Here is a 45,201-nt window from a genome sequence, read left to right on the forward strand (position 1 = left end):
GCCCCGGTTCGGCACACCCCCCCCCCCCCCCCCCCCCCCGGGGCGGCCCCCCCCCCCCCCCCCGGGGGGGGGGGGGGGGCGGGCCCACGGCCGTCATACCGTGCGGTGCGCTACGGGACGGGCTCAGGCGCCCATCATGTGCACACCGCCGTCGACGTGCACGATCTCGCCCGTGGTGCGCGGGAACCAGTCTGACAGCAGGGCGACGACGCCGCGCCCGGCGGGCTCGGGGTCGGTGAGGTCCCAGCCGATCGGGGCGCGGTGGTTCCACACGTCCGCGAGCTCCTCGAAGCCCGGGATGGACTTCGCGGCCATGGACTTGATCGGCCCGGCCGAGACCAGGTTGCAGCGCACGTTCTTCGCGCCCAGGTCACGGGCGAGGTAGCGGTTGGTCGCCTCCAGGGCTCCCTTGGCCACGCCCATCCAGTCGTACTTCGGCCAGGCGAACTGCGCGTCGAAGGTCATGCCGACGATCGAGCCGCCGCGCGGCATGACCGGCAGGCAGGCCATGGTGAGCGCCTTGAGGCTGTACGCCGAGACCTGTACCGCGGTGGAGACGTCCTCCCAGCTGCCCTCGAGGAAGTTGAAGGCGCCCTGGGGGCCGAAGGCGATGGAGTGCACCACACCGTCGAGGTCGACGCCCTCGCCGAGGTGCTCGCGCACCTTGTCGGCCAGTCCGTCGAGCTGCTCCTGGTTCTGGACGTCCAGCTCGATCACGGGGGCGGGCTTGGGCAGCCGCTTGGCGATCCGCTCGACGAGGGAGACCCGGCCGAAGCCGGTGAGGATGACCTCGGCGCCCTCCTCCTGGGCCAGCTTGGCGGCGTGGAAGGCGATGGAGGCCTCGGTGATGACGCCCGTGACCAGGATGCGCTTACCGGCGAGAATTCCACTCATGACGTTCAGTGACCCATGCCCAATCCGCCGTCGACAGGGATGACGGCTCCAGTGATGTACGCGGCCTCGTCGGAGGCCAGGAAGCGGACCGCCGCGGCGATCTCCTCGGGCTGTCCGTAGCGGGCGAGCGGCACCTGCTGCACGATGCCCTCGCGCTGCTCGTCGCTGAGCGCGCGCGTCATGTCCGTGTCGATGAAACCGGGCGCGACCACGTTGAAGGTGATGTTGCGCGAGCCCAGCTCACGGGCGAGGGAACGGGCGAAGCCGACCAGGCCCGCCTTGGAGGCCGCGTAGTTGGCCTGTCCCGCCGCGCCCAGCAGTCCGACGACGGAGGAGATCAGCACGACACGGCCCTTGCGGGCGCGCAGCATGGCGCGGTTGGCCCGCTTGACCACGCGGAAGGTGCCCGTGAGGTTGGTGTCGAGGACGGCGGAGAAGTCCTCCTCCGTCATCCGCATCAGCAGCTGGTCGCGGGTGATCCCGGCATTGGCGATCAGGACCTCGACCGGACCGTGCTTCTCCTCGATCTCCTTGTAGGCCTGCTCGACCTGCTCGGCCTCGGTGATGTCGCACTTCACCGCGAGGAACCCGGCCGGCGGCTCACCGGACCGGTAGGTGATGGCGACCTTGTCGCCAGCGTCGGCGAAGGCACGCGCGATGGCGAGGCCGATGCCGCGGTTGCCTCCGGTGACGAGAACCGAGCGGCTCAAGGGACCACCTTCTCTTGTTGATGTCGTACTGGACGCCACGCATGTGCCGACCCTTGTTGCAGAAAAACTATCGGGCCGGAAGCCGCTTCGGAGAATCGATCACGCACAGGGCCGCCCCGCGGTCGCTGTTGACTTCCTACAGAAGCCCTTGGAGCGCGCGCCCGACACCACCGGCGTGGCGCGCTGCCGCGGGGCGACTGCGAAGAGCGGTGTGTCGGTCACGCAAGGTGTCGATCACCTGTGTGATGATGGCGCGCATGTTTGGGGGCGGGAATCAGCGTTCGCCAGGTCGGGGCGGCGGGGAATCACTGGCGGATCTCGTACGCGCGGAGACCGCGGCGGGGATGTCGGAGCGGGAGAAGTGGGCGGCGCTGCGTGCGATGCGCCTGTACTTCCAGCGTCCGGAGAACCCGGGCTTCCTGGTCTCGGAGACACCGGAGGGCGGCCCGCTGGTGGCGGTGTTCACCACGGTCGAGGGGCTGGCCCGGTTCGCGGGCGCGTGTTCCTGGGCGTCGACGACGGCCGAGGACCTGGTGGGGTTGTTGCCGGAGGGTGTGCGGGCCTTGGTGGACCCGCTGGGTGAGCGGCCGTTCCTGCTGGACGCGGGGGTGCTGAGCGAGGCGGAGGTTCAGCAGGAGGGGGAGGGTCGTGGGTGACCCTGACGCGAGGAATGTGAACCGTGCTCCGTCCGAGGGTGGTGAGCACGGTAAGTACGGCGGTAACGAGGGCGCCGACGGCTACAAGATCGAGATCGCTTCGGTGAAGAGCGTGATCGCTCCGCTGGAGGAGTCGGTGGTCGGGGCCCGGGCGGTCAAGAACGGCCAGGAGAAGCTGTCGGCCTATCTCAAGCACTGCGGCGCGCCGGAACTCCTTTCCTCGGGTGAGGGGTTCATCAAGGCGTGGGGGTTCGGGATGGGTGAGCTCGCGGACCACGCGGATGTGGTGGTGGAGCGGCTGTATGAGGCGATCGCCGGGTACATGCTGGCGGATCTGATGCGGGTGAAGGACTTCTGGCCGTCGGACGCGAACATGGCCAAACTCCCGCAGGGCGCGGCCGGCAACTGGTCCTGGGAGCACGTGGGCGCGCCGGAGATGGAGAAGCGTCCGGAGAGTTCGGGCCTGCAGAAGTTCAGGGACCAGATCGTGCGTGAGTATGAGGATGAGTCCTGATGGGGGATCCGGACGCGGGGCGGACCCCGCAGATACGCATACCGGCCGGCGCCGAGGTCGAGGATCTGATCCCCGGCAAGCCGGGCGATATCGACGATCTGGTGGTGGAACTGCGCGCGTACGCGGGCGCGTTCCAGGACGGCAAGGACAAACTGCGGCCGCTGGGTGCGGATGACTGGCAGGGCCGGGGCGCGGGTGAGTTCCGGAAGGCGGTCGACCGGCTGCCGAAGGAGCTGGCGTCGGGTCACGACGAGTTCACGCATGCGGCCAGTGCGCTGGCCTCCTATGCCCGCAAGCTGCGCTCGGTGCAGAAGCGCTGTCAGCCGATCATCGATGACGCGGACGCGGCGCGGGCGGCGTCCAAGGCGCACAACAAGAAAGTCGAGACCTACAACGACGCGGTCCAGCGCGGCGATGAACAGCTGCCGGACCGGCCCTCGGAGACCGATCCCGGCGTCTCGGCGATGGAGCGCTGTGTCGAGCGGCTGGACAAGCTGATCGAAGAGCTGCAACTGGTCGTCGACGCGTCGAAGAAGAAGGTCGACGAGGCGACGAAGAAGGCTCCGGACAAGCCGAGCAACTGGGACGAACGCAAGGAAAGCCTCAAGGACGGGCTGTGGAAGGCCCATCACGGCATCCTCGGTATCGCTGAACTCCCCGCCTCGCTGCTCAAGGGGGACCTGGGCGGATTCTCGATGCAGCTCGCAGGCATGGCGGACGGCGCGACGTATCTGGCCCAGCACCCCGAGGAGTTCGCGAAGGCCGTCCAGAACTGGAAGGGGTGGTCCCAGGATCCGCTGCGTACGGCGGGCGAGATCGGCCCGTCACTGCTGCTGGCCCTGGCCACCGGGGGCGCGAGCGCGCTGCGCAGGGGTCTGAAGACCGGCAAGGGAGCCGCCAGCCGGCTGGCCGCACGGCGGAAGGCGCTCGGCCGGGACGGCGAGGCACGTCGGAAGGCCGGCCGAAAGGGCAGCCACGACCAGGAGACCGGGGACAGGACTTGTGATCACGACCCGGTCGACGTCGCGACCGGCGAGATGGTCCTGCCCGCCACGGATGTGTCCCTGCCCGGAGCACTGCCGCTGGTTCTGGAGCGCACCTTCGTCTCCGGACACACCTGCGGCGGCTGGTTCGGCCCCACCTGGGCCGCCACCCTCGACCAGCGGCTGGAGCTGGACGCTGAGGGGATCGTGTTCGTCGCAGCCGACGGCATGGTGCTGCGCTACGCGGTTCCCCTTCCCGGGGAGGACACCTACCCGGCGCGGGGCCCGCGCTGGCCGCTGCGGTGGGACGGCACGGTGGGCGGCACCATGCGGATCGACATCCCCGGGCAGGGCACCACCCTCCACTTCGCGCCCCTGGAAGGTGCGGAGGGCAACGAGCTCCCTCTCCGGACGATCGAGGACCGCAACGGCAGGTCCCTCACCTTCGCCTATGACGAGGAGGGCGCCCCACGGGAGGTGGCGCACTCCGGCGGCTACCGCATCGCGATCGACACCGATCCGGAACTGCTGCGCATCACCGCGCTGCGGCTGCTGGGCGTCGGCGACACCGAGACGGGCACCACCCTGGTGTCCTTCGGCTACGACGATGCCGGAGACCTCACCGAGGTCTACAACTCCTCGGCGGACCCAATGCGGTTCACCTACGACGACCACCACCGCGTCACTTCCTGGACCGACCGCAACGGCACCCGCTTCGCCTACGTCTACGACCACCGCGGCCGTGTGCTGCGCACCGTCGGCTCCGACGACATGATGGCCAGCCGCTTCCACTACGACGCGGCGTCCCGCACCACGATCTACACCGACTCACTCGGCCACCGCACCACCTACGTCTTCGACGACGACTACCGGACCGTGGCTCAGACCGACGCGCTGGGGAACACCACTCGCACCGAGTGGGCCCCTGAAGGCCGCCGCCTGCCGCTGTCGGTGACCGATCCGCTGGGCCACACGACGCGTTACGCGTACGACGGCTCCGACCGCCTCATACGCGTCGACCGCCCGGACGGCACGGCGGCCACGGCCGACTACGACGCCTACGGCCGACCGCTGGAGGTATGCGAACCGGATGGCGCGGTATGGCGCTACGCGTACGACGAGCGGGGCAACCTCACCAGGGCCACGGACCCGACGGGCGCGGACACCTGTTACGCCTACGACGCCGACTCCGGCAACCTGACCTCGGTCACCGACCCGCTGGGCAACACCACCACCGTGGTCTGCGACCCAACCGGTCTACCGGTCGAGGTCACCGACCCGCTGGGGAACACGACCACCGTCCGCCGGGGCACCCACGGCCGCATCACCCGCGTCACCGACCCCCTGGGCCACATCACCCGTCAAGGGTGGACGATCGAAGGCAAGCCCGCCTGGCGCGAGCGCCCCGACGGCAGCCGCGAGACCTGGGCCTGGGACGCCGAAGGCAACCTCCTCCAGCACACGGATCCGGCGGGCAACACCACCCGCCACACCCACACCCACTTTGACCTCCTCGCCACCCGGACCGACCCCGACGGGGCCGAATACGGCTTCACCTATGACAGCCAGCTACAACTGACCCAGGTCACCAACCCCCAGGGCCTCACCTGGACCTACACGTACGACGGCACCGGGCGGCTGATCTCCGAAACCGACTTCAACGACCGCACGCTGTCGTACGAGCACGACGCCGCGGGCCGGGTCACCTCCCGTACCAACGGCGCGGGCGAGCGGCTGCACTACCGGCGGGACACCCTGGGCCGTACGGTCGCCACCCGCGCCGACGACGGCACCGAGACGACCTTCGCCTACGACGCCGTGGGCCGCCTGACGGCGGCGGCGAACCCGGACACGGAACTGGTCCGCGACTACGACGCCCTGGGTCGGATCCTGACCGAGACGGTCGACGGTCGTACGACCTCCTACGCCTACGACGCGGCCGGCCACCGCACCGAGCGCATCACCCCGGCGGGGGTGCGCTCGGCGTGGACCCACGACGCGGCGTCCCGTCCGGTGTCGCTCACCACGGCGGACAACGCTCTGCGCTTCGGCTACGACGCGGCGGGCCGCGAGACGTCCCGCACCTTCGGTGCCGATGTGACGCTCTCGCAGACCTGGGACGGTCTGGACCGTATGACGGCCCAGACCGTCACCGGCCCGGCCTCGGCTCTCATCCAGCACCGCGCCTACACCTACCGCGCGGATGACCACCTCACCGAGATCCGCGAACTCACCTCGGGCACCCGGACCTTCGACCTCGATCCGGTCGGCAGGGTCACCGCCGTCCATGCCAACGGCTGGACCGAGACCTACGCGTACGACAGCGCGGGCAACCTCACGGCGGCCGGGGCCCCCGAGCACCCCTCCCCCGGACCGCGCGAGTTCAGCGGCACGCTCATCCGCACCGCGGGCGGCGAGAACAACCGCACAACCTACGAACACGACGCCCAGGGCCGTCTGACCCGCCGCACCCGCCGCCTCCTCAACGGGCAGCGCCGCACCTGGACCTACACCTGGAACGCGGAGGACCGCCTCACCCAGGCCACCACCCCGGACGGCGCCCGCTGGCGCTACACCTATGACCCCCTGGGCCGCCGTACCGCCAAGCGCCGCCTCGCGGCGGACGACACGGTGGCCGAGCGGATCGACTTCACCTGGGACGGCACCCGCGTCGCCGAACAGACCACGGCCGCCGGCCACACCACCACCTGGGACTACGCCCCGGGCACCCACCGCCCGATATCCCAGACGACGACGTCGGCACTAGCCGGAACCGAGTACGACACCCGCTTCCACGCGATCGTCACGGACCTGGTCGGCACCCCCACCGAACTCATCGCCCCCGACGGCACCCTGGCCTGGCACCCCCGCACCACCCTCTGGGGCACGCCTCTCCCCACCCCACCGGGCCCCGCATCGGTGGACTGCCCCCTCCGCTTCCCCGGCCAATACGCCGACCCCGAAACGGGCCTGCACTACAACTACTTCCGCTACTACGACCCGGAGACGGCGCGCTACGCCTCACCGGACCCTCTCGGACTGGCTCCGTCACTGAATCCAGTTGCGTATATATCAAACCCTCAGTTCAGTATCGACCCGCTCGGCTTGGCGCCCGAGTGCGAGAATGGACGGAGGGGCCCCGACGGACCGTCTAATGCCGCGAATGGCGAAAGGCTTCGCCAGCAACTTCGCGAGGAGGCAGGCCCCGTCGGCTCAATACAGGGGATTGATGACATAATGAATAATCCCAATATCCTGAGCGGAGGAGTGACACCGGATCAAGTTCGTGGAGCTCTCGTAAATGAACCTGGTTGGCGCGAGGAAACCTTGGGCAGAGGGGCCCATAAGGGCCAAGGATGGGTACTCCGGGAGTACACCGAACGCGGTCATCCAACAGGACGAATGCTTCGGTGGCATCCCGGCGGCGGGCATCACGGAGAAGGAGCATACTGGAGAGTCCGCGGGCAGGAAGGAGACTTGGGAGGTATCATCCGATGAGCACATTCAAGGTCGATAGACTTCTCCAACAATTGGTAACCGCTCTGGACCGCTTGACCTGGCATGCCGACGAACAGTTGAGCTACGTACACGATCTGGGCGTGGACGTCGATGAACTCGCTCTGGAATTCGATGACATACACCATCTCGCGATCGGAAAAGCTCAGGAAGGACTGATTTCCGATGCCTTGATCACCACGATTCAACCGGTCGATGAACATTTGAAGCTCATGACGGAAATGGGTCCTTCAATGTGGACTGAAGCAGCGGTCCAGGACGCCACAGAATGGCAAGAATTGCGCAATCTCGCACGGTCAGCCAGATCGCACCTTGCGACGTAGTCACTGTAGTCGCAGGTGACACCCGTCCATTCTTCTCGACCTAGAATAAGTCCCAGTTACCCGAACAACGGCTACACGCCAGAGCATCAGTTCCCGATGAGCCCGTGACTACCCGTAACAGTCGGACGGTCATGCCGCTGGTATGACAGCAGACGTCGCCTCGCCGACACGGCTCTATCGAGAGCCCACGGACCGTCGCATGGAGATGGAGCAGTGCCACCGCGGGCTCAGGGCGGCATGGTTCACTGCCGACCGAGAACTTCGAGAAGCACATCGATCGGACACACCGACGAAGGGGAGTCGCCCGTGGCGCACGAGATCGATCCGTCCTTCCTCGCGCTGCCGCTGCGGGCGCTCGCGGATGCGGCGCTGGCGCGGGCCCGCGCGCTCGGGGCTGAGCATGCCGACTTCCGGTTCGAGCGGGTGCGGAGTGCCGCGTGGCGGTTGCGGGATGCCAGGCCCGCGGGGGCGTCGGACACCACCGACGTGGGGTACGCGGTGCGGGTGGTGCACGGCGGGGCCTGGGGGTTCGCCTCCGGGGTGGATCTGACCATGGACGCCGCCGCGCGGGTCGCCTCGCGGGCCGTGGAGATGGCCAAGCTGTCGGCCCGGGTGATCCAGGCGGCCGGGTCCGATGAGCGGGTGGAGCTGGCCGATGAGCCGGTGCACGCCGACCGGACCTGGGTCTCGTCCTACGAGGTCAACCCCTTCGACGTGGCGGACGCGGAGAAGACCGCGCTGCTGGCGGAGTGGAGTGAGCGGCTGCTGGCGGCCGAGGGGGTCGCGCACGCGGACGCGAATCTGCTGACCGTCCAGGACAACAAGTTCTACGCGGACACCGCGGGCACCACGACCACCCAGCAGCGGGTACGCCTGCATCCGCAGCTCACCGCGTTCGCGGTGGATCCGCAGACCGGGGAGTTCGACTCGATGCGCACCACCGCCCCGCCGGTGGGACGCGGCTGGGAGTACCTGACCGGTACCGGGGCCGGGGCCGGGGTGTGGGACTGGGACGCGGAGCTGGCGGAGATGCCGGAGCTGCTGGCCGAGAAGATGCGGGCGCCGTCGGTGGAGGCCGGGTCGTACGACCTGGTGATCGATCCGTCCAATCTGTGGCTGACCATCCACGAGTCGATCGGCCATGCCACCGAGCTGGACCGGGCGCTGGGGTACGAGGCGGCGTACGCGGGGACCTCGTTCGCCACCTTCGACCAGTTGGGCAAGCTGGCCTACGGCTCGGACATCATGAACGTCACCGGTGACCGGACGGCCGAGCACGGGCTGGCCACGACCGGTTACGACGACGAGGGCGTGGCCGCGCAGTCCTGGGACCTGGTCAAGGACGGCACGCTCGTGGGGTATCAGATGGACCGCCGGATCGCCCGGCTGACCGGGTTCGAGCGGTCCAACGGCTGTGCGTACGCCGATTCGCCGAGCCATGTTCCGGTGCAGCGGATGGCCAATGTGTCGCTGCAGCCGGCGGCCGAGGGCGGTCCGTCGACGGGGGATCTGATCGGCGGTGTCGAGAACGGCCTCTACCTGGTCGGCGACCGCTCCTGGTCGATCGATATGCAGCGGTACAACTTCCAGTTCACGGCGCAGCGGGCGTACCGCATCCGCAACGGGGCACTGGCGGGGCAGGTGCGTGACTTCGCCTACCAGGCCACCACCACGGACTTCTGGGGGTCGATGGCGGCCGTCGGCGGACCGCAGACCTATGTGCTGCACGGCGCGTTCAACTGCGGCAAGGCGCAGCCGGGGCAGGTCGCGGCGGTGTCGCACGGCTGTCCTTCCGCGCTGTTCCGCGGCGTGAACATCCTCAACACCACCCAGGAGGCCGGGCGATGACCGCGTCGTACAAGCCGCACGAGATCGTCGAACGCGCCCTGGAGCTGTCCCGCGCGGACGGCTGTGTGGTGATCGCGGACGAGAAGTCCACGGCCCATCTGCGCTGGGCGGGCAACGCGCTGACGACCAACGGTGTCACCCGCGGCCGTTCGCTGACCGTGGTGGCCACCGTGGACGGCGCGCAGGGCACCGCCTCGGGGGTGGTGTCCCGGTCCGCGGTCACCGCGGATGAGCTGGAGCCGCTGGTCCGGGCGGCCGAGGCGGCGGCCCGGGAGGCGGGTCCGGCCGAGGACGCGCGGCCGCTGGTCGGCCGGGACGCGTCGCTGCCGGACTCCCCCGGGTTCACCGACTCCCCCGCCGAGACCTCCTCCGCGGTGTTCACGGCCTTCGCGCCCGCCCTCGGCGACTCCTTCGCCCGGGCCCGCGCGGGCGGCCGGGAGCTGTACGGCTTCGCCCACCACGAGGTCGTCTCGACCTATCTGGGCACCTCCACGGGGCTGCGGCTGCGCCATGACCAGCCGACCGGCACCCTGGAGATCAACGCCAAGTCCCCGGCCGCGGACGGCGGCGGACCGCGGTCGGCGTGGGCCGGGCGCGCCACGCGTGACTTCGGGGACGTGGACCCGGCCGCGATCGACGCCGAGCTGGCCGGGCGGCTGGCCTGGGCGGAGCGGCGGGTGGAGCTTCCGGCCGGCCGCTACGAGACGCTGCTGCCCCCGTCCGCCGTGGCGGACCTGCTGATCTACCAGATGTGGTCGTCGGTGGCGCGGGACGCGGCGGAGGGCCGTACGGTCTTCAGCCGTCCCGGCGGCGGGACCCGGGTCGGGGAGAAGCTGTCCGCGCTGCCGATGGCGCTGCGCAGCGATCCGCGGGCACCGGGTCTGGAGGCGGCGCCGTTCGTGATCGCGCACTCCTCGGGGGACGACGCATCGGTCTTCGACAACGGGCTGGCGCTCACGGCCACCGACTGGCTGCGCGAGGGGGTGCTGAACCAGCTCCTCACCACCCGGCACTCGGCCGCGCTCACCGGGCTGCCCGTCGCCCCGGCGGTCGACAACCTGATCCTGGAGGCGGGCGGCACCCGGTCGCTGGAGGAGATGGTGGCGGCCACCGGCGGCCAGGGCCCGGCCCTGCTGCTGACCTGCCTGTGGTACATCCGTGAGGTGGATCCGGCCACCCTGCTGCTGACCGGGCTCACCCGGGACGGGGTCTACCTGGTCGAGGACGGCGAGGTGGTCGGTGAGGTGAACAACTTCCGGTTCAACGAGTCGCCGGTGGGCCTGCTCTCCCGGGCCACCGAGGCGGGCCGTACCGAGCGCACACTGCCGCGTGAGTGGGGCGACTGGTTCACCCGGGCCGCGATGCCCGCGCTGCGGATCCCGGACTTCAACATGAGCTCCGTCAGCAAGGGGGTATGACCGGCCGAATAGACTGGTCCCGCCCATCCGTCCACCCATGAGTCACTCAGGAACCCCATGACACGCCTCGGCGAATCCGTCGCCCGCGCCACCGAGCTCCTCAGCCAGGACCTCTCCTCCGACAGCACCGTCGAGCGGCTGCTCGGCGAGACGGGCTCGCGGCGCTATCTGGATCTGACGGACCTGTCGCCCGAGGACCAGGCGGAGCTGATCGCCTCCCGCACGGTCGAGGTGCTGCCGGGCGTGTCCGAGCTGGCCGGGCGCATCGAGCGGCGGCGCGGCGAGGGCCGGGGTCTGGGGATCAAGCTGGGCATCGACCCGACCGCGGCCGATGTGCACCTCGGTCATGTCGTGCCGATGATCATCCTCAGCCGCTTCCAGCGGATGGGCCATGACGTCACCCTGCTGATCGGTGACTTCACGGCCAAGATCGGGGACCCGTCGGGCCGTACGGCGGAGCGTCCGCCGCTGACCGACGAGGACATCGCGCGGAACCTGGCGGGCTACCAGGAGCAGGTCCGGCCGTTCTTCGACTTCGAGAAGGTCAGCTTCCGGCAGAACAGCGAGTGGCTGGCGCCGTTCACGTTCCCGGAGCTGCTGACGCTGCTCTCCCAGGTGCCGGTCTCCCAGCTTCTCCAGCGCGAGGACTTCCGCAACCGGCTGGCCGCGGGCTCCGGGCTGACCATGTCCGAGCTGCTGTACCCCATCGCCCAGGGTCTGGACTCGGTGGCGCTGGAGTGCGACGTCGAGCTCGGCGGCGCCGACCAGCTGCTCAACCTGCAGATGGGGCGCAAGCTGATGGAGCTGCGCGGGCAGACCCCGCAGCTCGTCGTCACCATGCCGCTGATCGAGGGCACCGACGGCACCGGCGCGAAGATGTCCAAGTCCAAGGGCAACTACGTGCCGCTCACCGCGACCGCCGACGATGTCTTCGGCAAGATCATGTCGATTCCGGACCGGCTGATGAAGCCGTACCTGGAGGCGTGGACGGAGTGGACGGACGCGGAGATCGCCGCCGCGACCGCCCGGGTGGAGGACCGTTCGCTGCACCCGATGGACCTGAAGAAGGTCCTGGCGGGCGAGGTCGTCGCGGCGCTGTACGGCATCGAGGCGGCCATGAAGGCCCGCGCGGGCTTCATCGCCCAGTTCTCGAAGAAGACCTTCGCCGACCTGGGCGCCCTGCCGGTGGTCGACGCCGCCGAGCACGGCTCGGAGACGGTGGCGACCGTGCTGAGCAAGGTGCTGGAGTTCCAGCCCAGCGCCTCGGCCGCCCGCCGGGTCGCCAAGCAGAACGGGCTGCGGCTGGTGGTGGAGACCGAGGGCGGCCAGGAGTCGGTGGTGCTGCCCGAGGCCCAGGCGGTACGGCCGCTGGCCGAGGTGGTCGCGGAGACCCTGGCGGAGGCGGGGCTGACCGGGTCCTCCGGGGCCGTCTACCTCAAGGCCGGGCGGAAGATCGCCCACATTCAGGGGCTGTAGGGCCTCCGGGCCCAGTCCCCGGGCCCCAGTAGCTCCGGCGTCGAGCGAGACGACGAAGCGGCGGCCGGTGCGCATCCACCATGCGCGCCGGCCGCCGCCGCGTAAGGCGGGCCGGGCCGGTCGGTGCTAAGCCCGCTCCCGTTTACCGCCGTGGCGGATGGTCTGCCACAGCGGCGTGCCGAGGGCGACGATGACCACCGCCCCGGCCAGTTGGAGCAGATGCCGGATCCAGTCGAAGCCTCCGGTATGTCTGACCCCGATCCACCCGGCCACCGCGTTGCCCACGATGGCCCCGAGAATGCCGTAGAGACAGGTCAGCCACAGTGGGATGTCCTGTTCCCCGGCAGGATCGCCCTGGCAATCACACCAAGAATGATTCCCACGACGATCGCCCACAGCCAGTTCATGTCGCCTCCTGACGCGGTGGGGGTGCGCATTTCCCTCCAGTGTTCGACCGTTTCGGTTACGGCGCACGTCGGAGCGTCGGGTCCATGTCATGGCGTAACCGAGTGGCCACCCATCGGGGTGCCCCGGTCTCGAGTCCGGCGGCTGCGCGGCGTAACGTGGGATACGTCCCGGAGCGGGGTGGCCCGCTCCTCGAGCAGGTGGTGGAACGTGATGCGGAAGCACGGCGACGCGGAAGTCTTCCGGATCACCGGTGCCCGGCAGGGGCTGGCCGACGATGTGCGCGGCCGACAGCGGCGCTATGTGATCTCGATGTCCGTGCGCACCGTCTCCGTCGTACTGGCCGCGGTGCTGTGGAACGTGGAGCGCCATGTGGCCATCGTGGCGCTGGTGTTGGGCGTGCTGCTGCCGTACATCGCGGTGGTCATCGCCAACGCGGGCCGGGAGAACGCCCCTTCGCTGCCCACCACGTACCTCCCGCCGCCGCAGCGGCCCATGCTGGTCTCCGCCCCGCACCACGAAGAGCCGCACCACGGGCCGTCGGACGGCTCGCAGGCGGAATCCGCCGCGGAAGACATCGGACATACCAGCGAGGATGGACGCGGGGGACACGGCTGACCTGCCGCGTTTCCATATACTCAGGAAAACCTCAGATCAATCGCGCAGTTCCGGTGCACCGCGCCCCATCCCTCGTGACATACTGCGTACGCGCTCCGCATCCCCCGTCGGAGCGACGGACCGACGCCGGGCGGCTCCCCCCGTGGCTGCCCGGCGTCGCCATGTCCGGGGCGGTTTCCGTAGAGTCTGCGGTGTGAACACCCGCGAGACCCCCGCCGAAGACGATGCCGTGATCTGCTCCGCCAAGGGCTGCCGCGCCCCGGCGGTCTGGGTGCTGGCCTGGAACAATCCGAAGATCCACACTCCTGAGCGGCGCAAGACCTGGCTGGCCTGCGAGGAGCACCGGGAGCACCTCTCGCAGTTCCTCGGGGTGCGGGGGTTCCTCAAGGACGTGGTGACGCTCGAGGAGTGGTCGGCCGCCGAACGCTGATCCGGGCGGGCGGCCGACCACGAACGGGGCCGGCGGATCGGCGGATCAGCCGCCGATCGCCGACATCGGACGGTCCGGCTGGAGGAACGACGGGTCGTCCAGTCCGGACCCCGCCTTCTTCCCCCACATCGCCACCCGCCAGAGCCGGGCGATCTCCTCGTCCGGGGCGCCGGACCGCAGCGCGCCGCGCAGATCGGACTCCTCGCGGGCGAACAGACAGGTGCGCACCTGTCCGTCGGCGGTCAGCCGGGTGCGGTCGCAGGCGCGGCAGAACGGGCGGGTGACGGAGGCGATGACGCCGACGCGGGCGGGTCCGCCGTCGACGAGCCAGCGCTCGGCGGGTGCCGAGCCGCGCTCCCCGTCCTCCTCGGGGGTGAGGGTGAAGCGGGTGCGCAGACTGGTCAGGATGTCCCCGGCGGTGATCATGCCGTCGCGCTTCCAGCCGTGCTGGGCATCCAGCGGCATCTGCTCGATGAAGCGCAGTTCGTAGGCGTTCTCCAGGGCCCAGGCGAGCAGCTCGGGGGCCTCGTCCTCGTTGAGGCCGGGCATCAGCACCGTGTTGACCTTGACCGGGGTGAGCCCGGCGGCGCGGGCCGCCTCCAGACCCCGCAGGACGTCACCGTGGCGCTTGCGCCGGGTCAGCGCCTGGAAGACCTCCGGGCGCAGGGTGTCCAGGGAGACATTGACCCGGTCGAGACCCGCGTCGCGCAGCGCCTCCGCGGTGCGCTCCAGGCCGACGCCATTGGTGGTCAGCGACATCTGCGGGCGCGAGGTGAGCGCGGCGCAGCGTTCGACGATGGAGACCAGGCCGGGCCGCAGCAGTGGCTCGCCCCCGGTGAAGCGGACCTCGGTGACACCGAGGTCGGTCACCGCGATCCCGATCAGCCGGACGATCTCGTCATCGGTGAGCAGATCGGGTTTGGCGAGCCACTGGAGGCCCTCTTCCGGCATGCAGTAGGTGCAGCGCAGATTGCATCGGTCGGTCAGGGAGACACGCAGGTCCGTGGCAACGCGACCGTAGGTGTCGATCAGCATGGCGGCGGCCCCTCCAGTTCGCATGCATGATGTGCGCTACGTCAATTGTCCCGCAGCGTACGCCACAGCTGTGACGATCGGATTTCCTCAGGAACCTCACGGGATCCCGTGGATCCGTGGAGGGGCCGCTTCCGGCCCGGTCGGACCGGTCAGTGGGCTCCGTATCCGGTGAGGGAGCGGACCTCCAGTTCCGCGTACTTCTCGGGGTCCGGTTGCTCCTTGGAGACCATCGTGCCCAGCCAGCCGAGCAGGAAGCCCAGCGGGATGGAGATCAGCCCCGGGTTCTCCAGCGGGAACCAGTGGAAGTCGACATCCGGGAACATCGAGGTCTCCTTGCCCGAGACCACCGGCGAGAACAGCACCAGGAAGACCGACGACACCAGCCCGCCGTAGATCGACCACAAGGCGCCCTGGGTGGTGAACCGCTTCCAGAACAGGCTGTAGAGGATCGTGGGGAGGTTGGCGGAGGCGGCGACCGCGAAGGCGAGGGCCACCAGTCCGGCCACGTTGAGATCTCGGGCGAAGACCCCGAGGACCACGGCGACCGTGCCGATGCCGACCGTGGCCCAGCGGGCGGCGGAGATCTCCTCCTTCTGCGATGCCTGGCCCTTGCGGATGACATTGGCATACAGATCGTGCGCGAAGGACGACGAGGAGGCCAGGGTGAGCCCGGCGACCACGGCGAGGATGGTCGCGAACGCCACCGCCGAGATCACCGCCAGCAGGATCGCCCCACCGGTGGAATCCGCGCCACCACCGATCTCCTCCGCCAGCAGCGGAGCCGCGGTATTGCCCGCCTTGTTCGAAGCGATGATGTCATCACGGTTCAGCAGAGCCGCGGCACCGAAACCCAGCGCGATCGTCATCAGATAGAAGCCACCGATGATGCCGATCGCCCAGTTCACCGACTTCCGCGCCGCCTTCGCCGTGGGCACCGTGTAGAAGCGGATCAGGATATGCGGCAGCCCCGCGGTCCCCAGCACCAGCGCGATACCCAGAGAGATGAAGTCCAGCTTGGACGTCGCGTTGACCCCGTACTTCTGCCCCGGCTCCAGGAACTCCTTGCCCAGACCACTGTTCTTCGCCGCCTCCCCCAGCAGGTCGGAGACATTGAAGTTGAACTTCAGCAGCACCAGGAACGTGATCAGCAACGTGCCCGCGATCAGCAGGACGGCCTTGACCATCTGCACCCAGGTGGTCCCCTTCATCCCCCCGATCGAGACATAGAGGATCATCACCACCCCCACCAGGACCACGATCAGGATCTTCCCGGCCTCACTGGTGATCCCCAGCAGCAGCGAGACCAGCACCCCCGCACCGGCCATCTGCGCCAGCAGATAGAAGATCGACACCACGATCGTGGAAACACCCGCGGCCGTACGCACCGGACGCTGGCGCATCCGGTAGGCCAGGACATCGCCCATGGTGTAGCGGCCGGAGTTGCGCAGCGGCTCGGCGACCAGCAGCAGGGCCACCAGCCAGGCGACGAGGAAGCCGATGGAGTACAGGAAGCCGTCGTAGCCGGCCAGGGCGATGGCTCCGGCGATACCCAGGAAGGACGCCGCGGACATGTAGTCCCCGGAGATCGCCAGACCGTTCTGGAAACCGGAGAACTGCCGTCCCCCGGCATAGAAGTCGTTGGCGTCCTTGGTCTGGCGGCCCGCCCACACCGTGATGGCCAGCGTGGCCAGGACGAAGACGGTGAACAGAGTGATGATCAGAGGCCGGTTGTCCGAGGTGCTCTCAACCGCCAGCAGGTGACCCGCGGTGCTCATGCCTCACCCTCCATCCGGGCCTTGATGGCCTCCGCCCGCGGATCCAGCTTCGCCGCGGCATGCCGGGAGTACCACCACGCGATCAGGAAAGTGGTCAGGAACTGCGCCAGCCCGAAGACCAGCGCCACATTGATATTGCCGACGACCTTGGCCGACATGAAGCCGCCCGCATAGTTCGACAGCAGCACGTACAGCAGGTACCAGGTGACGAACGCGACGGTCAGCGGAAACGCGAACGAGCGGTGGGCACCGCGCAGTTCGGCGAACTCCGCACTCGCCTGCACCTCGGCATAGGACGGGTGATCTTGTCGCAGTTGATCGCCGGGACGATCGCTGGCCGGTGCGGTATCCACGGTCACTCCTGGTGGGGACGGGTACGGCGGCATAGGTGATCCAGATCACGCATGGTAGGCCGCGCCCGGGCCATCCAACAGGGTCCGGTTGATTGAAAGACGGAGAAGATTGATTGAAAGCCGTAGAAGATGCCCCCGGAGCCATCGGCTCCGGGTACTGTGGCGGGTTTTCTTCCGGAATGCATTGATGGCCGGGCTTGATCAGCGATAGCTTCCTTCGTCATGTACCCGCCCAGCGCATCATCCGCGCCGGGGCGGTCCGTACGGATGATGTGGAGACCCCATGGCTCATCTGAGATCGGCTCCTCCCAGACCCGGACGGCGGGCCGGACAGCGCCCGTCGCCGTCGCACCACCGCATCCGCACCACCTCCCTCCACGGCCTCGTCCCCGGCCTCGCGGCGCACCGGGGCACCGAGGCGACGCGCCCGGGGCACCGGGCCGCGGCCCGGACCCGGCACCACCGCGTCCCCCGGGTGGCGCGCTGAACGCGCGCCCGCGACACCGGTCCGGAAATGCTGACGACCCGGCCCGGTCCGCCCGTCCCTCCCTTCACGTCCACTCACAGAGAACCGGAGTACCCATGACGTCGCGCCGCTCCTCCCTGCCGCTGCGCACCGCCGCGATACCCGCCGCGATGGCTCTCACCACCGCGCTGGCCTTCCTCCCGGCCACCGCCAACGCCCTCGGGCGGGACGGCCACGCCCCCGCCGCGGCCCCGGCCACCGCTGACGGCCCGTCGATGAGCTACGTCGTCAACACCCGTACGGGGCACCAGGACGCGGGACGCGTCCGCAAGGCCATCGCCCAGGCCGGGGGCACCGTGGTGGTCTCGTACGACCGCATCGGCGTGATCGTCGTCCACTCCGCCAACCCGGACTTCGCCAAGACCATCCGCACGGTCCGCGGGGTCACCTCGGCCGGTGCCACCCGCACCGCGCCGCTGACCGCGCAGTCCACCACCGACGTGGGCACCCCGAAGGTGTCGACCGAGCGGGAGCAGAAGGCCGCGGCGGCCAAGGCCACGGCGGGTCAGGACCCGCTGGAGCCGCTCCAGTGGGACCTCCCGGCCATCAAGGCGGACAAGGCGCACGAGAAGAGCCTGGGCAGCCCGAAGGTGACCGTCGGCGTCATCGACACCGGAGTGGACGACACCCACCCCGACCTCGCGCCCAACTTCGACCGCAAGGCTTCGGTCAACTGTGTGGGCGGCAAGCCCGACACCTCCGACGGCGCCTGGCGGCCGAGCGCGGAGGAGAGCCCGCACGGCACCCATGTCGCCGGTGAGATCGCCGCGGCGAAGAACGGCGTCGGGGTCACCGGTGTCGCCCCGGGCGTGAAGGTCTCCGGCATCAAGGTGTCCACCACCGCCGGGTTCTTCTACACCGAGGCCGTGGTCTGCGGGTTCGTCTGGGCCGCCGAGCACGGCGTGGACGTCACCAACAACAGCTATTACACCGACCCGTGGTACTTCAACTGCACCACCGACCCGGACCAGAAGGCGCTGGTCGACGCCATCACCCGGGCCACCCGCTACGCCGAGCGCAAGGGCGTGGTCAACGTGGCCGCGGCGGGCAACGAGAACTACGACCTCAGCGCGGACTCCATCACCGACCCCTCCAGCCCGAACGACACCACCCCCGGTGACCGCGAGGTGGACCCGAGCGTCTGCCTGGACATCCCGACCCAGCTGCCGGGTGTGGTCACCGTGTCGTCGACCGGCGCCAAGGGGCTGAAGTCCTCGTTCTCCAACTACGGTCTGGGAGTCGTGGACATCGCCGCCCCGGGCGGCGACAGCACCGCGTACCAGAAGCCCGCGCCCCCGGCCACCAGCGGTCTGATCTACAACACGCTGCCCGGCGGCAAGTACGGCTACATGGCGGGTACCTCGATGGCCTCCCCGCACGTCGCGGGGGTCGCGGCGCTCATCAAGAGCACCCACCCGAAGGCCTCGGCGCAAGCGGTGAAGTCGCTCCTGGCGCGCCAGGCCGATGACACCGCCTGCCCGAACCCGTACGACATCGACGGCGACGGCACGGCCGACGCGGTGTGCGAGGGCGACGCGCGGTACAACGGCTTCTACGGCGCGGGCATCGCCGACGCCCTGGACGCCGTCAAGAAGTGACGGACTGACCGCGGATCCCCGTACGGGCCGCCGGTGCGCTCAAGCCCCGGCGGCCCGTGTGCGCTCCGGGACGGGCCCGGCCGCGGCGGGCGGGGCGGACACCGGCGCGGACTCATCGGGGGCGGCGGTCCCGGGGACAGCGGTCCCGGGAGCGGCGGCCACGGGGGTCCAGCCGGGGCCGCGGAAGACCCGGCCCGCGCGCTCGCGCCAGCCCTCGGCCGCGGCGACGTCGCGCGCGATGGCCGCGTACTCGTGGGTGGCCACCCGGAGCGGGTTGTAGGTGTCGATGTTCTTCGTCAGCCCGTAGACCGGCCGTTCCGTCTCCGGTGCGAAGGAGCCGAAGAGCCGGTCCCAGACGATGAGGATCCCGGCGAAGTTGCGGTCCAGGTAGCCCCCTTGGGAGGCGTGGTGGACCCGGTGGTGGGAGGGGGTGTTGAAGACCAGCTCGACCGGGCGGGGCAGGGTTCCGATCCGCTCGGTGTGGATCCAGAACTGGTAGACGAGGCTGGCCGAGGAGCAGAACGCCACGGCGGCCGGATGCACCCCGAGCGCGATGAGCGGGAGGTAGAACACCCAGCCGGTCCAGGAGGTCCACGGCTGCCGCAGCGCGGTGCTGAGGTTGAACTTGCGGCTGGAGTGGTGCACCACATGGCAGGCCCACAGGATGCGGATGACATGGTGTCCGCGGTGCAGCCAGTAGTAGAGGAAGTCCTGCGCGAGCAGCATCAACGGCAGCGTCCACCACAGCACCGGTACGCGCAGCGGGGTGAGTTCGTGGACCGCGGCGTAGACCGCCACAATCGGGATCTTCCACACCAGATCGAAGAAGAGACTGCCGAGTCCCATGGTGACGCTGGTCGCGGCGTCCTTGGCCGCGTACCCCTCGGCATCCTCGTCGGGGTGCAGCCGGCAGGCCACTATCTCCACGACGGTGAGCAGGACGAAGGCGGGGATCGACCACAGCACGGCGTTGGGCAGATGCGGCATATGCGCAACATAGGACCGTCGCAACCCCAGCACCAGAGGAGAGTTACCAACTAGTACACTGGCGTGTCCGGGCGTGGTGTCCGCGCCCGCCCGCCCGACGGGCCGTCAACCCGGGTACGTGGCCCGGCCGTACCGGGGCGTTGGTCGGAGGTGTCGGCGGCGGCCCGTATCCTCAGGGACCATGCTCGAAGACCCCACGGAAGCCGCACCGCAGCTCGCTCCGGACTCGTCGTGGCCGCCCGGTTATCCGCAGGGGTACGCGGTCGTCGACGTCGAGACCACCGGGCTCGCCCGGGACGACCGGATCGTGTCGGCCGCGGTCTACCGGCTCGACGCCCGGGGCACGGTGGAGGACCACTGGTACACGCTGGTCAATCCGCAGCGCGATCCCGGGCCGGTGTGGATCCACGGGCTGACGCGGGAGGTGCTGGCGGACGCGCCGCTCTTCCCCGAGATCGCCGGCGCGCTCGCCGAGCGGCTGGACGGCCGGGTCCTGGTCGCGCACAACGCCGTCTTCGACTGGTCGATGCTGGCCCGTGAGTACGCCCGCGCCGGCAGCGCGGCACCGGTGCGCCAGCGGCTGTGCACCATCGCCCTCTCCAAGGAGCTCGGGCTGCCGCTGCCCAACCACAAGCTGGAGTCCCTGGCGGCGCACTACGGAGTGGTGCAGGAGCGCGCCCACCACGCGCTGGACGACGCCCGGGTGCTCGCCGAGGCGTTCCGGCCGAGTCTGCGCAAGGCGGCCGCGGCCGGGCTGCGGCTGCCCCTGCTGGCCTGTCAGCCGCTGACCGAGTGGTCCGACGGACCGTCGGGCGGGATCGGCCGCCAGCGTTCGTACCGGCCGACGAGCTGGCGCCCCAGCCGTAAGCGGCCCGCCTGCCCGTACCCCAACCCGGGGCGCTACGCACCGGGCGGCACGCTGGTGCAGGGGATGCGGGTGGCGTTCTCCGGGGACACCTCGGTCGACCGCGAACTGCTGGAGGACCGGGCCGTGGACGCCGGACTGCACGTGGCCACCAGCGTGTCCCGGCTCACCAGCCTGCTGGTCACCAATGATCCGGAGTCGGCCACCTCCAAGACCGTCAAGGCGCGCTCCTTCGGCACCCCGGTCATCGACGAGGCGGCTTTCATGCAGCTCCTCCAGGACGTCACTCCCGCACCGCCGACAAACAGGTGAAGTCGGCGCGACGCGCCCGCCCGCCGCTCGCCCGCCGTCGCGCTCGCGCCGCACGCTGTGGCGCATGGCACGTTGTGAGGTCTGCGGAAACGACTACGGCATGACGTTCGAGGTGCACGCGCAGGGCGCCGTCCACGTCTTCGACTGCTTCTCCTGCGCCATCCACCGCATGGCACCCGTCTGCGAGCACTGCCGCTGCCAGATCATCGGGCAGGGCGTCCAGGCGGACGGCAACTTCTACTGCGGTGCGCACTGCGCCCGCGCGGAGGGGAAGGTGGGCATCGTCGACCACGTCTGAGGGCCGCCCGCACCGGACCGCGGTCCGGACGGGCGGCGGTCCGAACCGGGCCACCTGCGTGGATTGTCATCCGGTGCCCCCACCGGCCGGGGGACAATCCACGCCGAGTAGTGTCAAGGGCGTGTACCGCTTTCTGTTGACCCGGCAGTGGGTGATCCTCACGCTGGTAGGGCTCGTGCTGATCCCCACCATGGTCCGGCTGGGATTCTGGCAGCTCCACCGCCATGAACACCGGGTCGCGCAGAACCATCTGATCGGGGACAGCCTGAAGGCCCCCGCGGTGCCCGTCACCGAGCTCACCTCCCCCGGCCGCGAGGTCCGCCGCGACGACACCTGGCGCACCGTGCGGGCCACCGGCACCTATGACACCGCCCATGAGGTCGTGGTCCGCCAGCGCACCGGCTCCGACGAGCAGTCCATCGGCTACTTCGTCCTCACCCCGCTGACCCTCCCCGGGGGTAAGTCCGTCCTGGTCAACCGGGGCTGGATCCCGGCGGGCACCGACCTCACCCGGTACCCCGAGGTCCCCGCCGCGCCCTCGGGCGAGGTCACCGTCACCGGCCGGCTCAAGGCCGACGAGACTCCCGGGAACAGCGGGATCAAGGACAAGCAGGGGCTGCCCGACCGGCAGGTCAGCCTGATCAACAGCGAGCGGCAGGCCGAGCGGCTGTCCCGGCCGGTGCTGGGCGGCTATATCGAGCTGACCTCGTCCTCCCCCAAGGGCGGCAAGCGGCCCGAGCCGGTGGCCGCACCGGACCACAGCAGCATCGGCCCGCACATGGCCTACGCCATCCAGTGGTGGCTGTTCGCGGCCGGGGTGCCCGTCGGCTGGTTCGTGCTGGTCCGCCGCGAGCGCAAGGACCGCGCCGCCGAGAGCGCCCCCGCCGCCGCACAGGAGAAGGTCCCGGCCGCCGCGGGTGCGGAGTAGCCTTCCGCTTCCCGGGAAGATGCCCGGTGTGTCTCACCGCATCGACGACTACGCCCTCATCGGGGATCACCAGACCGCCGCCCTCGTCGGCCGCGACGGCTCGATCGACTGGCTCTGTCTGCCCCGCTTCGACTCGCCCGCCTGTTTCGCCGCGCTCCTGGGCGACCAGGACAACGGCCACTGGCGGCTGGCGCCCCGGGACGCGGGCGACTGCACCCGCCGGAGCTACATCGAGGACTCGCTCGTCCTGGAGACGGTCTGGGAGACCGCCTCCGGCACCGTCAAGGTGATCGACTTCATGCCGCAGCGCGACCGGGCGCCCGATGTGGTCCGCATCGTCGAGGGCGTCTCCGGCAGCGTCGAGATGCGGGGCGTGCTCCGGCTGCGGTTCGACTACGGCCATGTGATCCCCTGGATGCGCCGTGACGACGGCCACCGGATCGCCGTCGCCGGACCCGACTCGGTCTGGCTGCGCTCGGAGCCGGAGGTGCACACCTACGGCAAGGACTTCAGCACCCGCTCGGAGTTCACCGTCTCCGCCGGGGAGAAGGTGGCCTTCGTCCTCACCTGGCACCCCTCCCATGAGCCGCGGCCACGGCTCATCGACCCGCACGACGCACTGCGCGCCAGCCTCGAGGACTGGCGTACCTGGGCCGCCCGGTGCACCTACCGGGGGCCGTACCGGGACGCGGTGATGCGCTCCCTGGTCACGCTCAAGGCGCTCACCTACGCACCCACCGGCGGGATCGTCGCCGCCCCCACCACCTCGCTGCCGGAGCACCTGGGCGGGGTGCGCAACTGGGACTACCGCTACTGCTGGCTGCGGGACTCCACCCTCACCCTGAACGCGCTGCTGTCCGCCGGATACCGCGACGAGGCCGTCGCCTGGCGGGACTGGCTGCTGCGGGCGGTCGCGGGCGACCCCGCCGAGCTCCAGATCATGTACGGGCTCGGGGGCGAGCGGCGCATACATGAGCACGAGCTCGACTGGCTGGAGGGGTTCGGGCACTCCGCCCCGGTCCGGGTGGGCAACGGCGCGGTGGCGCAGCGCCAGCTCGACGTCTACGGCGAGGTCCTGGACACCCTGCATCTGGCGCGGGTCTCCGGACTGCCCTCCGAACCGCACGCCTGGCGGATGCAGAGCGCGCTGATGGACTTCCTGGAGTCCGCGTGGCGCGACCCCGACGAGGGGCTGTGGGAGGTGCGCGGACCGCGCCGCCACTTCGTCCACTCCAAGGTGATGGCCTGGGTCGCGGCCGACCGTGCGGTGCGCGCGGTCGAGGCGCACCCCGAGCTGAGCGGGGACGCCAACCGCTGGCGGACGATGCGGGACGCGGTCCACCGCGAGGTCTGCGAGAAGGGGTACGACCCCGCGCGCTCCACCTTCACCCAGTCCTACGGCTCCGCCGAGCTGGACGCGGCCACGCTGCTCATCCCCCGGGTGGGCTTCCTGCCCGCCACCGACCCCCGGGTCATCGGCACCATCGACGCGGTCCGCCGGGAGCTGTCCGAGGACGGTCTGATCCGCCGCTACACCGCCGACGGGGACGCCGGGGGCGACGGGGACGGGAACGTCGACGGGCTGCCCGGCCGCGAGGGCGCCTTCCTCGCCTGTTCGTTCTGGCTCGCCGACGCGCTCCAGCTCACCGGCCGCCGCAAGGATGCCCGCGCCCTCTTCGAGCGGCTGCTCGACCTGCGCAACGACGTCGGACTGCTGGCCGAGGAGTACGACCCGGCCGCCGGCACGCTGCTGGGCAACTTCCCCCAGGCGTTCAGCCATATCGGCCTGGTCGACACGGCCCTTACCCTCGCCGCGGACACCACGGCAGACTGACCCCATGGATCTTGGACTCAAAGACCGGGTGTACCTCGTCACCGGAGCCACCCGCGGGCTGGGCCTGGCCACCGCCCGTGAGCTGATCGCCGACGGCGCCAGGGTGGTCCTCACCGGACGTGACGCGGACACCGCGGCCGCCATCGCCGCCGAGCTGGGGCCCGGTGCCGTCGGGGTGGGCGCCGACAACGCCGACCCCGGCTCCGCCGAGCGGCTCATCGCCACCGCCCGCGAACGCTTCGGCCGCTTCGACGGAGTGCTGATCAGCGTGGGCGGGCCGCCGGCCGGTCCCACCGCCGGCATCACCGACGCCCAGTGGCAGACCGCCTTCGAGTCGGTCTTCCTCGGCGCCGTCCGGCTGGCGCGCACCGCCGTCCCGGAGCTCTCCTCCGGCGGGGTGATCGGCTTCGTACTGTCGGGGTCGGTACGGCAGCCGATCCCCGGCCTGACCGTCTCCAACGGGCTGCGGCCGGGGCTGGCCGGGTTCGCCAAATCGCTGTCGCTGGAGGTGGGACCGCTGGGCATCCGGGTCGTCGGCCTCCTCCCCGGCCGGATCGACACCGACCGGGTGCGGGAGCTGGACGGCCTCTCGGGCGACGCGGACGCGGCACGCGAGCGGAACGCCGCGGCGATCCCGCTGCGGCGGTACGGGACCCCCGAGGAGTTCGGCAGGACCGCCGCGTTCCTGCTCTCCCCCGCGGCGTCCTACGTCAACGGCGTGATGATCCCGGTGGACGGCGGCGCCCTCCAGGGCATCTGAGCGACGCCGGTCCGACGACGGCCGCCGGGACGTCGCGCCCCGGCGGCCAGCCGGACCACCGTGACGGAACCCGGCCCCGCCCGGTGACGGGAACCCGCGGGCGGCCGGGAGGCCGAGGCACGCGTGTGCCCCTGCGCCTCGGACCGCACCCGCTCCGCCCGGTGGCGGGGGCTCGGCCGGGAGACCGCTCCAGCCGGTGCCGCGAGCCCGCAGGCGGGAAGGGCTCCGATCCGGGCGAGCCGCGCGGCTAGAGCGCTCGCTCCGCCCGGTGGCGGGTGCCGCGCAGGCGGACTTCGGCCGGGAGGCGTTCCAGGCCGGCCGAGGTGCGCGCGTGTTCCAGGGCTTCGGTCCGCAGCCGGTCCAGCGTCACCACCGGCTCCGCCCGTGGTTCCAGGACCAGGTCGACGCGGGCCTCCGGGGTGGTGCGGCGCCTGCCCCGGAGGAGGACATCGGCGCGTTCGACGCCCTCCAGCGCCTCCGCCTCGGCCGTCAGCGCCGCTTCCAGGGCCCGGCCGCGCAGCAGGGCGCCTTCGCCGTCGCCGGTCTCCACCAGTACTTCGGCAAGTCTGCGGCGGCGGAGCTGGGCCAGCGCCCACCACACCGCGAGCAGCACCACCAGGGCGAGCACCCCGATGACCAGGGGCCACCACCACGAGGCGTCACGCCAGTGGGTGCGCTCCTCCCGGCTCAGCACCACATCGCCGCGTCCGTCGAACGGCGGCCATCCGGTCAGCGCCAGTACGCCCGCGGCCAGCAGGACCACGCCGGTCAACGCCAGCAGCACCCGGTTGACGATCCGCAGCATCGCCGGTCACCCCTTCGCCGGTCGCCGGACCCGTACGGTCAGCCCCGGGTGGCGGGCGAGGCCGAGCTGCCGGATGCCCTCGCCGAGCACCGTGACCAGATCCGCGCGTACCTCGTCCAGGTCGCGGAAGTGGGCCTGGGCGCGGGCCCGGACGCGGTGGCGGCCGACCGAGACGCGCACCGAGCGCACCCCGGACACCTCCATCGCCCGGTCGCGCAGCACCAGACCGGCGGCGCCACGGTCGATCCCGGCCCGGATGTCGTCGGTCTCCCGCATCGGCAGCAGCCCGCGCAGCCCCGGTGTCACCGCCAGCACCACCATCCCCACGCCCAGCACGACCAGGGCGACGGCCACGCCCACGACCCAGCCGTCGTCGAGGGTCCGGGTGGCGAGCTGGTCGGCGAGCCAGCCCCGCCACTGCATGGCCGTCCGGCCCGCACGCACCGCCGCCACGTCGTACAGCAGCAGCCCGGCCGCGGCGACGACGGCCAGCGCGACCAGGGCAGCCGGGACCCGGCGCACGGACCAGAACCGTCCGGGGCGCCCGTGCTCATCGCCGTTCCCGCCGCCGGACTCCGGTTCGTACGCCGCCATCGATGCGGACTGCCGCACCTCGCGCTCCGCGTTCATCGCACCCTCCCCCGCTCCGCGCGGTCCAGCAGGGGCGAACGCAGCCGCTCCACCGTCACCGCCACCTCGGGTACCTCCATACCCGCCAATGTGCCGAGCCGTTTCCTGACCTGGCGGCGCACCGCACCGCACTGGGCGCCCAGGTCCGACGGATAGCCCAGCTCGACGGCGACCCGTACCCGCGCGACCCGCTCATGCACCGCGACGACCGCGTGCGGCGGGTGGGCGTCGGGGCACTCCAGTGCCTCCCGCGCCGCCTGCGAAGCGATCTTCGCGACCACGCGGTCCGCGATCCGTGTCGCGCCCCGCTCCCCGGGTTCGACCACGACGCCGCCTCACCGGTGCCGTTCACCGCGGCCGCGGGAACGGAAGAACTCGCCCGGCTCCAGGTCCCCGTCCAGGAACCGGCCCGCGACAAACCCCACGAACCCGAGTGCGGCCACCAGCAGAAAGGCCCCGAATCCGCCGAAGTACCCGGCGAAAGCAAGCGCCATCCCCGCGATCATCCCGACCACGGCCATGCTCATCGTGTGCTCCCCTACTGGAGCCGACCGGAGCCGTCACCGGCCTACTGGAGCCTGGGCTCCGTCGATTCCTCTACTTCGTCCGGCAACTTCACATCGCTGACCGCGATATTGACCTCGACCACCTCGAGTCCCGTCATCCGCTCGACCGCGGAGATCACGTTCTCCCGCACGGCACGGGCGACATCGGCGATCGAGACGCCGTAATCCACCACGATCTCCAGGTCGAGGGCGGTCTGCACCTCGCCCACCTCGGCCTTCACCCCGCGGGTGACCGACCTTCCGCCTCCGGGCACCCGGTCCCGTACGACCCCGAAGGTCCGTGCGAAACCGCCGCCCATGTCATGGACCCCGACCACATCGCGGGCCGCCATTCCGGCGATCTTCTCCACGACGCCGTCGGCGATGGTGGTGCGCCCGCGGGAGCCCGGATCGCCCCCGCCGCGCCGGGTGGGGACGGCACTGCCGCCCGGCGTCCTGGGCGTGGCGGCGGAGGGCTCGGTGGCGGGGTTCTCGGGCCGGTTCCGTGGTGCGGTCTCGGACATCACCGGTCATCCCTTCCGAGGAGAAGAGTTCCGGGGCGGAGAGCCGTGCCGCGGCCCGGCCCGCGCCTCTACTGCCACAGTAAAGGCGCTTGCCCCGAACCGCGCCGGAGATGCGGCACTCGCGCGAACAGCCGCCGGAAAGTATCCGCACCCACCGGATCTGCGGCAGGCTGAACGCAGTGGCACACAGGGCGTCACACAGGCCGTGAGGAGTGATGGCGGTGGTCACGGGCCAGCTCGCACACGCGGTTCGGCAACAGCTCCGGCTCGGGCGGCTGCTGCCCCTGGGCGGACCGGAGGACGGTACGTGGCTGACCGAGCAGGCCGCGGAGGGGGTGCTGCGACGGGCCGCCGCCGAGGTGCCCGGGGTCCGGCTGGACGGGCTGCGGATCGGCCCGGCCGACCCGGACGCGGTGGGGTCGTCCGCCGTACCGGCGCCGCCGAGCGCACTGCCGCCGGTTCCGCTGCGGATCGGCGCGGAGTGCGGGGCGACCGTGGCCGAACCGCTGCCGGTGACGGCGGACCGGCTGCGGGACGCTCTGCTCGGGGCGGTCACGGACCGGCTCGGTCTGACGGTCGACGCGGTGGACCTGCGGGTCACCCAGGTGCTGGACGGGCCCCCGCCGCCGCTGGCACCGCCCGAGGAGCCGGGCGCGCGGCCGTCGGTGACCCCGGAGGTGACCGGCAGCCGTGAGGCGGCGGCCGCCGCGGCCGCGCGGGCGGTGCCCGGGGTGACGCGGCTGGCGCCGGTGCTGGGGTCCTCGCGCGGGGTGCACGCCGACGGGGCACATCTGCGGCTGGAGCTGGCCGTGGCGGCCGATCACCATGCGCTGGAGGTGGCCCGGCGGGTGCGGACGGCGGTGGCGGAGGCGGTTCCGCGGCCGGTGACGGTGGCGGTCCTGATCAGCGCGGTGGATGTGATCGCCTAGGCGGCACCCGCCGCGGGGGGGGCGCGGTGCGGTGCGGTGCGGTGCGGTGCGGGTGTGCCGCGCGGGCTTCAGGGACGGGCCTCGGTACGCAGCCCCTCCACGGCGCGCTCCAGCTCCGACACCCGGTCGGCCAGTTCGGCCGCCTCGGGGGCCGCCGCGCCGCGCAGCAGCATCTCGGTGCTGGCGAGCTGTTCGGCGATGGTGACGAACCGGTCCTCCGAGGGGGTGACCCGGTCACCGATCAGCCGTCGCCGTAGCTGCTGGGCCTGCGCCTCGAGCTGGCGGTTCTTGCGGTGCAGCTCCAGGAAGACATTGACCTTGGTGCGCAGCAGCCACGGGTCGAAGGGTTTGGTGAGGAAGTCGGCGGCGCCGATCGCATAGCCGCGGTAGGCGTAGTCGGAGTCGGCGTCGGTCCCGGTCAGCAGGATGATCGGGACGTCCTTGGTCTGGTCGAGCCGTTTGATGTTGGCGGCCGTCTCGAAGCCGTCCATCCCCGGCATCAGGACGTCGAGCAGCACCACCGCGAAGTCCTGCCGCAGCATCGCCTTCAGCGCCTCCTCACCGGAGTGGGCGCGGACGAGCTGCTGATCGAGCGGGCCGAGGACGGCCTCCAGCGCGATCAGGTTCTCCTCCATGTCGTCGACGATCAGGATGCCGGCCTTGTCGGAGGCGGGTGTGGTCATGACTCCCCCTGCCTCGGCCGGGGCGGCCCGGTCTCACCGAACCCGCTCCCGTCCGGTCCGTTGCCGATCTCGTCCTCGATCTCGCCCTCGATCTCGTCCCCGACGTCACCGTCGAGGGTGTCGTCGAGCCCGCCCTCGATGTCGTCGTCGAGGGTGCCGCCGAGCTCGTCCGCCGTCACGATCAGCTCCTCGGCCCCGTCCCGGGACCGGTCCTCGGCTGTGTCCTGGGCGGTGCCGCCTCCGGGGTCGAGCAGATCGACGATGGCCGACATCAGCCGGTCGACGTCGACGGGTTTGGGCACATAGCCGTTGGCGCCGCTGTCGATGGCCTTCTCGCGGTCACCGGGCATGGCCTTGGCGGTGAGGGCGATGATCGGCAGTTCGGCGAGCCGGGGGGTGCTGCGGATGGCGCGGATGGTCTCGTAGCCGTCCATCTCCGGCATCATCACGTCCATCAGGACCAGTGAGACGTCCGGGTTGCGGTGCAGCACCTCCAGGCCCTCGCGGCCGTTCTCCGCGTACTTCACCGACATCCCGACCCGGCCCAGGACATGGGTGAGCGCGAAGACGTTCCGGATGTCGTCGTCGACGATGAGGATGCGGCGTCCGCTCAGCACCCGGCCGGGCCGGCCGACCTGCCACTCCTTGAGCCGGGTGGTCTCGGGCCAGGCATCCTCCCGGTCCTCGGCCGTATCCGGGCCCAGTCCGACGCCGTCCCCGAAGACACCGCTCGGGGCGTGGTCGGCGGTGTCCGGCAGCGGTTCGTCGGGGGCGGGCGGCACCGCCGGGACGGTGGAGCCGGTGGCCCTCGGGTCCGAGGGGTCGGGGGCCGGGACGACACCGGTGTAGTGGGAGGGGATGTAGAGGGTGAAGCAGGAGCCGACGCCGAGTTCGCTCTCGGCCACGATCCGGCCGCCGAGCATCCCGGCGATCTCCCGGCTGATGGACAGTCCGAGGCCGGTACCGCCGTACTTGCGGCTGGTGGTGCCGTCGGACTGCTGGAACGCCTCGAAGATCACGGGCAGTTTCTCCGGCGGGATGCCGATTCCGGTGTCGGTGACGGAGAAGGCGACGACGGCGTCGGCGTCCCGCAGCGTCTCCTCCTCGAAGTCGGCTCCGGGCGACCGTTCGACGCGCAGGGTGACCCCGCCGGAGGAGGTGAACTTCAGGGCGTTGGAGAGCAGGTTGCGCAGGATCTGCTGGAGCCGCTGCTCATCGGAGAACATCTCGCGCGGTACGTCCTCGCCGACGGCGATCTCGAAGGACAGCCCGCGGTCGATGGCGAGCGGCCGGAAGGTGGCGTTGACGTAGTCGAGCAGCTTGACCAGCGGCAGCTTCTTGGGGCGGACGTCCATCCGGCCCGCCTCGATCTTCGACAGATCCAGGATGTCGTTGATCAGTTGGAGCAGATCGGAGCCGGAGCGGTGGATGGTGGTGGCGAACTGCACCTCCTGGGAGGAGAGCCGCTCGTCGGCGTTGTCGGCGAGCAGCCGGGCCAGGATCAGCAGGGAGTTCAGCGGGGTGCGCAGCTCGTGCGACATGTTCGCCAGGAACTCGGACTTGTACTGCGAGGCGGTGGCCAGCAGCGCGGCCTTCTCCTCCAGCTCCGCGTTGGAGCGCTGGAGCTCGTTGGACCGCTGGCGCAGCTCGGTGGTGAGCCGCTGCGATTCGGACAGCAGCGACTCGGTACGGGCGTTGGCGATGATGGTGTTGATCGAGACACCGATGGTGTTGACGAACTGGTCGATGAAGGCGAGGTGGACCTCGCTGAACCGGCTGAAGGAGGCCAGCTCGATCACTCCGAGCACCTGGTCCTCGTAGAGGATCGGCAGGATGACCACACTGGCCGGGAGGGCGGATCCGAGGCCGGAGTTGATGGTGATGTAGTCCGGCGGGACGTTGGTGATGAGGATGCGCTTCTTCTCCAGGGCCGCCTGGGCGACCAGGCCCCGGCCGGGGGTGCCGGTCTGCGGCAGCGGGGCGTTGTCCTGGTTGGTACCGTATCCGGCGATCAGCTCCAGGTCCTCACCGGGCGAGGCGCCTGCGGCGCTGAGGAAGAACGCCCCGAACTGCGCGTTGACCAGCGGGGTCAGCTCGCGCAGGATCAGGTCGGCGACCTCGACCAGATCGCGGTGACCCTGCATCAGGGAGGCGATACGGGCGAGGTTGGACTCCAGCCAGTCCTTGGCGCGGGTGGTCTCGCGGAGGTTGGCGACCATCAGGTTGACGTTGTTCTTCAGTTCGGCGACCTCGCCCTGGGCCTCGACCGAGATGGAGCCGGACAGATCGCCCTGGGCCACGGAAGAGGCGACCTCGGCGATGGCGCGCACCTGGGTGGTGAGGTTGAGGGCGAGGTCATTGACGCTGGTGGTCAGCCGCTTCCAGGTGCCGTAGACCGCCTCGACCCGGGCCTGACCGCCGAGCTGGCCCTCACTGCCCACCTCACGGGCCACCCGGGTGACCTCGGAGGAGAACGCGGAGAGCGTGTCGACCATGGTGTTGATGGTGGTCTTCAGCTCCAGGATCTCGCCGCGCGCGTCCACGTCGATCTTCTTGGACAGATCGCCCTGGGCGACCGCGGTGGCCACCTGGGCGATATTGCGGACCTGGGAGGTCAGGTTCCCGGCCATGAAGTTCACGTTGTCGGTGAGGTCCTTCCAGACCCCGGAGACCCCGGGGACCTGTGCCCGGCCGCCGAGTTCGCCCTCGGTGCCGACGTCACGGGCCACTCGCGTCACCTCGTCGGCGAAGGCGCGGAGCTGCTGGACCATCGTGTTGACGGTGTCCTTGAGCTCCAGGATCTCGCCGCGGGCATCCACGGTGATCTTCTTCGACAGATCGCCGTTGGCCACCGCCGTGGTCACCTGGGCGATATTGCGCACCTGGGAGGTCAGGTTCAGGGCCATGAAGTTGACGTTGTCGGTCAGTTCCTTCCAGACCCCGGACACACCGCGCACCTGGGCCTGACCGCCCAGGTTGCCTTCGGTGCCGACCTCGCGGGCCACTCGCGTCACCTCGTCGGCGAAGGACGACAGCCGGTCCACCATGGTGTTGATCGTGGACTTCAGCTCCAGGATCTCGCCCTTGGCCTCCACCGTGATCGTCTTGCTGAGATCGCCCTCGGCCACGGCGGTGGCGACCTGGGCGATATTGCGGACCTGGGAGGTGAGGTTGTCCGCCATGAAGTTCACGTTCTGGGTGAGGTCCTTCCAGACCCCGGAGACCCCCCGGACCTGGGCCCGGCCACCGAGCATGCCCTCGGTGCCGACCTCACGGGCCACCCGCGTCACCTCGTCGGCGAAGGCGGAGAGCTGGTCGACCATGGTGTTGATCGTCGACTTGAGCTGGAGGATCTCGCCCCGGGCGTCCACGGTGATCTTCTGGGAGAGGTCACCGTTGGCGACGGCGGTGGTCACCTGGGCGATATTGCGCACCTGGGACGTCAGGTTGGACGCCATGAAGTTCACGTTGTCGGTGAGGTCCTTCCAGACCCCGGAAACCCCGCGCACCTGCGCCCGGCCGCCGAGCTCGCCCTCGGTACCCACCTCACGGGCCACCCGCGTCACCTCGTCGGCGAAGGCACGCAACTGGTCGACCATGGTGTTCACGGTGAGCTTCAGCTCCAGCAGCTCACCGGTGGCCTCGACGGTCACCTGCTGGGTGAGGTCCCCGCGCGCGACCGCCGTGGTGACCACGGCGATGTCGCGGACCTGGGCGGTCAGCCGGGAGGCCATGGTGTTGACGGCCTCGGTCACATCGCGCCAGTCGCCGGAGAGCCCCTGGACCTTCGCCCGGCCGCCGAGGCGGCCCTCGGTGCCCACCTCGCGGGCGATCCGGGTGAGCTCGCCGGTGAACAGCGAGAGCTGGTCCACGGTGCGGTTCACCCCCCGGCCCAGGCGGCGCAGATCGCCGCGGAGCTGGCGGTTGCCGTCGTGCAGATCGACCCGCTGGGTCAGATCGCCCGCGGCGACCGCGTCCAGCACCCGGGTGGCGTTGGAGACCGGTCCGACCAGCGCGTCCACGAGCTGGTTCGCCGCGTCCACACTGGCCGTCCAGGCGCCCTGGCCGGGGCTGGCACCGATCCGTTCGTCCAGCCGTCCCTGGCGCAGCACCTCACGGCGCACCCGCTGGAGCTCATCGGCCAGATGGGCGTTGCGCAGGACGAGCTGGTTGAACACCCCGGCCATCTCGCCCAGGACACCCGCGCCCGAACCGTCCATACGGACGGTGAAGTCGCCGTCACACAGGGCATGCATGGCCGCCAGGAGGGATCGCAACTCGGCCGAGCACACGGCCTCCTGGCCCCTCTCCAGCTCAGCCGGAGGGGCGGGACCCGGGCGTTCCGCCGCGGAGCGCCGGGCAGTGTGCGTATCGGTGGGGATCGGGTCGAGTGCCATGGCGTCGTCCCTTGATGATCATTTCATATCCCTACGTCTGTCATAATATGGCACCTAGATGGCCTAATCCGCCCAAATACCCAGGAGCCGCACGTGGGAGCCTTGCTTCCTCTCTCGCGTGAGTCCGTCTCGCGGACGACGCTGCCTGGAAGTGTGCGCGCGCCCGGTGCCGCCAGGGCCTTCGTCCGGACCACGCTGACCGGGGCAAACACCACGGAGACATTGGGCCTGGCCACGCTCGGTGTACGGCTGGTGGACGACGCGGTCCTGCTGGTGAGCGAACTGGTGACCAACGCCGTTCTGCACGCGGGCACCCGGGTCGAGATCGTCTGCCGTCTCCAGGCCGGGCACGGACCGGCCGAGCCCGCCCGGCCCACCGCCCCGGAGGAGCCTGCCGTCGCCGAGGACGAGCCGCTCCACCCCGGCATCGTGGTGGAGGTGACCGATCTCCACCCCGCCAGCGCGGTGTACGGCGGACCGGATGCCCAGCGCCGGGGCCGCGGCCGGGGGCTCCAGCTCATCGGGGCGCTCGCCGAGTCCTGGGGGGTGACCTACCACCGCACCCGGAAGACGGTGTGGTTCCGGCTGGACGCCGAGGAGGAGGAGCCCGAGCTCCACGCCGTCCCCACCAGCGCGCTCGGCCGTGAGCTGCGGTTCGCCGAGACCCTGGCCCCCTCCCCGCTGCGCGGGCGCCGTGACTCCACCGCCGAATGGGTCGACCGCGGCGGACCGTCGTTCCTGGCCGAGGCCAGTGAGCTGCTGACCGGACAGCTCGACGAGAACATGGTCGCCGCCCTGGCCGGACAGCTACTGGTGCCCCGGCTGGCCGACTGGTGCGCGGTCTGGCTGACCACCGAGTCCGGAGGGCTGGAGCTGGCCCGGGTCTGGCACACCGACGAGCGCCGTATCGACGCGCTGCGCGTGGTCCTGGAAGGGCATCCGCCGCCCAGCGGGCTGGGCACCGCGGGCACCCCCTGGCCCTGGCCGCAGATCGCCGACACCCATGGCACGGGCGGCTCCGCACTGGCCTTCCCGCTGATCGCCCACGGCCGCAGCCACGGGGTGCTGCTGCTCGGCCGGGCGGGCGTGGCCCAGATGACCGAAGGCGTGGTGCGGCTGTCCGAGGACGTGTCACGGCGGGTGGCACAGGCCGTGGCCACCGCACGGCAGTACACCCGGCAGGCGACCATCAGCAGGGCGCTGCAGCGCCGCCAGCTACCCACCTCACTGGCCCATATCCCGGGGATCGACACCGCGATCGTCTACGAACCGCACGGCGAGGGCCAGACCGTCGGCGGCGACTTCTACGACCTGTTCCCGATGGGCGACCGCTGCTGGTGCTTCCTGCTGGGCGATGTACAGGGCAGCGACCCGGAGGCCATGTCGGTCACCGGTCTGGCCCGCCATCTGGTCCGGCTGCTGGCCCGGGAGGGCCATGGCGTGGAATCGGTGCTCAGCCGACTGAACCAGGCGCTGCTGGAGGAGGCCGCCGAGGCCGTGGCGATCGGCGGGGAGCAGGCCAGGCCACGCTTCCTGAGCCTGCTCTACGGGGAGCTGGAGCCCGACGCGGACGGCGGCGGGATCGCCCGCTGCACCCTGGCCAGTGCCGGACATCCGCTGCCGCTGCGGCTGACCGCGGACGGTGCGGTGAGCCCGGCGGCCACGCCCCAGATGCTGCTGGGCATCGACGAGAATCCCGGCTTCCACGCCGACACCCTCGACCTGGCACCGGGTGAGACGCTGCTGTGCGTCACCGACGGGGTGACCGAGCGGCGGAACGGCAATCGCCAGCTCGACGACGACGACGGCCTCGCCGACATTCTGCGCGGCTGTGTGGGTCTCGGCGCCAAGGCGGTCGCGGAGCGGGTGCGGCGGGCCACGCATGAGTTCAGCGCCGAGCCGATCGACGACGATCTCGCGGTGCTGGTGCTGGAGGCGGTGCCCCCGGTGACGGTGGATCTGCTGCGGGAGCCGTGAGGGGCGGCTCCGGGCCCGGCCGGGTCGGACCGGCCGGGCCCGTCATACCGGCCGGGTCAGTCCGTCACACCCGCGAGCTCCCGCAGCCGGCGGGCCTGGGCGGCGCGCTCGGCGGTGCGCTGCTCCTCGTAGGTCCGGTCCGCGGCACCGCGCAGCAGCGCCTTGGTCTCGATCACGGCGCCCCGGTCCGCGGCGAGCAGTGCCGCAGCCAGGTCCGAGACCGCGCCGTCCAGTTCGGCGGCGGGCACGACGAGATTGGCCAGACCGGTGCGCTCGGCCTCATCGGCGTGGACGAACCGCCCGGTGGCGCAGATCTCCAGCGCACGGGCATAGCCCACCAGACCCACCAGCGGATGGGTGCCGGTGAGGTCGGGAACCAGCCCGAGGCTGGTCTCCCGCATGGCGAACTGCACATCGTCGGCGCACACCCGCAGATCGCAGGCGAGCGCAAGCTGGAACCCGGCGCCGATGGCATGGCCCTGTACGGCGGCGATGGAGACGATGTCGTTCCTCCGCCACCAGGTGAAAGCGTCCTGGTACTCGGCGATGGTGGCGTCCAGTTCGGCGTCCGAACCGCGCGCCAAGTCGATGAACGACGGCTCGCCGTCGAAGCCCTCGGGTGTGAAGGCCTGACGGTCCAGACCCGCCGAGAAGCTCTTGCCCTCAGCGCGCAGCACCACCACCCGCACACTGCCCGGCAGCGACCGTCCCGCCTCGGCCAGGGTCCGCCACATCGCGGGCGACTGGGCGTTGCGCTTGGCCGGACGGGACAGGGTCACCGTGGCGACCGCATCATCGACGGTGAGCTGAACGCCGTCCTTGTCGAGCAGGGTCACAGGAAGCCTCCGGTCGGCCGCAGTCAGTACAAGTGACTGCACAGTAACCACCCGGCCGGACCGCCGGTCAACCGGGTGGTACTGCCATACCTGCCGGTGACGACGTGATACGGGATCAGGCCGATGGGGCCTTCTTGCCCCGTGTCGCGCCTCCACGACCACGTAGGGAGACACCTGATTCGCTGAGCATCCGGTGAACGAATCCATAGGAACGGCCGGTCTCCTCGGCCAGCGCCCGGATGCTCGCACCGGAGTCGTACTTCTTCTTCAGGTCTGCCGCGAGCTTTTCGCGCGCGGCGCCGGTCACCCGGCTGCCCTTCTTCAGAGTCTCGGCCACCCGTGCCTCCTCATGGGAAGTGCGCTCTGGACTCTCATGATCACCCCTACACGGCTTCCTGGCCACCCATTCGGCAAGGTCTGTGGAGGAAGGATTCCCTGAAATCGCGCCGCGACGGCCTTCGGAAGACAGGATTCCAACGCCGTTCGCCCTGACACTCCTTCGCGTTTACCGGAGAACGGGCAGGTCAGGGCATATGTGCAGGAGGTCGGACCCATACCGACCGGCGCACGGCACGCATCGCGCGCCGCACTGTGGCGGCGCGCCGCGATACCAGCCGTTCTCACTCAGATGATGGATCACACCTAGGCCGAATGATCTACAGGAAGTGGATCAGAACGGATCAATCGGACTTCGCTCCGGGGCGGGCGCAAGCGGCCCACCGGGGTGATCCGGGCGCCGCCCCGGCGGTCAGGCGAGCGCGACCAGATCCGCGTAGTCCTCGCCCCACAGGTCCTCGACACCGTCCGGCAGCAGGATGATCCGCTCCGGCTGGAGCGCGTCGACCGCGCCCTCGTCGTGGGTCACCAGCACCACCGCGCCGGTGAAGGTGCGCAGCGCGCCGAGGATCTCCTCGCGGCTGGCCGGGTCGAGGTTGTTGGTGGGCTCGTCGAGGAGGAGCACATTGGCCGAGGAGACCACCAGGGTGGCCAGCGCCAGCCGGGTCTTCTCACCGCCGGAGAGCACCCCGGCGGGCTTGTCCACGTCGTCGCCGGAGAACAGGAAGGACCCCAGGGTCTTGCGGATGTCCACCAGGTCGAGGTCGGGGGCGGCCGAGCGCATGTTCTCCAGGACGGTGCGGTCCGGGTCGAGCGTCTCGTGCTCCTGCGCGTAGTAGCCCAGCTTCAGCCCGTGGCCCGGGGCCACCTGGCCGGTGTCCGGCTTCTCCACCCCGGCCAGCAGCCGCAGCAGGGTGGTCTTGCCCGCGCCGTTCAGGCCCAGGATGACCACACGGGACCCCTTGTCCACGGCCAGGTCCACATCGGTGAAGATCTCCAGCGAGCCGTACGACTTCGACAGGCCCTCGGCCGACAGCGGGGTCTTGCCGCACGGGGCCGGGTCCGGGAAGCGCAGCTTGGCGACCTTGTCGGACTGGCGCACATCGTCCAGACCGGCCAGCAGCCGCTCGGCGCGGCGGGCCATGTTCTGCGCGGCCACGGTCTTGGTGGCCTTGGCGCGCATCTTGTCCGCCTGCGAGTTGAGCGCGGCCGCCTTCTTCTCGGCGTTGGCCCGCTCGCGCTTGCGGCGCTTCTCGTCGGCCTCCCGCTGGGCCTGGTAGAGCTTCCAGCCCATGTTGTAGATGTCGATCACCGAGCGGTTGGCGTCCAGGTAGAAGACCTTGTTGACGACCGTCTCGACCAGGTCGACATCGTGGGAGATCACCACGAAGCCGCCGTTGTAGGTCTTCAGGTAGTCCCGCAGCCAGACGATGGAGTCGGCGTCGAGGTGGTTGGTCGGCTCGTCCAGGAGCAGCACATCGGAGTCCGAGAAGAGGATCCGGGCCAGCTCGACACGGCGCCGCTGACCGCCGGAGAGGGTGTGCAGCGGCTGGCCGAGCACCCGGTCGGGCAGTCCGAGGCTGGCGGCGATGGTCGCGGCCTCCGCCTCGGCGGCATAGCCGCCCTTGGTGAGGAACTCGGTCTCCAGGCGCTCGTACTTCTTCATCGCGCGCTCGCGGGTGGCACCCTGGCCGTTCGCCATCCGGTCCTCGTTCTCGCGCATCTTGCGCAGGACGGAGTCCAGCTCACGGGCGGAGAGGATGCGGTCGCGGGCGAGGACGTCGAGATCGCCGGTGCGGGGGTCCTGCGGGAGGTAGCCGACCTGGCCGGAGCGGGCGATGGTGCCCCCGGCCGGGATGCCCTCACCGGCCAGACACTTGGTGAGGGTGGTCTTGCCGGCTCCGTTGCGGCCGACCAGACCGATGCGGTCGCCCTTGGCGATGCGGAAGGTGGCTGACTCGATGAGGACGCGGGCGCCGGCACGCAATTCGACGCCGGAGGCGGTGATCACGGGAATTACTCCTGGGCAGGACGGGGCGGCGGACGGGACGGACGAGGGTGCTCCGACGCCGTCTAATGCACGAGGAGAATTGCCATGCGGCTAGCTTAGCGGGGCGGGCAAGTCGTTTTTCCCGCGGCTTTCCCGCCGCGGTGGCCCCGTTCTCCCCCGGTGAGGGCCCCTGCGGGGCGACGGCCACCGGCTTTGCGGCGGGCCGTGGCGCGGCCGGCTCCGCACTCCGGTGCCAGACTGTGGAGCAGATCACATCGGATCGGACAAGGTCGTCTCCGAGGAATCCGAGGAAGAGGTGAGTGATCGCCATGAGCGCCAGCCCGGGGGCCGGTCCGGCCATCTGCCCCACCCTGCTCTACCGCGATGCCGGGGCGGCCATCGCACTGCTCACCGAGGGTTTCGGCTTCACGAGGGTCGCGGTGTACGAGGACGGCGCGGGGGTGGTCCAGCACGCCGAGCTGGCGTACGGGAACGGAGTGGTGATGCTCGGCTCCGCGGGGCGCGAGGGCGTCTTCGCCCGCGCCATGGCGGACGCGGGCCCCACCGGGGTCTATGTGGCCGTGGACGATGTGGACGCCCACCACCGGCGGGCCGCGGCGTACGGCGTGGAGATCCTGATGCCGCCCACCGACCAGGACTACGGCGCCCGGGACTATCTGGCGCGGGACCCCGAGGGCAACGTCTGGAGCTTCGGCAGCTACGTCCCCGCGACGGCCGGGTAGCCGCCCGGACCGGGCGGCCCGGACCGCGCCCGTCAGACGCCGCCGGTGTGCACCTGGAAGGCCGCCCGCCGCACCGCCTTGGCGAGCGCCGGGTCCGGATGGGCGGCGGCCAGCGCCACCAGCACCTGCACGGTGCGGGGGTGGCCCACCGCCCGCACCTCGGCCAGCAGCGCGGGCACCGTGCCCTGTACCGCGGAGTCCAGATGGCGGACCAGCAGCGGGCTCTCACCGTGGTCGGAGATGGCCGCGGCGGTGTCCACCCACAGCCAGGTGGCCTCCTCGCGGGTGAGCGCGTCGAGCGCGTCCTCGGGGTCGGCGCCCTCGTGCTCGGCCAGCCACAGCAGGGCGTACGGCCGCAGGCAGGACTCCTCGACGGCGTCCCGCACCGACGGCTCGGCGGGTGCCCCGACCACGCGCAGCGCCTCGAAGGCGAGTCCGCGCAGCAGCGCGTCGTCCCCGCGGGCCGCGTCGAGCAGTTCGATGACGGCGCTGCCCACCGGCCGGGCGGCCAGCCAGGCCCGGTACTCGGCGCGGGCCGGACCGGGGGTGAGCCCGGCGCAGCCGCGCAGCATGTCGGGGGCGGGCTGTTCGATATTGCCCGCGGGACTCTGGGCGGCCACGCAGATCTGCTCCAGTTTGACCCACACCGCCCAGTTGCCCAGCGCGGTGAGCACGGCCTCGCGGGGGTCGTCCGTCGCGCCGTCGCCGTCGCCCTCGCCCACGGTGAGCGCCCCGACGGAGGCGAGGGCGCCCAGGGCCCAGTCGAGCAGCCGCCGCAGCGCGTCCTCGGCCGCGTCCGCCGCCTCGGTCGCACCGGCTCCGGCGGATGTGCGGGCGGGTTCACCGGTCCGTGCGCCGTCGTGCTCCTGGGGCACCTCACAGCGCTCGGTGCGCAGTTCGGCCACCCGCTGCCGGAGCATGTCCAGCAGCGCGGCCACCGGCACCGGCCCGGCCGAGAGCTGGAGCAGGGAGAGCAACTGCGGCACGGCCTCCACGACCTCGGACACGGCCGTGGGTTCCGCGGTGGCCGGGGCGGGACTCACCAGGGACCACGCGTCCAGCAGCGCGACCCAGCCGCGCAGCACCGCGCTGTCGTCCCGGTGCCACGCCTTGAGCCGCCAGCCGAGCCGGGCGGCACCGCCGTGGATCTCCACCAGACCGACCAGCCGGGCCCGGTCCCAGTCGGCCCGTACCTCCTCCGGGGTCAGCCCCAGCGCCGCCGCGGCACCGGCCGCGGCCTCGTCGGAGAGCGCGCCGGGCGCGCCGTGCTGGGCCGCCGCCCAATGGGCCATCTCGACGGCACCGGCCAGTCCCGATCGGGCCTGCCGGGCCAGCTCCGCGGGCGGCGGGGTGCCCTCGGGCGGACGGGGCGCCGGACGGGAGCCGCGGTGCGACGCGGGCCTGCGGTCGGTGGCCACCGGCCGCTGGCGGACGAGTCGGAGCCGGGAGTCGCGCGGAGTACGGGACGTCACGGAAGCAGTTTCGCCGTTGACGGCCCGAAAGCCCAATCGGCACCCGTCCGGCGGTCGCCTCCGGCGCGGGGAACGCGCGTTCCGCGCACCGCGCGAGCGCGGCCGGGCGCTGCGGGAGAGCGCTACAGGAGAGGGGTCAGAAAGCGCCGTAGCGCCTCTTCGTACCCGTGCGGGTCGGCGTTCCACATGGCGCCGTGCGGAGCGCCCGGTACGGGGTGAAGGGTGACCAGTTCGGATCGGCGTCCGGCCAGTTCACGGGAGACGGACCAGGGGGCCAGGGCGTCGTCGGGGCCGTGGAGGACGAGCGCCGGGACGCGCAGCCGCTCGGGGTCGGCGGCCTCCTCCAGGAGGCTGCCGTGCAGTCCGGTGCGGCCCTCGGCCGCGCGTATGACGAGCGGCATCAGCGCGGCGGGGGTGCCGCGGGCCGCGGCGAGCGCGCGCAGGGTGACCCGCCAGTCCAGCACCGGGGAGTCGAGGACGACCCCGCTGACCCGGTGCCGCAGGGCCGAGTTGGCGGCGGCGTGCAGGGCCATCGCACCGCCGGTGGACCAGCCGTGCAGGACGACGCGCCGTGCGCCGTACCGCACCGCGTAGCGGATGGCCGCGTCCAGGTCGCGCCATTCGGTGTCGCCGAGGTGGCCGACGCCGTCCTCCGGGGGCGGGGCCCCGGGGTCGCCGCGGTAGGCGAGGTCGAGCACCGGGACCCGCAGCTTCCGCAGGAACGGCATGACGACCATGGGGTGTTCACGGGTGGTTCCCAGACCGTGGACGGTGATGACCCAGGTGGTGCGCTCAGCGGGGACGAACCAGGCGGGCAGCGGGCCGAGTTCACCGGGGATGTCCACATCGGCGTGCTCGAGGCCGAGCGCGTCGCGCGGATTGCCGATGTGCACCTGGGGGGTGAGCCGCACCCGGTCGCCGGGGTCGAGGCTGCCGTGGGTCACCCGCTCCAGGCGGCGCACCACGCAGTCGGCCGGGCTCGGCGCGTCCTGAAGGACCGGGCCGATGACGGCGTGGCAGGCCGGGCCCGCCAGTCCGTAGGTGCCGGGGCGCAGCGAGGCGAGGGAGCGGGTCAGGGTGATCCGGCCGGGCTCGGTCGCGTGCACCGTGAGCGGGGGCTCGTTCGGCAGCGGGCGGTCGAGGGCGGGCCGGAGCGCAGCGTCGGTGCCGTACCGTCCGGCCGCCACCGCGGCCACACCGGCGCTGAGCAGGGTGCCGGCGGCCGCGGCCGCCGCTGTCCGCAGACGCATCCCTCCCAGTGTGGTGGGCCGGGCGCCCGCCGGCCAGCGGGCGTACCCGGCGGAGTGAGACCCGGCGGGCAAGAACACGGCGGTAAACGGACCGGACGGTGGACGGACCGGACGGTGGACGGACCGGACGGTGGACGGCTCAGCCGGGCTGGCCGTAGCCGCGCAGCTTGTCGGCGGCGCGCGCCAGCTCGTCCGGCGGGATCAGCGCGGGGGTGCGGCCGGGGACGCCGGAGGCGGCCAGCCAGACCTGGCACATCCACTCCAGTTGCGCGGTGCGGTCGTACGCCTGGTCCAGGGTGGCGCCGTGGACGACGGTGCCGTGGTTGCGCAGCAGACAGCCGGAGCGGTCGCGCAGCGCCTCGAGCATCCGCTCGGCCAACGCGTCGGTCCCGTACAGGGCGTACTCGGCGACCCGCACCGGTCCGCCGAGCGCACCGGTCATGTAGTGGATGGCCGGGAGTTCGTCGACGAGGGTGGAGACGGCCGTGGCGTGGACGGCGTGGGTGTGGACGATGGCCCGGGCGTCCGTGGCGCGGTAGACGGCCAGGTGCATGGGCAGCTCACTGGTGGGTGTGAGCGTGCCGAGCACCTGCTCGCCGTCGAGGTCGACGGCGACGGCGTCGCGTGGGCCGAGCCGGTCGTAGGGCACCCCGCTGGGGGTCACCAGGACGGTGTCGCCGACCCGGGCCGAGACATTGCCCGAGGTCCCGACGACCAGCCCCTCGGCGGTGGTCCTGCGGGCGGTCCGCACCACCTGTCCCCATGCCTGCCGCAGGGGCTGGGTCAGCCGCGGCCGCGGCTGCCGGGCGGATCGTTCCTGTGCCATACGCCTCACCTCCGTCCCGATCTTCGCAGCCGTCCGCCCGGCGGGGCGGGGACGGGGGCGGAATCAGGCCGGGGCGCCGTGCCGCGCGGGCCGTGTTCGAACCGGGCACGATCGGGGGTCGTAGCGCGGCGTTCACCCGGGTGGGGGCGGTGGGACGGGTGGGGGTGGGTCGTACGGGGCGGGAGGGACGCGGGTGTACGGTGCCCAAACTCCTTGTGGCGGCGGGAAATACGCCCGGTGGCCGGCCGATGCCGCACCCTTTCCACCACGTCACCCCGGCGCCCGCCCTCGTTAACCTTTCGTTCACCCAGTTTCCTTACGTTCACCGTGCCACTACCGACCTTCGAACTGATTGACCGGGTGCATGGAACACATCACGCTTCTCATCGGGATCGTGATCATCACGGCCTTGGTGTTCGACTTCACGAACGGCTTCCACGACACAGCCAATGCCATGGCCACCACCATCTCCACAGGCGCGCTCGGTCCCCGGGTGGCAGTGGCGATGTCGGCCGTCCTCAATCTGATCGGCGCCTTCCTGTCCGTGGAGGTCGCCAAGACCATCTCCGGGGGCATCCTCGACGAGGACTCGGGCATCCGGCCCGAAGTGATCTTCGCGGGTCTGGTCGGAGCCATCCTCTGGAACCTGGTGACCTGGCTCGCCGGGCTGCCGTCCAGTTCCTCGCACGCCCTCTTCGGCGGCCTGATCGGCGCCACCGTGGCCTCGGTCGGTATCGACGGGGTCAACGGGGACGCGATCGTCATGAAGGTCCTCATCCCGGCCGTCGCCGCTCCGCTGGTGGCGGGTATCGCCACGATCGTCGCGACCCGGCTCACCTACCGGCTCGGACGTGGCCGCGCCGCCGAGGACACCGCCAAGGGCTACCGCGCCGGACAGATCGCCTCGGCCGCCCTGGTCTCCCTCGCCCACGGCACCAACGACGCGCAGAAGACGATGGGTGTGATCACCCTGGCGCTGGTGACCGGCGGTGTGATCGCGCCGGACTCCGACCCGCCGATGTGGGTCATCGTCTCGGCCGGTCTGGCCATCGCCCTGGGCACCTACCTGGGCGGCTGGCGGATCATCCGCACCATGGGCAAGGGCATCACCGACATCCAGCCGCCGCAGGGCTTCGCCGCCCAGACCGGCGCGGCGACGGTCATCCTCGCCTCCTCGCACATCGGCTTCGCGCTCTCCACCACCCAGGTCTGCTCCGGTGCCGTCATGGGCGCGGGCGTCGGCCGCAAGGGCGGTGTGGTGCGCTGGTCGACCGCGGGCCGGATGGTCGCGGCCTGGGTGCTGACGCTGCCCGCCGCGGGTCTGATCGCGGCCGGGTCGGCGCTCCTGGCCGACCAGGGCGACTGGGGCATCACGGCGGTGGCCGTACTCGCCGTCGCGGGCTGTGTGGTCATCTGGGCGCTCTCCCGGCGCAAGCCGGTGGACGCCTCCAACGTCAACGAGGTCGGTCAGGACGCCGCGGCCGAGCCGGTGGGTGTCGTCACCGCCGCCCTCCAGTCGGTGGCCCCGCCGCCGGTGGGCTCCGCCGCCACCGCCGACAGCACCGCCTCCCCGGACACCGTCTCCGGAACCACCACCGACCAGCCGAAGGCCATCGCGGCGGCCGGCTCGGCCGCCCGCGCGGCGTCGAGCAGCACCAGCAGCTAAAGGGAGCCATGGAATGAGCATCGACTGGGCGGCACTCGGCCAGGTCTTCGGCGTCAGCCTCGCGGTGACGGTCGGAGTGGTGGGCGTCTTCACCCTCGGCATCGTCGGCACCTCCCGCAAGGCGCTCGGCCCCGAGGGAGCGGCCGTGGCCACGGCCACCGCCGGCGGCGTCCCGGCGCAGGGGGGCGGCGCGACCACTCTCGCCCGCTCCGGCGCGTACGCCTGCTTCGCGCTGTGCGCCGCGGTGGTGGCGTACGGCATCTATCTGATCGTCGCCTGAGGACGCTCCGGCGCCTCCCGCGACCTCTGAGAGCACCACGGCCGCCGGGCCGGAGACGCTGACCAGCCTCTCCCGCCCGGCGGCCGTCGTTCGTGCTCCCCGCGGGGCCCATGTGGGCCTAGGTGTGTTGTCCCGAGAGGTTGGTGACGCGGCTGGCTGGGGTGTGGCCGCTGATTCCGGTGTGGGGTCGGTGGTAGTTGTACCAGTCCAGCCAGTCGGGGAACGCTGCCTGTCGTTCGGCGTCTGAGGT

Annotated in this window: 40 protein-coding genes and 1 pseudogene; 20 read left to right on the forward strand and 21 right to left on the reverse strand. The window is 71.1% G+C overall.

Annotation, left to right across the window (positions count from 1 at the left end; all coding sequences use genetic code 11):
• Positions 1 to 123: 123 nt before the first annotated feature.
• Positions 124 to 894 (reverse strand): enoyl-ACP reductase FabI, encoded by a 771-nt coding sequence (gene fabI / locus NMK44_RS37555; RefSeq protein WP_254751905.1) that lies wholly within the window; start codon positions 892 to 894, stop codon positions 124 to 126.
• A 5-nt stretch (positions 895 to 899) separates the two neighbouring features.
• Positions 900 to 1,604, reverse strand: coding sequence for a 3-oxoacyl-[acyl-carrier-protein] reductase (fabG, locus tag NMK44_RS37560; protein WP_254751907.1), 705 nt, complete (start codon positions 1,602 to 1,604; stop codon positions 900 to 902).
• Positions 1,605 to 1,948: 344 nt separating this feature from the next.
• On the opposite strand from fabG, the gene NMK44_RS37565 reads away from it, so the two are divergent.
• From NMK44_RS37565 to tyrS, 7 genes are all read left to right on the forward strand, one after another.
• Positions 1,949 to 2,260 carry an SseB family protein gene (locus tag NMK44_RS37565; protein ID WP_254751910.1) on the forward strand — a complete coding sequence of 104 codons (312 nt, stop codon included), beginning with the start codon at positions 1,949 to 1,951 and terminating at the stop codon, positions 2,258 to 2,260.
• Complete coding sequence (locus NMK44_RS37570; protein ID WP_254751912.1) at positions 2,253 to 2,774, forward strand: hypothetical protein; 522 nt, start codon at positions 2,253 to 2,255, stop codon at positions 2,772 to 2,774. Before NMK44_RS37565 ends, NMK44_RS37570 begins: the two co-directional genes overlap by 8 nt.
• The gene (locus tag NMK44_RS37575; RefSeq protein ID WP_254751915.1) at positions 2,774 to 7,255 is read left to right on the forward strand and encodes a putative T7SS-secreted protein; all 4,482 of its coding nucleotides are present in this window, start codon (positions 2,774 to 2,776) and stop codon (positions 7,253 to 7,255) included. The genes NMK44_RS37570 and NMK44_RS37575 overlap by 1 nt, the downstream gene beginning before the upstream one ends.
• Positions 7,252 to 7,596, forward strand: a complete 345-nt coding sequence (locus NMK44_RS37580) for a hypothetical protein (RefSeq protein WP_254751917.1) — start codon at positions 7,252 to 7,254, stop codon at positions 7,594 to 7,596. Before NMK44_RS37575 ends, NMK44_RS37580 begins: the two co-directional genes overlap by 4 nt.
• Positions 7,597 to 7,902: 306 nt before the next feature.
• Positions 7,903 to 9,444 carry a TldD/PmbA family protein gene (locus tag NMK44_RS37585; RefSeq protein ID WP_254751919.1) on the forward strand — a complete coding sequence of 514 codons (1,542 nt, stop codon included), beginning with the start codon at positions 7,903 to 7,905 and terminating at the stop codon, positions 9,442 to 9,444.
• On the forward strand, positions 9,441 to 10,862 hold the full coding sequence (locus NMK44_RS37590) for a metallopeptidase TldD-related protein (protein ID WP_254751921.1): 1,422 nt from the start codon (positions 9,441 to 9,443) through the stop codon (positions 10,860 to 10,862). The genes NMK44_RS37585 and NMK44_RS37590 overlap by 4 nt, the downstream gene beginning before the upstream one ends.
• 57 nt (positions 10,863 to 10,919) lie before the next feature.
• A complete protein-coding gene (gene tyrS, locus NMK44_RS37595; protein ID WP_254751923.1) occupies positions 10,920 to 12,338 on the forward strand; it encodes a tyrosine--tRNA ligase in 1,419 nt (472 codons plus the stop codon).
• Positions 12,339 to 12,464: 126 nt separating this feature from the next.
• Here the strand turns inward: tyrS and NMK44_RS37600 are convergent.
• A pseudogene (locus NMK44_RS37600) lies at positions 12,465 to 12,745 on the reverse strand (GlsB/YeaQ/YmgE family stress response membrane protein).
• 211 nt (positions 12,746 to 12,956) lie between these two features.
• On the opposite strand from NMK44_RS37600, the gene NMK44_RS37605 reads away from it, so the two are divergent.
• Both NMK44_RS37605 and NMK44_RS37610 read left to right on the forward strand, forming a co-directional pair.
• Positions 12,957 to 13,361: a DUF3099 domain-containing protein gene (locus NMK44_RS37605; RefSeq protein WP_254751986.1), complete on the forward strand. Its 405-nt coding sequence runs from the start codon at positions 12,957 to 12,959 to the stop codon at positions 13,359 to 13,361.
• Between the two features lie 193 nt (positions 13,362 to 13,554).
• The gene (locus NMK44_RS37610) at positions 13,555 to 13,791 is read left to right on the forward strand and encodes a hypothetical protein (RefSeq protein ID WP_254751925.1); all 237 of its coding nucleotides are present in this window, start codon (positions 13,555 to 13,557) and stop codon (positions 13,789 to 13,791) included.
• A 45-nt stretch (positions 13,792 to 13,836) separates the two neighbouring features.
• On the opposite strand, the gene moaA is transcribed toward NMK44_RS37610, so the two are convergent.
• The 3 genes from moaA to NMK44_RS37625 form a co-directional block, all read right to left on the reverse strand.
• Positions 13,837 to 14,826 (reverse strand): GTP 3',8-cyclase MoaA, encoded by a 990-nt coding sequence (gene moaA / locus NMK44_RS37615; RefSeq protein ID WP_254751927.1) that lies wholly within the window; start codon positions 14,824 to 14,826, stop codon positions 13,837 to 13,839.
• Between the two features lie 149 nt (positions 14,827 to 14,975).
• Positions 14,976 to 16,601, reverse strand: coding sequence for a monocarboxylic acid transporter (locus NMK44_RS37620; protein ID WP_254751929.1), 1,626 nt, complete (start codon positions 16,599 to 16,601; stop codon positions 14,976 to 14,978).
• Positions 16,598 to 16,954 carry a DUF485 domain-containing protein gene (locus NMK44_RS37625; protein ID WP_254751931.1) on the reverse strand — a complete coding sequence of 119 codons (357 nt, stop codon included), beginning with the start codon at positions 16,952 to 16,954 and terminating at the stop codon, positions 16,598 to 16,600. Before NMK44_RS37625 ends, NMK44_RS37620 begins: the two co-directional genes overlap by 4 nt.
• Positions 16,955 to 17,536: 582 nt before the next feature.
• On the opposite strand from NMK44_RS37625, the gene NMK44_RS37630 reads away from it, so the two are divergent.
• Positions 17,537 to 19,078, forward strand: coding sequence for a S8 family peptidase (locus NMK44_RS37630; RefSeq protein WP_254751934.1), 1,542 nt, complete (start codon positions 17,537 to 17,539; stop codon positions 19,076 to 19,078).
• A 39-nt stretch (positions 19,079 to 19,117) separates the two neighbouring features.
• Here NMK44_RS37630 and NMK44_RS37635 read toward each other — a convergent pair whose 3' ends face one another.
• Positions 19,118 to 20,065 carry a sterol desaturase family protein gene (locus NMK44_RS37635; protein ID WP_254751936.1) on the reverse strand — a complete coding sequence of 316 codons (948 nt, stop codon included), beginning with the start codon at positions 20,063 to 20,065 and terminating at the stop codon, positions 19,118 to 19,120.
• A 181-nt stretch (positions 20,066 to 20,246) separates the two neighbouring features.
• Here NMK44_RS37635 and NMK44_RS37640 point away from each other — a divergent pair, with 181 nt between their 5' ends.
• The 5 genes from NMK44_RS37640 (at position 20,247) to NMK44_RS37660 (ending at position 25,062) form a co-directional block, all read left to right on the forward strand.
• Positions 20,247 to 21,242 carry a DEDDh family exonuclease gene (locus NMK44_RS37640; protein WP_254751938.1) on the forward strand — a complete coding sequence of 332 codons (996 nt, stop codon included), beginning with the start codon at positions 20,247 to 20,249 and terminating at the stop codon, positions 21,240 to 21,242.
• 64 nt (positions 21,243 to 21,306) lie between these two features.
• Complete coding sequence (locus tag NMK44_RS37645; RefSeq protein WP_254751940.1) at positions 21,307 to 21,540, forward strand: metallothionein; 234 nt, start codon at positions 21,307 to 21,309, stop codon at positions 21,538 to 21,540.
• 121 nt (positions 21,541 to 21,661) lie between these two features.
• Positions 21,662 to 22,468 (forward strand): SURF1 family cytochrome oxidase biogenesis protein, encoded by an 807-nt coding sequence (locus NMK44_RS37650; protein ID WP_254751942.1) that lies wholly within the window; start codon positions 21,662 to 21,664, stop codon positions 22,466 to 22,468.
• Positions 22,469 to 22,496: 28 nt separating this feature from the next.
• Complete coding sequence (locus NMK44_RS37655; protein ID WP_254751944.1) at positions 22,497 to 24,302, forward strand: glycoside hydrolase family 15 protein; 1,806 nt, start codon at positions 22,497 to 22,499, stop codon at positions 24,300 to 24,302.
• Positions 24,303 to 24,306: 4 nt separating this feature from the next.
• Positions 24,307 to 25,062, forward strand: coding sequence for an SDR family oxidoreductase (locus NMK44_RS37660; protein WP_254751946.1), 756 nt, complete (start codon positions 24,307 to 24,309; stop codon positions 25,060 to 25,062).
• Positions 25,063 to 25,309: 247 nt separating this feature from the next.
• On the opposite strand, the gene amaP is transcribed toward NMK44_RS37660, so the two are convergent.
• Genes amaP through NMK44_RS37685 form a run of 5 tightly spaced genes read right to left on the reverse strand, consistent with a single transcriptional unit; the run spans position 25,310 to position 27,566 of the window.
• Positions 25,310 to 25,867, reverse strand: a complete 558-nt coding sequence (gene amaP / locus NMK44_RS37665) for an alkaline shock response membrane anchor protein AmaP (RefSeq protein WP_254751948.1) — start codon at positions 25,865 to 25,867, stop codon at positions 25,310 to 25,312.
• Positions 25,868 to 25,873: 6 nt separating this feature from the next.
• The gene (locus NMK44_RS37670) at positions 25,874 to 26,497 is read right to left on the reverse strand and encodes a DUF6286 domain-containing protein (protein ID WP_254751950.1); all 624 of its coding nucleotides are present in this window, start codon (positions 26,495 to 26,497) and stop codon (positions 25,874 to 25,876) included.
• Positions 26,494 to 26,823 carry an Asp23/Gls24 family envelope stress response protein gene (locus NMK44_RS37675; RefSeq protein ID WP_254751953.1) on the reverse strand — a complete coding sequence of 110 codons (330 nt, stop codon included), beginning with the start codon at positions 26,821 to 26,823 and terminating at the stop codon, positions 26,494 to 26,496. Before NMK44_RS37675 ends, NMK44_RS37670 begins: the two co-directional genes overlap by 4 nt.
• Positions 26,824 to 26,832: 9 nt before the next feature.
• Positions 26,833 to 27,024, reverse strand: coding sequence for a hypothetical protein (locus tag NMK44_RS37680; protein WP_176183659.1), 192 nt, complete (start codon positions 27,022 to 27,024; stop codon positions 26,833 to 26,835).
• 41 nt (positions 27,025 to 27,065) lie between these two features.
• The gene (locus NMK44_RS37685) at positions 27,066 to 27,566 is read right to left on the reverse strand and encodes an Asp23/Gls24 family envelope stress response protein (protein WP_254751956.1); all 501 of its coding nucleotides are present in this window, start codon (positions 27,564 to 27,566) and stop codon (positions 27,066 to 27,068) included.
• 215 nt (positions 27,567 to 27,781) lie between these two features.
• Here NMK44_RS37685 and NMK44_RS37690 point away from each other — a divergent pair, with 215 nt between their 5' ends.
• Positions 27,782 to 28,495, forward strand: a complete 714-nt coding sequence (locus NMK44_RS37690) for a nucleopolyhedrovirus P10 family protein (RefSeq protein WP_254751959.1) — start codon at positions 27,782 to 27,784, stop codon at positions 28,493 to 28,495.
• Between the two features lie 68 nt (positions 28,496 to 28,563).
• Here the strand turns inward: NMK44_RS37690 and NMK44_RS37695 are convergent, their stop codons facing one another.
• Both NMK44_RS37695 and NMK44_RS37700 read right to left on the reverse strand, forming a co-directional pair.
• Complete coding sequence (locus NMK44_RS37695) at positions 28,564 to 29,178, reverse strand: response regulator (protein ID WP_254751962.1); 615 nt, start codon at positions 29,176 to 29,178, stop codon at positions 28,564 to 28,566.
• A complete protein-coding gene (locus NMK44_RS37700) occupies positions 29,175 to 33,575 on the reverse strand; it encodes a HAMP domain-containing protein (RefSeq protein WP_428849371.1) in 4,401 nt (1,466 codons plus the stop codon). The genes NMK44_RS37695 and NMK44_RS37700 overlap by 4 nt, the downstream gene beginning before the upstream one ends.
• 93 nt (positions 33,576 to 33,668) lie before the next feature.
• On the opposite strand from NMK44_RS37700, the gene NMK44_RS37705 reads away from it, so the two are divergent.
• Positions 33,669 to 35,552 (forward strand): SpoIIE family protein phosphatase, encoded by a 1,884-nt coding sequence (locus NMK44_RS37705; protein ID WP_254751964.1) that lies wholly within the window; start codon positions 33,669 to 33,671, stop codon positions 35,550 to 35,552.
• A gap of 56 nt (positions 35,553 to 35,608) precedes the next feature.
• Here the strand turns inward: NMK44_RS37705 and NMK44_RS37710 are convergent, their stop codons facing one another.
• From NMK44_RS37710 to NMK44_RS37720, 3 genes are all read right to left on the reverse strand, one after another.
• Positions 35,609 to 36,388 (reverse strand): enoyl-CoA hydratase/isomerase family protein, encoded by a 780-nt coding sequence (locus NMK44_RS37710; RefSeq protein WP_374215398.1) that lies wholly within the window; start codon positions 36,386 to 36,388, stop codon positions 35,609 to 35,611.
• A 115-nt stretch (positions 36,389 to 36,503) separates the two neighbouring features.
• Positions 36,504 to 36,725, reverse strand: a complete 222-nt coding sequence (locus NMK44_RS37715; protein WP_254751967.1) for a helix-turn-helix domain-containing protein — start codon at positions 36,723 to 36,725, stop codon at positions 36,504 to 36,506.
• Between the two features lie 411 nt (positions 36,726 to 37,136).
• Complete coding sequence (locus tag NMK44_RS37720) at positions 37,137 to 38,735, reverse strand: ABC-F family ATP-binding cassette domain-containing protein (protein WP_254751970.1); 1,599 nt, start codon at positions 38,733 to 38,735, stop codon at positions 37,137 to 37,139.
• A gap of 308 nt (positions 38,736 to 39,043) precedes the next feature.
• On the opposite strand from NMK44_RS37720, the gene NMK44_RS37725 reads away from it, so the two are divergent.
• Positions 39,044 to 39,457, forward strand: coding sequence for a VOC family protein (locus NMK44_RS37725; RefSeq protein WP_254751972.1), 414 nt, complete (start codon positions 39,044 to 39,046; stop codon positions 39,455 to 39,457).
• 32 nt (positions 39,458 to 39,489) lie between these two features.
• On the opposite strand, the gene NMK44_RS37730 is transcribed toward NMK44_RS37725, so the two are convergent.
• The 3 genes from NMK44_RS37730 to NMK44_RS37740 form a co-directional block, all read right to left on the reverse strand.
• Positions 39,490 to 40,929 (reverse strand): hypothetical protein, encoded by a 1,440-nt coding sequence (locus NMK44_RS37730; RefSeq protein ID WP_254751974.1) that lies wholly within the window; start codon positions 40,927 to 40,929, stop codon positions 39,490 to 39,492.
• A 122-nt stretch (positions 40,930 to 41,051) separates the two neighbouring features.
• Complete coding sequence (locus NMK44_RS37735; protein WP_254751976.1) at positions 41,052 to 42,179, reverse strand: alpha/beta hydrolase; 1,128 nt, start codon at positions 42,177 to 42,179, stop codon at positions 41,052 to 41,054.
• Between the two features lie 139 nt (positions 42,180 to 42,318).
• A complete protein-coding gene (locus tag NMK44_RS37740) occupies positions 42,319 to 43,005 on the reverse strand; it encodes a class II aldolase/adducin family protein (RefSeq protein WP_254751979.1) in 687 nt (228 codons plus the stop codon).
• Positions 43,006 to 43,369: 364 nt separating this feature from the next.
• Between NMK44_RS37740 and NMK44_RS37745 the strand changes: the two genes are divergently transcribed.
• Together NMK44_RS37745 and NMK44_RS37750 are read left to right on the forward strand one after the other, a co-directional pair.
• Positions 43,370 to 44,671: an inorganic phosphate transporter gene (locus NMK44_RS37745; RefSeq protein WP_254751982.1), complete on the forward strand. Its 1,302-nt coding sequence runs from the start codon at positions 43,370 to 43,372 to the stop codon at positions 44,669 to 44,671.
• 13 nt (positions 44,672 to 44,684) lie between these two features.
• Positions 44,685 to 44,951 (forward strand): hypothetical protein, encoded by a 267-nt coding sequence (locus NMK44_RS37750; protein WP_254751984.1) that lies wholly within the window; start codon positions 44,685 to 44,687, stop codon positions 44,949 to 44,951.
• A gap of 118 nt (positions 44,952 to 45,069) precedes the next feature.
• Here NMK44_RS37750 and NMK44_RS37755 read toward each other — a convergent pair.
• Positions 45,070 to 45,201 (reverse strand): integrase core domain-containing protein (locus NMK44_RS37755; protein WP_254746239.1); only part of this gene is annotated, 132 nt, incomplete at its 5' end.

This window comes from Streptomyces cucumeris, from assembly GCF_024295805.1.
Lineage (GTDB): Bacteria > Actinomycetota > Actinomycetes > Streptomycetales > Streptomycetaceae > Streptomyces > Streptomyces cucumeris.

Excerpts from the sequence above, each read along its gene's own strand:
- fabI (WP_254751905.1), bottom strand. The coding sequence starts at position 894 with ATGAGTGGAATTCTCGCCGGTAAGCGCATCCTGGTCACGGGCGTCATC.
- NMK44_RS37565 (WP_254751910.1), top strand. The coding sequence starts at position 1,949 with ATGTCGGAGCGGGAGAAGTGGGCGGCGCTGCGTGCGATGCGCCTGTAC.
- NMK44_RS37575 (WP_254751915.1), top strand. The coding sequence starts at position 2,774 with ATGGGGGATCCGGACGCGGGGCGGACCCCGCAGATACGCATACCGGCC.
- NMK44_RS37580 (WP_254751917.1), top strand. The coding sequence starts at position 7,252 with ATGAGCACATTCAAGGTCGATAGACTTCTCCAACAATTGGTAACCGCT.
- NMK44_RS37590 (WP_254751921.1), top strand. The coding sequence starts at position 9,441 with ATGACCGCGTCGTACAAGCCGCACGAGATCGTCGAACGCGCCCTGGAG.
- tyrS (WP_254751923.1), top strand. The coding sequence starts at position 10,920 with ATGACACGCCTCGGCGAATCCGTCGCCCGCGCCACCGAGCTCCTCAGC.
- NMK44_RS37605 (WP_254751986.1), top strand. The coding sequence starts at position 12,957 with ATGCGGAAGCACGGCGACGCGGAAGTCTTCCGGATCACCGGTGCCCGG.
- moaA (WP_254751927.1), bottom strand. The coding sequence starts at position 14,826 with ATGCTGATCGACACCTACGGTCGCGTTGCCACGGACCTGCGTGTCTCC.
- NMK44_RS37620 (WP_254751929.1), bottom strand. The coding sequence starts at position 16,601 with ATGAGCACCGCGGGTCACCTGCTGGCGGTTGAGAGCACCTCGGACAAC.
- NMK44_RS37630 (WP_254751934.1), top strand. The coding sequence starts at position 17,537 with ATGACGTCGCGCCGCTCCTCCCTGCCGCTGCGCACCGCCGCGATACCC.
- NMK44_RS37635 (WP_254751936.1), bottom strand. The coding sequence starts at position 20,065 with ATGCCGCATCTGCCCAACGCCGTGCTGTGGTCGATCCCCGCCTTCGTC.
- NMK44_RS37640 (WP_254751938.1), top strand. The coding sequence starts at position 20,247 with ATGCTCGAAGACCCCACGGAAGCCGCACCGCAGCTCGCTCCGGACTCG.
- NMK44_RS37645 (WP_254751940.1), top strand. The coding sequence starts at position 21,307 with ATGGCACGTTGTGAGGTCTGCGGAAACGACTACGGCATGACGTTCGAG.
- NMK44_RS37660 (WP_254751946.1), top strand. The coding sequence starts at position 24,307 with ATGGATCTTGGACTCAAAGACCGGGTGTACCTCGTCACCGGAGCCACC.
- amaP (WP_254751948.1), bottom strand. The coding sequence starts at position 25,867 with ATGCTGCGGATCGTCAACCGGGTGCTGCTGGCGTTGACCGGCGTGGTC.
- NMK44_RS37670 (WP_254751950.1), bottom strand. The coding sequence starts at position 26,497 with ATGAACGCGGAGCGCGAGGTGCGGCAGTCCGCATCGATGGCGGCGTAC.
- NMK44_RS37680 (WP_176183659.1), bottom strand. The coding sequence starts at position 27,024 with ATGAGCATGGCCGTGGTCGGGATGATCGCGGGGATGGCGCTTGCTTTC.
- NMK44_RS37685 (WP_254751956.1), bottom strand. The coding sequence starts at position 27,566 with ATGTCCGAGACCGCACCACGGAACCGGCCCGAGAACCCCGCCACCGAG.
- NMK44_RS37690 (WP_254751959.1), top strand. The coding sequence starts at position 27,782 with ATGGCGGTGGTCACGGGCCAGCTCGCACACGCGGTTCGGCAACAGCTC.
- NMK44_RS37695 (WP_254751962.1), bottom strand. The coding sequence starts at position 29,178 with ATGACCACACCCGCCTCCGACAAGGCCGGCATCCTGATCGTCGACGAC.
- NMK44_RS37700 (WP_428849371.1), bottom strand. The coding sequence starts at position 33,575 with ATGGCACTCGACCCGATCCCCACCGATACGCACACTGCCCGGCGCTCC.
- NMK44_RS37725 (WP_254751972.1), top strand. The coding sequence starts at position 39,044 with ATGAGCGCCAGCCCGGGGGCCGGTCCGGCCATCTGCCCCACCCTGCTC.
- NMK44_RS37735 (WP_254751976.1), bottom strand. The coding sequence starts at position 42,179 with ATGCGTCTGCGGACAGCGGCGGCCGCGGCCGCCGGCACCCTGCTCAGC.
- NMK44_RS37740 (WP_254751979.1), bottom strand. The coding sequence starts at position 43,005 with ATGGCACAGGAACGATCCGCCCGGCAGCCGCGGCCGCGGCTGACCCAG.
- NMK44_RS37745 (WP_254751982.1), top strand. The coding sequence starts at position 43,370 with ATGGAACACATCACGCTTCTCATCGGGATCGTGATCATCACGGCCTTG.
- NMK44_RS37750 (WP_254751984.1), top strand. The coding sequence starts at position 44,685 with ATGAGCATCGACTGGGCGGCACTCGGCCAGGTCTTCGGCGTCAGCCTC.